This window comes from Sinomonas gamaensis (assembly GCF_005876955.1).
Lineage (GTDB): Bacteria > Actinomycetota > Actinomycetes > Actinomycetales > Micrococcaceae > Sinomonas > Sinomonas gamaensis.
This window is the reverse complement of record NZ_SSCL01000011.1, coordinates 1-55128: the sequence shown is the minus strand read 5'-3', so window position 1 is coordinate 55128 and position 55128 is coordinate 1. Positions and strand designations below refer to the sequence as shown.

The following is a 55128-nucleotide window of genomic DNA, read 5'->3' as shown; positions in this document are numbered from 1 at the left end:
CTCCGCGCAGGCCGCGCGGCGCACGTAGCCGCCCTTCTCGAGACGGTCGACGATCTTCGAGAGGGCGCTCTGCGTCATCGGCGAATCTGCCGTGAGGTCCTTCATGCGGCACTTCTCGCTCGTGTGCTCCGCGAGCAGGTCCAGGGTTTCGAATTCGTTCAGTCCGATGCCGTGCCGGGCCGAGAGCTCGCGGTCCAAGGCGTTCGACGTCTTCAGGTACGCACTCTGGATCGCTCGCCACTGTTCGACCAGCCGCGGCTCCGCCTCCGTTGACATGCCCACGAGTATACCGCGACAAGGAATCTATTTCCGCATCATTCTTTTCCTTGTCATCCAATGATGTGTCATGTACTGTCCTTGTCCATGGCGCAAGACCTGACTTCTCTGACCGACTTGGCCGCCCCGAAGACCTCCTCCATCCCGGTCGCCCCTTCAGCAACCAGCTCCAAGCCGTGGAGCCGCGGCCAGTGGCTCCTCCTCGTGACCCTGTGCGTCGTGCTCGCGCTCGACGGGCTCGACGTATCGATGGTCGGCGTCGCGCTCCCCTCCATCGGGCGCGAACTCGGCCTCGACACGGGCGCCCTGCAGTGGATTGTCTCCGGGTACGTGCTCGGCTACGGGTCCCTCCTGATGCTCGGTGGGCGCATGGCCGACCTCCTCGGGCGCCGTCGGATCTTCCTCGCGGCCCTCACCGTATTCGCCGCCGCCTCGCTCTTGGGCGGCCTGGTGAGCGACCCATCCCTGCTCATTGCCACACGCTTCATCAAAGGCCTGGCAGCAGCCTTCACCGCGCCCACCGGCTTCTCGATCATCACCACGAACTTCGCCGAAGGCCGCGAGCGCAACCGCGCGATCTCGATCTATACGACGTTCGGCGCGAGCGGCTTCTCGCTCGGACTCGTGGTCGGCGGCCTCATGACGGCCCTCAGCTGGCGCTGGACCTTCCTCTTCTCCGTGCCGATCGCCGTGGTCGCCGTGCTTCTGGGCCTCCGCTTCATCCCCCGGGACAAGCCGGCGGGCGACGGCGGCCACGACGTCTGGGGCGCCGTCACCCTTTCGGCCGGCATGCTTGGGCTCGTCTTCACGCTCGTTTCGGCACCCGACGCCGGCTGGGGTTCCGCGCGAACGATCGGCGGCTTCGCGGTGTCTGCGCTCGTCCTCGCCGCGTTCGCCTGGATCGAGACGCGCGTCAGGCACCCGCTCATCCGCTTCGGCATCCTGCGTGAGGGGTGGGTCGCCCGGGCGAACCTCTCCGCCGTCGCCCTCTTCGGCTCCTACCTGAGCTTCCAGTTCATCGTGACGCTGTACCTGCAGTCAGTTCTCGGCTGGGCACCGCTCTCGATGGCCCTCGCCCTGCTTCCCGCGGGCCTGATGGTGGCGGGCAGCGCCCCGTTCGCAAGCCGACTCATCGACCGCTTCGGCGCGACGCGGCTGGTCGTCGCAGGCCTGCTCTCGCTCTCGGTCGGCTACCTGCTGTTCCTCCGCATCGGCACGCAACCGGTGTATGCGGCGGACATCCTCCCGTCCGTGCTGCTGCTTGGCGTCGGCTTCGCGCTCGGCTTCCCGTCCATCAACGTGCAGGCGACCGCCGGCATCCACAACGATGAACAGGGCCTCGCCGCCGGCCTCATCCAGACCAGCACGCAGGTTGGCGCGGCCCTGGTCCTCGCGGTAACGACGGCGCTCGTCGGCTCGGGTGGCCACGGCAGCTCCGGAGGGCCCGCCTCGGCGGCAGCGATGCTGGACGTCTTCCGCCCTGGCCTCGCCTTGAGCACGGCGGTGGCGATCGTCGGTCTGCTCGTCGCAGTCGCGCCCCGCTGGTGGCAGGTCCGAGAGCGCCGGCGCGCCAGGATCTGAGCACGCATTTGGGTGAGAGGTGGCCGCGCGTTGGGGGACGCGCGGCCATCTCTCGCTTCAGTCCTGGTGGAGCTGGATCAGGTTCCCGCACGTGTCGTCGAAGATCGCCGTGACGCCAGCCGGCCCCTCCGAGGGCTCCCCGCGGAAGGCGACGCCCGCCGTCGTCAACCGCTCGTACTCGCCGCGGACGTCAGGGGACCCGAACACGATCGCGGGCAGGCCCTGCTCGTAGACACCGGTCCGGTACGCCTCGGCAACCGGGTTGTCGCTCGGTTCGAGCAGCAGCCCGAGGCCCGGAGTGCCGTCCGAGGAGACGATGAAGAGATTCGCCTCAGGGACGGCCATGAGGGTCTCGAAGCCGAGGGTCTCGGTGTAGAAGCGATGGGCCGCGGCGGGGTCGGTCACATGGATGCTGCACATCTTGACTCGCATGCCGCCCAGCCTAGGACCGTGTGGGCCCGCGCTACAGCTCCCGCGCTGCGTACACCCGCAGTGCATCGCGCACGAATGCCGCACCCTCGGTGCCGCCATAGTTCGCCGCGAAGCGCTCGTCGTCCACGTACAGGTCAGCGAGGCCCAGCACGTACTCCTTCGCCGGCCCTTCGGGGTACCCGGGAGTTCCCGGGATGCTTCGCAGCCAGTCGGCGTGCCGGGCTGCGAGGGTCTGGGCGGTGTCGCTCTCGGGCGACGCCCCGCTGACCGCGGCCGCCCGCCAATCCTCCATGAGCCGGGACAGCCGCTCCTTCCAGTCCCGCTGCCCCTGGGGGCCCAGTCCGCGCCACCAGGCATCGCTGTCGGCATACGCCTTCGCGCCCCATCGGGCCTCGACCTCGTCCTTGAACTGGGTGTGGTCGAATCCGTCGAACATCTCCTCGGCCATGAGCGGCCCATCTCCTTCCAAATGCTGAATCGTGGATTCCACGGCCCGCGCCTGGCGCGCAAGCCGGTCCTGTTCCTGCCGCAGCCACGCGAGGTGCGCGCGCAGCGCTTCGGTCTGGTCCCTGTGGTTCCCGAGGACCTCTGCGACGGCCGGCAGGCTCAGGCCGAGGTCACGGAGGAGGAGGATGCGCTGGAGCCGCACGAGCGACTCCTCGTCGTAGTAGCGGTAGCCGTTGTGGCCGACACGGCTCGGTTCGAGCAGCCCGATGCTGCCGTAATGGCGCAGGGTTCGGCTCGTTGTGCCGGCCAGTCTGGCGACTTCCTGGATGCTCCAGTCCATGCGTTCCCTCCTTGCCCTTTCGAGGGTAGAAGTTGACGCTGCGTCAAGGTCAAGGGGTCGGGAACTGCGGGTTCCGCCCGCTCAAGCGGTCGACGACGGCGAGCAGCTCCGCCATCGACGTGCGGAAGGCTTCCTCCGGCCAGGATCCGGCGAGCGACGAGTAGTGGTACAGGCCCTCGCCCATGAGCATGACGGCGGTGGCGACGGCTGGGTCTGCGATCTCTTGCCGGATGAGCTCGAGCCACGCGGCGTCGATCTCCTCGAGGGCGGCGAGCGCACCCGCATGTCCGGTCTGCGCGAGCCGGACGGCGGCGATGAAGAAGGCGTCCATATCTGTACCCGAGTTGAGGGATGTGCGCACGAAGTACCGTGCGGGCCCCTCGGGGTCCTCGGCCATGCGCGCCCTGTCCTCGGCCGCGCAATCCCGAAGCGCCGCCAAGAGGGCCTCGGCGAGGGCGTCCTTGCTCTTGAAGTGGTACAGGAGGCCGCCCTTGGAGACCCCGGCCCGGGCCGCCACAGCATCCATGGTCGCTGCCCGCTCCCCCTCGGACACGAGGAGATCGCGGTAGGCGGCGAGGATGGCGTCGCGCGCCTTGGGCGGTCTGGGCATAAGGACACTGTACGTGGCGTTGAAACTAAACCGTCCAGACGGTATAGTTATTGGGTCACGACAAGGAGTCCCGATGTTCCAGACCAAGCACACCGCCGAGGCTCGCATCCCGGACCTTGCCCCCGCCGACACCTCGGCCGGCCGCCGCTGGCTCGCTCTCACGGCGCTGATGTTCCCGGTGCTGCTCATCGCCGTCGACAACACCGTCCTCGCGTTCGCCGTCCCCTCGATCTCTCTGGCCCTCCAGCCGAGCGGCACCGAGATCCTCTGGATCGTGGACGTCTACGCCCTCGTCCTGGCCGGACTGCTCGTGCCCATGGGCAGCATCGGCGACCGCATCGGCCGCCGACGGATCCTCCTCATCGGCGCGACGGGCTTCGCGGTCGTCTCGGCCGCGGCGGCGTTCGCGACGTCCGCGGGCCAGCTCATCGCGGCCCGGGCCCTGATCGGCGTCTTCGGCTCGATGATCATGCCGGCCACGCTCTCGCTCATCCGCAACATCTTCGCGGACGCCACCGAGCGCCGCCTCGCGATCGCCATCTGGGCGGCGACCTACTCGGGCGGCGCCGCGCTCGGCCCCCTCGTGGGCGGCGCGCTGCTCGAACACTTCGCCTGGGGCGCGGTGTTCCTGCTCGCCGTGCCCGTGCTCGTACCGCTCCTGGTGCTCGCGCCGCTCCTCGTGCCGGAATCGCGCGATCCCTCGCCGTCGCCCATCGATGCCCCGAGCATCCTCCTGATCATCGCGGCGGCTACCGCTGTGGTGTACGGGATCAAGGAGCTGGCGCACGACGGCGGAGCCCCCGCCATGCTCATTCTCGCCGCCGGGCTGGCCACCGGGTGGGCCTTCGTGCGGCGGCAGCTGCGCCGGCCCCAGCCGATGCTCGATGTCCGCCTATTCCGCGCCCCGGCCTTCAGCGCCGGCCTCGCCGCCAACCTTCTGAGCATCTTCTCGCTCGTGGGATTCACGCTGTTCCTGTCGCAGCACCTGCAGCTCGTCGAGGGCGCATCCCCACTGACCGCCGGGCTGTTCATGCTCCCGGGACTCGCGCTCACGATCGTCACAGGCCTCACGGCGGTCAAACTCGCGGCACGGTTCTCGGCCCCGACCGTCATGGTCACGGGCCTGCTGTTCAACGCTGTGGGCTACGGCCTGGTGCTCGCGTTCGGCAGGGATGGCTCGCTGGTTGCACTGCTGGCAGGCTTCGCGGTGGTCGGCGCGGGAGTAGGCCTCGCGGAAACGCTCTCCAACGACCTCATCCTCGCCAGTGTGCCTGCCCCCAAGGCCGGCGCCGCCTCCGCGATCTCCGAGACGGCGTACGAGCTCGGCGCGGTCCTCGGCACAGCCATCCTGGGCAGCGTCCTCGGAGCCGCGTACCGTCTCAACGTGTCCGTGCCGGCCGAGCTCCCGGCCGACGCCGCGGTGAAGGCCCACGAAACGCTCGGCGGCGCGATGGACGTCGCGCCGCTCCTGCCCGAGCCCGCCGCGTCGGCCCTCCTCGCCTCGGCGCGCCACGCCTTCGATTCGGGTGTCGGCGCCACCGCCGCGATCGCCGCGGCACTCATGGTGACGGCCGCCGTCGTCGTCCGTCGGGCGCTGCGTACGCCCGCCCGCACGTGAATTGTCGGGTTCTCGCGGGTTCCGAGCCCGCTCACCCGCGAAAACCCGACAATTCCGGGAGGTCCTGTCAGCGCACCTTCTCCTTGAGGAACCGCACCGCCCGCTCCCACGCGAGCTTGGCCGCCTGGGGGCGGTAGTTGCCCTGGGGATTGGAGTCGTTGGCGAACGCGTGCCCGGCGTCGTAGAAGAAGAACTCGACCTCGGCCCCGGACTCCCGGCGGATCTGTTCCTCCTGCTTCCGCGCCTCGGCGGCGGGGTACCCGCGGTCATGCTCCCCGTAATGGCCCTGGACGGCGGCGCGGACGCCGGAGAAGTCGTTCGGCACGCCCTGGCCCACGCCATAGAACGGCACGGCCGCGCTGATCCGCTCCCCCTGCTGGGCAGCAAGCTGCAGCACGAAGCCGCCGCCCATGCAGAAGCCGATCGCGCCCACGGTCGAGCTCGTGACCTCAGGGAGGGAGAGGAGATAGTCGACGGCGCCGGCCAGCAGGCGGGCTGCCTCCTCCTCGGGAAGGGTCTTCATGATGCGGGCGGCCTCGGCGCCGTCGTGAGCCACGCGGCCGCCGTAGAGGTCCGGCGCGAGGGCCACGAAGCCTTCGGCGGCAAGTCGGTCGGCGACGTCCCGGATGTGGTCCACGAGCCCCCACCACTCCTGGATGACGATCACGCCTGGCCCCGACCCGGACGGCGGAAGCGCGAGGTAGCCGTGGGCCTCCCGGCCGCCGGACGGGAACGTGACGTTCTGGAAAGGCCTCTGCTCATTCATGGCACCACGCTAGCGGGCCGTCGTAGCGTTGACCCATGGACTGGCTGCTCTGGTTCAGCGCACCGGACTACGAGCTCGCACGGATCGTTCTGCAGCGGGGCGTGGCCGCCCTGTTCTTCGTCGCCTTCCTCTCGAGCCTCAACCAGTTCCCAGCCCTCCTCGGCGAGCATGGGCTCCTCCCCGTCCCCGACTTCCTCAATGCGTTCCACCGGCTCAACCGACCCACGCTCTTCCGCTGGGGCTATTCCGACCGACGGCTCCGCTGGGTGTGCGGTGTCGGTCTCGCTGTTTCCGTGCTGCTGATCCTCGGAATCCCCCAGCTCGGGCCGCCCTGGATTCCGCTCATCGCGTTCCTCGTGCTGTGGGCCCTGTACATGTCGATCGTGAATGTAGGCCAGACGTTCTACGGCTTCGGGTGGGAGATGCTCCTGCTCGAGGCGGGCTTCACGGTCGCGTTCCTCGGCTCCGACCAGAGCCCGCCGCCGACAGCGGTGCTCATCGTCACCGCGTGGCTCATGTTCCGCCTCGAGTTCGGCGCCGGGATGATCAAGATCCGTGGTGGCCGTGAATGGCGAGACCTCACTGCGCTGTACTACCACCACGAGACGCAGCCGATGCCTGGCCCCCTCAGCCGAAGGTTCCATCTTCTGCCGAAGCCGCTCCATCGCGTAGAGGTGGTCGGCAACCATTTCGCGCAGCTCGTGGTGCCGTTCTTCCTCTTCGCCCCGCAGCCGCTCGCGACGACCGCCGCGGCGATCATGATCGTGACGCAGCTCTGGCTTGTGCTGTCCGGGAATTTCGCGTGGCTCAACTGGTCCGCGATTGTGCTCGCGTTCTCCGGGGTGAGCGACAGGGTGGTTCACGCCGTGCTCCCGTTCATGCCGCTGCGCTATTCCCCCGCTTCGTGGGCGGAGGCGGGGGCCGAGCCCGACGGCGTGTGGTCAGGAGGCCTCTTCGGGGGCGGCTGGGGCGAGCCCACTGGCTATCCCGGCGACGTGGGCTCCTGGGCCTGGGCCGTCGTCGCCCTCGCCGCGGCCCTGTTCCTCGCGGTACTCGGCTATTGGCCGGCGAAGAACCTCTTCTCACGCCGCCAGCTCATGAATGCGGCCTTCAACCGCTGGATGCTCGGCAACACCTATGGGGCCTTCGGCAGCGTGACCAAACGGCGGGTCGAGATCGTGGTGGAGGGCACGCTCGACGACGTTCCTTCCGACGAGGCGGATTGGCGCGAGTACCGCTTCAAGGGCAAGCCCGGCGAGCCCGAGCGCATCCCTCGCCAGTGGGCGCCGTACCACCTGCGCCTCGACTGGCTCATGTGGTTCCTCCCGCTGCGCACGGTGCACGAGGAATGGTTCTACGCGTTCCTGTTCAAGCTGCTGGAGGCGGATCGGGCGACTTTGAAGCTCCTGCGCGCCGACCCCTTCGGCGGCGAACCGCCTCGATGGATCCGGGTCCGGAACGCGCTGTACCAGTTCTCCACGGCGGAGCAGTTCCGCGAGACGGGCAACCGCTGGATGATCACGCCGCTTCGCATGCTCATCCGCCCCATCGAGCTGAGGGACGTGGCCTAGAAACAACGACTGCTCCATAACTGTCGTTCTGCACCCTCAGAACGACAGTTATGGAGCAGTCGATAAAAGATGTGCGCGAGGCGGGATTTGAACCCGCACGCCCTTTCGGACACTGGCACCTGAAGCCAGCGCGTCTGCCGTTCCGCCACTCGCGCTCACCCTCCGCGGGACGGGCCGGAACGGCGCGATCCTGCGAAAGCAGCGAGCTCAAGCATAGCCGAGCGCCCGTCGGATGCGAAATCGACACGGAGGTCCCTCGGCAGCGCCGGATCAGTTCCGAAGCGGAGTTTCCAGACCGGGCCAGTAGTATCGGAAGGAGCATCGCACGAATGTGCCGCGCACCCCCGCCGGATGGCTAGCCGAGAGAGGAGGACGGCCATGGGACTGCTCGACCGCCTCGAGCTCGGTATCGAGAAGGCCGTACATGGCGTCTTCTCGAGGGGCAATGCCCAGGTTCAGCCCGTCGAGATCGCCAGCCGCCTGCGCCGAGTCATGGACGATCAGGCCATTGCCATTTCGCAGGGCCGCACTCTGGCGCCCAACGTTTTCGAGGCCCGCCTGGGCGATGACGATTTCGCCCGCGTCCAGCAGTGGGGTCAGGCCCTCGCGGAGGAGCTGTGCGACGTCGCCGTCAAGCACGCCCGCTCCCAGGGCTACACGCTTCAGGGACCAGTCCGCTTTTCCTTCAAGCACGACGGCGGGCTCAAGGCCGGGGTCTTCGAGGTCACCGCGCGCTCGGAGAAGTCGCAGGCTCCGGCTCCTGCCCAGCCGAGCGTCCCCCGCCGCCCCATGCCGCCGGCCCCGCCCCGCGTGCCCTCCGCACCGAACCGGTTCCCCGGCGGCGCACAGCTTCAGCAGCCGGTCCGCACGCATCCGGTCCTCGAGATCGACGGCCAGCGGTACTCGATCAACGCAGACTCAATCGTCCTCGGCCGGTCCTCGGAGGCCGACATCGTGGTGGACGACACGGGCGTTTCACGTCGGCACCTGGAGATCCGGCGGAATCAGGGCCACGTGTACGCCGTGGACCTCGGCTCGACCAATGGCAGCTACGTCAACGGCGAACGCGTGAACGGCTCCGCCGAACTCCTCGACGGCTCCACGATCTCCATGGGACGCACCCGTATTGTGTTCCGCATGCTGCCGGCACCTCTGGGAGGACCTGCGTGAACGAACTGACGCTCACCGTCCTCCGCCTGGGCTTCCTGGTGCTCATGTGGGTGCTCGTCTTCAGCATCGTCGCCGCCATGCGCCGCGACCTCGCCGTGGGGCGCCGCAACAAGACCGGAGCACCCTCGGCGCGCGAGGTCCGCAAGAACCCGGCCCTCGCCGAGCCGCCGCCGCGCCAGCACGCGAACCAGCTCGTGGTCGTCGAGGGTCCCCTTGCGGGAACGACCATGCCTCTCGGCGAGAGCCCCGTGCTTCTGGGCCGTGCGCAGGAGGCCACGCTGGTCCTCGAAGACGACTACGCGTCCGGCCGCCACGCGCGCCTCTTCCCGCAGGGGAGCCGCTGGTTCATCGAGGACCTCGGCTCCACCAACGGCACCTACCTCGCTGACCGCCAGCTCACCCGCGCGCAGCCCGTGGAGCTCAACGTGCCGATCCGGATCGGCAAGACCGTGATCGAGCTGAGGCCCTGATCTTGCCGGACACCCAGCTGATCCTCCGGTACGCAGCCCGGTCCGATGTGGGCCGACTGCGCTCCAAGAACGACGACTCGGCCTACGCCGGCCGTCATCTCGCCGTCGTGGCGGACGGCATGGGCGGGCACGCCGGCGGGGATGTTGCCAGCGCGTCGACGGTCCTGGACCTCGTGCATCTGGACCATGGCGGCTATGGCGACACCGGCGAGGCAGGGACGGTGCTCGCCGACGAGATCCAGACCGCGAACTCTCTGCTCTCGGAGCTCGTGGCCACGAATCCCAAGCTCGCGGGGATGGGCACCACCGTCACGGCGATCCTCCTCAACGGCTCGAAGCTCGCCTTCGCGCACATTGGAGATTCGCGCGCCTATCGCCTCCGAGGCACCAGGTTCGAGCAGATGAGCGTGGACCACACGTTCGTGCAGCGGCTCATCAACGAGGGGCGCCTGCGCCCCGAGGAGGCGGAGACCCACCCGCACAAGAACGTGCTCATGCGCGTCCTCGGCGATGTGGACGCGAGCCCGGAACTCGATCTGACGTCCTTCGACGTGGAAGAGGGCGAGCGGTGGCTGCTCTGCTCGGACGGCCTCAACTACGTTCCCCACGCTATTGTCGAGCAGACGGTCCGGGACGTCGAAGACCCGGGCGAGTGCGCGGACCGGCTCATCAGCCTCACCCTTGCCGCTGGCGCACCGGACAACGTCACCGTCATCGTGGCCGACGTGATCGCCGCTGACGCCGCCGTCGACGAGGAGCCCCCCGCCGCTCCCGCGGCCGCTGCGACTGTCACCGCTTCCGCCGCCGCGCGCACTCCCGTCACGTCGGCAGCCCGTGCGGAGTCGCCCACCGCCAAGGCGGAGCCCGAGGACGAGACGAACGACGACGGCGCCTCCGCCGAGGCGGAGCCCGCGCCTTCCGCTGGGGCCGACGACGGACCCGAAGCCTCTGAGGCCGGGGGGCGCCGCGAAGTTCCCACCGACCCGAACCTCGGCGCCCATCTTTCCGCCGAGGTGCTCCGCCGCGAGCTCGACAGCCGGCCCCATGAGCTTGTCGGCGCTGCCGCGGCCGCCGCCGAGAGCGGTTCCCTGCCGTCCGTCGCGAGCCGAACGGCCGCGCGCCGCGCCGCTGCACTCCTGACGCATCGCGCCTCGGACGAAGTCGAGGTCGAGGAGGCAGAGGTCGAGCAGGACACAGGCCGTCAGCGACTGCGCCGCTGGATCAAGATCGCGGTCGCCCTCGTCATTGCCCTCGTGGTTGTCCTCGGGCTGTGGTTCGGCTACGCCTGGACCCAGACGCGCTACTACGTCGGCGCGTTCGAGAACCGAGTCGCGATCTTCAACGGCGTTTCCCAGACCCTCGGGCCGATTTCCCTCTCCAAGGTGCACGCCACCACGGAGATCACCCTCAGCTCGCTGCCCGACTTCCAGCAGCAGAGACTGCGCGCCGGCATCGCGGCGAACAGCCTGTCGGAGGCAGAGGATATTGTGGCTGCGATCCGAAGCAACCCCGAAAGCTGCCTCAGCTCACCGTCGTCGTCCGCCTCTGCCTCGGCCAGGCCCTCAGGCTCTGCATCGCCGAGCGCCGTTCCCCCGCCATCGGCATCGGCAAGCGCATCGGGGCGGCCCTCGGCAAGCCCATCGCCCACCAATCCGTGCCTGGGAGGACAACAGTGAGCGCAGTCGAGGCCGTGCGCCCACGGCGCAACATCGAACTCGTCCTGCTGATCCTGGCTCTCCTGGTCGGGTGCGGGGCAAACGCCATGACGGCCATCAACGAAGGTGCCGCGCTCAGCAACGACTTCTGGATGGAGTCGGGCATCCTGGCCGCAGCATCCCTCGCGCTGCATATCTCTTTGCGCTTCCGGGCGAAGTATGCCGATCCGGTCATCCTTCCGATCGTCGTGACGCTCAATGGGCTCGGGCTCGCGATGATCCACCGGCTGGACACACCGGACACCGACTACGGGAACGCCCAGGCTCGCTGGACCGTCATCGGGATGGCTCTTGCCGCCGTCGTCATCTGGGTTCTCAAGGACCACAGGACGCTCCGGCGGTTCACCTACATCTCGCTCATTCTGAGCGCCGTCCTTCTGGTGCTCCCGCTCGTCCCGGGAGTCACGGCGGGCGACATCAACGGTGCGCAGGTCTGGATCAAATTCGGCTCGGCCACGTTCCAGCCGGGCGAGGTCGCCAAGATCACGATCGGCATCTTCTTCGCGGGCTACCTCTCGACGAACCGGGACCTCATCCTGCTCGCCGGCCGCAGGATCGGGAAGCTGCAACTGCCGCGCTTCCGGGATCTGGGCCCCATGATCATCGCCTGGCTCGCAAGCATCGGGATCCTGATCTTCCAGCACGACCTCGGCATGTCGATCCTCTTCTTCGGGATCTTCATCTCGATGATCTACGTCGCCACGAGCCGCGCGAGCTGGGCCCTCCTCGGCATCCTGCTCATGTTCGGCGGGGCCATGGCCGCGAGCATCATCTTCCCGCACATCCGCCTCCGCATCGATGGCTGGCTCAACGCGTTCGATCCAGATGTCTTCGGCCGCCAGTTCGGCGGCAGCTATCAGATCGTCCAAGGCCTGTTCGGGATGGCCAACGGCGGGATCATTGGGACCGGCCTGGGCCAGGGACGCCCGGACCTCGTGCCGTTCGCGCATTCGGACATGATCATCGCTGCATTCGGCGAGGAACTCGGCCTCGTGGGGCTGTTCGCCATCGTCATGCTGTACGCGCTCCTCGTGACGCGTGGCATGCGTGCCGCGATCGGCGCCCGGGACGCCTTCGGGAAGCTCCTTGCGTGCGGCCTGTCCGCGGGAATCGGCCTCCAGTGCTTCGTCGTCATCGGCGGCGTCACCCGGCTCATCCCCCTGACGGGCCTCACGACGCCGTTCCTCGCGGCCGGCGGCTCATCGCTCCTCGCAAACTGGATCATCATCGCGCTCATGCTCGTGATCTCGAACGCGGCGCGGCGCCCGCTCGACACCACTCCCCTGCAGCCTGAGGAGGCCCCCAACCCGGCAACGACGTCCTCGCTGCGAAAGCAGACGGCAGCGGAGACGACCCTGACCCAGGCGGTGAAGAAGCAGTGAACCAGGCCATCAGGCATGCGTGGGTGGCCATCGCCGCCATGTTCGCCCTCATCTTGGGCTCGATCAGCTACGTCCAGGTGATCGGTGCCGACGAGCTCGCGTCCAACCAGTGGAACAACCGGGCGATCCTCCAGACCTTCTGCCAGGACCGCGGCACGATCGTGGTGGCGGGCCAGCCGATCGTCCAATCGGTGGCGAGCGGCTCTGAGAGCTGCAAATACCAGCGGCAGTACCTGAAGCCGGACCTCTACGCCGGGCTCACGGGCTACTACTCCAACATCTTCGGCTCAACCGGGCTCGAGAAGAGCATGAACGCAACGCTGACCGGAACCTCGGATCAGCTCCTCCTCGACCGGATCAAGCAGCTGTTCCTCGGCCAGCAGCCGCAGGGCGCCTCGGTGGAGCTCACCATCGATCCGGCGATCCAGCAACTCGCCTACAGCCTCATCCCGGACGGCATGCGCGGCTCGATCGTGGTCACGAACCCGAAGACGGGGGCCATCATCGCGATGGTCTCGAAGCCCAGCTACGACCCCAACCAGATCGCCACGCACGATCAGGCTGCCGCCCAGGCTGCGATGACCAAGCTCCAGGGCGTGCCGGGCATCAACCTGAACCAGAGCGTGAGCGGGCCAACGGGCGCGCTCCTGGCTCCCGGTTCCGTGTTCAAGCTCGTGGACACGACCGCCGCTCTCGCCTCCGGCAAGTACAACAAGGACAGCGTCCTGCCCAACCCCGCCCAGATGCCGCTTCCGGGCAGCAGCGCGACGCTGCCGAACTACGCGGGAGGCAACTGCTACACGCAGAACGAGGCGAGCTTCGCCTTTGCGCTCGAGCAGTCCTGCAACACGCCGTTCGCGTCGATCGCGCTTGACCTCGGGCAGGACGCCATCGGCAAGCAGGCCGCGGCGTACGGCTTCGGGCAGGACGCGGGCAACCTCCTGCACCTCGACTACCAGTCGGGCGTCTGGCCCACCAACCTCGACCAGGCGCAACTCGCCCAGGCATCGATCGGGCAGTTCAACACGAAGGCCTCGCCCCTGCAGATCGCGCTCATGACGGACGCGATCGCGAACGGCGGCGTGCAGATGAAGCCCTCGCTCATCAAGACCGTGCGGGCCCCGGATCTGCGGATCATCGACGAGCCCAAGCCCGAGGTGCTCCGCACGTCCACCACCCCGGCGATCGCCGGCCAGATCACCGACTGGATGACGCAGGTGGTCTCGAATGGAATCGCGAAGGGCGCCGCCGTTCCCGGCGTGCAGGTGGCCGGCAAGACCGGAACGGCCGAGCTCGGGACGAGCGGCCTGAACAATTCGTGGTTCACCGGATTCGCACCCGCGGACAACCCGCAGGTGCAGGTGACCGTGGTGATGGAAGGCGTCGACGTCCTGACAGGCGCCAAACTGACCAGTCCGAGCGCGAGCAAGATCTTTGAGGCGGTGTTGAAGAAGTGAGACCCACGTCGGGCATCACCTTGGGCGGCAGGTACCACCTGGACAGCCGTATCGCCATCGGCGGCATGGGCGAGGTGTGGAACGCGCGCGATGAGGTGCTGGGGCGGAACGTCGCCATCAAGATCCTCAAGGAGGAGTACGCGGGCGATCCCGGCTTCCTCGAACGCTTCCGCAACGAGGCACGCCACACCGCCCTGCTCAACCACAACGGCATCGCGAACGTCTTCGACTACGGCGAGGACAGCGGGTCGGCATACCTCGTCATGGAGCTCGTCCCCGGCGAGCCGCTCAGCTCCATCCTCGAGCGGGAGAAGGTCCTCTCCCCCGACCGGACGCTCAACATCATGGCGCAGACCGCGCGCGCCCTCGCCGTCGCGCACGCTCGGGGCCTCGTCCACCGCGACGTGAAGCCGGGCAACCTGCTCATCACGCCGGACAACCGCGTCAAGGTCACCGACTTCGGCATTGCGCGCCTCGCGGACCAGGTGCCGCTCACCCAGACGGGCCAGGTCATGGGAACGGCTCAATACCTCGCGCCCGAGCAGGCCACGGGCCAGCAGGCCACGGGCTCGAGCGACATCTACTCGCTAGGCGTGATCGGCTACGAGTGCCTCACGGGGCACCGTCCCTTCTCGGGGGAGAGCCAGATCGCGATCGCGCTCGCCCAGGTGAACGACGCCCCGCCGCCCCTTCCCGAGCAGATCCCCGCCCCCGTGCGGGCCCTGCTCATGTCGATGCTCTCGAAGGACCCCCGCAATCGTCCGGCGAACGCCATCAAGTTCGCCGAGGCGGCCGAGGCGATCCGTCGCGGCGACATCCGCGCAGCCCATGCGGCCGTGCCTGCCATGCTCCTCCACGACGACTCCACCGAGGCGATCACCCAGCCGGTGAGACGGCAGGACACGGCGCCGACCGCCGTCGTCGGCGGTGCTGCGGCCGGGGGTGCGCTGGGTGCCGCGGCAGCGGGCGCTCAGGCCGCGCACGCTGCGTCGCCGGCCACCGCCGCGCTTCCCGTGATGTCCGCGGCCGACGACGACGTCAGCGCCGTCGAAGGCGATCACCCGGGCGGGGACTCGCCATGGTACGCGCCAGTCAACGAAGAGGACGAAGTCAGCCCCGTCCCGCCCCGCAACCGCAAGAAGCGCAATGCGCTCACGTGGCCGCTCGTGGCGCTCGTGCTGCTCCTGCTCTTCGTGCTCCTCGGAGTCTGGCTGAGCAACTCCGGCCTGTTCTCGCCGGCTCCGCTGCCCACGGCATCGTCCGCGCCCCCCAGCCCCACGGCGACCCAGTCGAGCGCGACGCCGACGCCCACCCCCACTCCCACGCCCACCACCCGGACGGTCAACGTCGTGGCCGGGGACTACGTGGGGCAGAACTACGCACTGGTTCAGCAGCAGCTCGAGGCCCTGGGCCTTCAGGTTCAGCTCGCCCCCGTCCAGCAGTCGCAGGGTTTCCAGGGCGCCGTCCTGACCGTGAGCCCGACCGGCCGCGTTCCCGTCGGAACGACCATCACCGTCACCTACGCGGTGGTTCCGCAGCCCACTCCCACGCCCACGCCAACCCGCACTCAGCCCGCGACACCCTCAACAGGACCGACCTCCACACCTTCGGCCACCAAGTAGGGCCACACTGGACTAACAGTCCCTTCAGCCGGGAAATACGAGGTCATGACGCAGCCCACCCACACGCCCCTGGAACGAGAGGACGAGCCGATGCCCCAGCCCGTCGTCCTCTCGGGCCGTTATGTGCTCGGACGGCTTCTGGGGCGCGGTGGCATGGCGGATGTCTTCGAGGCGCAGGACACGCGGCTCGGCCGGACCGTGGCCGTCAAGATGCTCCGCCCGGACATGGGTCGCGACCGGCAGCTGCGGGTGCGCTTCGAACGCGAGGCGCAGGCCGTGGCGGCGCTCAACCACCCGAACATCGTGGCGGTGTACGACACGGGCGAGCGGTCGGCCGACCCGCTCAACCCGGCGTCCGTAGAAGTGCCGTTCATGGTCATGGAGCTCGTGACCGGACGGACCCTGCGCGAGCTGGTCCGCGAGGGCCCGATCCCGCAGGACAAGGCCCTCGAATACGTCCAGGGCGTTCTGTCTGCGCTCGAGTACAGCCATCGCGCAGGGATCGTCCACCGGGACATCAAGCCGGCAAACGTCATGGTGTGCGACGACGAGACGAGCGGCGTCAAGGTCATGGACTTCGGCATCGCGCGTGCTGTCGCGGAGTCCGGTGCGACCATGACCCAGACGCAGGCCGTGGTCGGAACCGCCCAATACCTTTCCCCTGAGCAGGCACAGGGGCAGACGGTTGACGCGCGGAGCGACCTGTACTCCACGGGATGCCTCCTCTACGAGCTCCTCACCGGCCGGCCGCCTTTCGTCGGCGAGTCGCCGGTCTCGGTCGCGTATCAGCACGTCCAGGTCGAGGCCCCGAAGGCCCAGGAGTTCAATCCCGCAGTCACGGATGCCGTGCAGAGCGTCCTCGACAGGGCGCTCCAGAAGGACCCCGCACGCCGCTTCCAGGACGCGGGCGCGTTCCGCCGCGCGCTGCGCGCGGCCGGCGCGGGACGAGCGCTTCCCACCGCCGCTATGGACGACGCCGAGCACACCGAGGCACTGGCCCTCGCCGCCGCCGGGGGCGGGCTGGCCGCGGACAGCGCGCAGCCGCCGTCGCCTCATCTGGGCGACACGGGCGAGATCCCACTCGTGCCGGCGCAGGATGCCGACCACTTCCTCGCATTCGACGACGACGAGCCAGAGGAACGCCGGCGGAGGCATCGGGGCGGCATCGCCATCTTCCTGGTGATCGCGCTCCTGGTCCTCGGCGGCGGCGGCTATTGGCTCTACAGCTACCTTACGCAGCCGCCCGCGATCGTCTACGTCAGCGTCCCGAACGTCGCGAACCTCAAGGACACCGACGCGTTCGCGAAGCTCACCCAGCTGGGCCTCCAGCCCGAATTCGCTCAGAAGCCGAGTGCGGACGTGGCCAAAGGCCATGCCATCGACACGATCCCGTCGATGGGTTCGCAGCTGGAGAAGAACGCGAAGATCGTCATCGAGATCTCGAGCGGCCCGTCCTCCGCGGTGATCCCCCAGAGCCTCATCGGCAACACCGAGGCGGGCGCTCGGGACCTCCTCCGCTCACTCGGCCTCGTCCCCGCGGACCAGTCGAAGACCGCCAACAGCGCAACCGTCCCGTTCGGCCACGTCATCACCGTGTCCCCCGGCGTGGGGCAGACGGTGGCGATCGGCTCTCAGGTGGTCCTGACGGTCTCCACCGGCAAGGTCGCGGTTCCCGATCTCCGCGGGCGCAGCGTGGACGAGGCGAAGGCGGCCCTCGCCGACCTCAAGCTGGGCGTGCAGGTCAACCAGGTCGCCACGAGCGCCGTCGCGCCGGGCACCATCGTGGACCAGAGCGTGCCCCCGGACGGAACCGTCGATCAGGGCGGCACCGTCGTCCTCACGATGGCGGTGGCTCCGCCCGCGCCGCCGGCGCCGGCACCGTCGTCGTCCTCCTCAAGCCCCTCGGCGCCCAACCCAGGCCCTTCCGACAAGAAGGGCGGGAACGGCAACGGTGGCGGCGGCTAGCTGAGCCGCTGGGAATCGAAGATCGCCGCGGCCACGTCGGACCTCAGGTGGTACTCGCGGTTCTCCACGGGCCACAACGGGCCGTTCACCACGTAGTAGCCGCGCCCCTCACCGGGGCCGCCCGCAGCCGCGTCGATCGCGGCGACAAGCCCGGCATCGAGGATCTGCCCGCGCCCTCGGGACCTCAAGGTCTCTAGTTCCGCGGGCTGCAGGGCAGCGATCATTCTTGGAATATCGACCATGGGGGGCCTCCTCGGACGCATTGTCTTAACGCCGTAAGGCCCCCAGTGTAAGTCCGCCGAGTGCGCCGCGGAGCTGTGAATTCACTGGGCGTGGATGAGCGGGCTCAAGGTGGAGGCCTTCTCCGCTGCGCCCTCGAGGCCGAGTGACTCGAGCCAGTTTCCGAGCATCTGGTAGCCGCCCTCGGTGAGCACGCTCTCTGGGTGGAACTGCACGCCGCTGAGCGGGGCGCTCTTGTGCTGGAGCCCCATGATGACGCCCGAGTGCGTATGCGCCGTGACCTCGAGGACCTCCGGAATCGAGTCCGCGACAGCCGCGAGGGAGTGGTAGCGCGTGGCGGTGAACGGCGACTTGAGTCCGGCGAAGACGCCCTTGCCCTCGTGCTCCACGAGGGAGGTCTTGCCGTGCATGAGCTCGGGAGCATGCGTGACCTTGCCGCCGTAGGCCTCGGCAAGGGCCTGATGGCCAAGGCATACCCCGAGCATGGGCTTTCCGGCGTCGCCGCACCACTTGATGAGTTCGATGCAGACGCCCGCCTCGCCCGGATTGCCGGGTCCGGGAGAGATGAGGACGCCGTCGCGTGCCTCGGCGAGCTCGATGGCCTCGGCGAGGGAGACGTCGTCGTTCCTCACCACGGTGGTCTCGGCGCCGAGCTGCTGGAGATAGCCCACCAGGGTGTAGACGAACGAGTCGTAGTTGTCGATGACGAGGATGCGGGTGGTCATTGCGGTTCGGCCAATCGTGGGAGTGGGTGGGCCGGCAGGCTGGGACGGCTAGACTTGGCTGTCAGAACCAGTGATCAGCCAGCCCAGCGGCACCCCGGCGCGTCGGCGGTGCTTGCAGGATACCAAGCGGGTCCCGGCAGAGCGGAAGCCGGCCCCGAGGAGGACCAGTGCCCGATTCCCCGGACAAGCCCGAAACCACTGCGCGCGCTTCCAAGAGCGCAGACAAGGCGCTCACCAAGAACAAGGCCGCCAGGGCGCGGAACAAGGCCAAGAAGAAGCAGCGCCCCCAGAAGGCCGCGGGCCCCACGCCCCAGTGGTACAAGTACCTCATGTTCGGGCTCATGGTGGTGGGCCTGCTGTGGATCATCGTCTTCTACGTGACCCAGGGGCTCTACCCCGTGCCGGCGCTGGGCAACTGGAACATCCTCGTGGGGTTCGGCGTAGCCATCGCAGGCTTCCTCATGACGCTTCGCTGGCGTGGCTGACGCACCTTCCTCCCCCGCGCGCCCCGCGCAGGAGCAGGCCTACTACGGCGACACGTACCTCACCGACACTGAGGCCTACGTCGTTGCGTCCGGCGAGACCGCGGACGACGGCGGCGCCTCACCCTGGATCGCCGTCTCACCGAACATCTTCCATCCCAAGGGCGGCGGTCAGCCGTCAGACGAGGGAACGGTCGACGGCGTTCGCGTCGCCCCGGAGCGCAGCGACGATGGCCTCGTGATCCTGACCGGAGACGCCCTCTCGGCGGCCCCGCTCGCGGTAGGTGCTGCCGTCCGCTGTTCTGTGGACGCCGAGAAGCGTCGTCTCCATGCTGCCCTCCACACGGCCGGCCACATCCTCGGTGCCCTTGGCGAGGCGCGCGGGTGGCGGCACTCGGGGCACAGCCACTTCCCGGGGCAGGCTCGGCTCGACTTCGACCCCGAGGGCCACGAGGACGAGCTCGCGAGCCCCGAACTGCGCGAGGCCGTGCGGGCCGAGCTGCAGACGGGGATGGACCAAGCCCTCGCCAGCCGAGGTGCCGTCACTGCCGCCGTGGACGAAACCGGCCACCGGACCGTCACCATCGAGGGCGTCAATGCCGAGCCCTGCGGCGGGACCCACGTGCGGTCTCTGGCGGACCTGACGAACGTGCGGATCCTCGACGTGAAGATCAAGCGCGGCGCCATCAAGGTCCGGTACGAGGCCGAGCACGCCTAGGACGTGTGCCTGGCTGCCTCTCGCTCAGCCAGCCAAAAGCGCGGCATAGCGCGCGAGGTAGAGCGGCCATCCGCCGTCGTTGTCGACGCCCGCGTACAGGTCCTCCCAGCCGGGGCCGTGACGGTCAAGGTGGCGATGCTCGAGCTCGACCCGCGTGCGATGCGGACCCTCCGCCACGAAGCGAACCTCGACTTCGCTCGCGTTTGCGAGGTCTGGCTCGACCTGCCAGGTGGTGCCGATGTCCCAGCTGAACACGAGGCGATGCGGCGGCTCGAAGGCAAGCACGCGCGCCCAGCGGCACTCGCTGCCATCCACGCCACGGTCGTAGACGTGCCCGCCGACCCGTGGCTCGAAGACCGTCTCGGCGATCGGCACCGGGAGCAGGTTGTGCTCGTGCGGCTTGATCTCGTCGAAACGCTCGGTGAAGACCTTGAACGCCCGTTCCACGGGAGCCTCGACCGTGATCACCTTCCGGACCACGGAATCTGCTGCCAAAGTCATTTCTCCTCTTTTTCTTCAGCTTTTTCTTCAACGACCGATTCGTAGTTGGCGAGTGCGCGATTCCAGAACATGTCGAGCTGGTCGCGCAGTGCCTGAACGCCAACGGGATTGAGGCGATAGACGCGCCGGGTGCCGACCGTCTCGTCGCTGACAAGACCGGTCTCCTTGAGCACTTTCAGGTGCTGGGAAACAGCCGGACGGCTGACCGGCAGCTGCTCGGCGAGTTCCCCTACCGGACTGGGATGCTCGGCGAGCCGCTCCATGATGGCGCGGCGGGTGGGATCACCCATCGCGTCCCAGACGTCAGACTGCCATTCGTAAGTTCCCACGAACAGTAAGCTAGCACTTACGGTGCCGGCTCACAAGAGTGCCTATCGCCGAAACCCCCGTAAACCGCCGAAGCCCCCGGTTCGAGCCGGGGGTTTCGAGGGGTTTCAGGGGTTTCAGGGGTTTCGAGGGTTTCCCTTTCAGGTCCCCCCTCGGGGATCAGCTGAAGTAGGTCTTGGGGTCGGCGTCATCGAAACGCGCCAGAATCGAGGTGGCGATGTCGCGGAGCTTGACGTTCCTGTTCATGGACGCGGTTTTGAGGACGTCGATGGCCTTCTCCTGCGAGCAACCGGACTGGGCCATGATGACACCGGCCGCGAGATCGATGGCGGTGCGGGATTCGAGGGCGGCGGCGAGATCCGAGGACTTGTCCGACTCGTTCTCGAACCGCACGGCGAGGAGCACGGACTTTGCGGCGAGCGCAGCTAGATCTTCGGCTCGGCTCTGACCTTCGAAGCCGGGGTCAGAGCTATAGCAGTTGAGGGCGGCGGACGCTCTGGACGTGGATGGCAGGGGAATCGGTGTGGCAAAGATCGAGCGAATGCCTTTTCCTTCCATGGCCTGCCGGTACCGCGGATAGCGTTCGTCTTTGAGGAGGTCCGGCACGTCGACGGAATGACCCGTCCTCACGGCGTCGGTGCACGGCCCTTCGCCGGAGGAGTACTGGATCTCATCCATCGCCGCGGCCATTTCGTCGCTGCTCGCGATCGTGTCCTTCCGGCGTTCACGCGCAACGGTGACGCTGCAGTGAACTTCGTCGGGCCCGGACAGGTCACCGGCTGCAACTTCACAGAGCCTCTGGAGAAAAGTGGCCAGATCGTCGCTCTCGAGCAGCAGATCGAGCAGGTCCTCCGAGCCAGTGGCACTGAGCTCTTCCATTCCCCAACGATACCCAGCAAATCCGCTCCGGAACCGAGGTATTCGCCGAAAAAGCCGCGGCACCCGGACTGGCCCGGACACCGCGGCTCCTGGCGGCTGAGACGTTCAGCGGGTACGCGACACGGTTTGCCTTCCGAGCACAAGGCCAACGGCCAGCATGCCGATGCCGAGCAGCAGATGGAGAACGTTGTCCGCGGCGTTCACCGGGACGAAGTTCCCTGCCATGTCGCCGTTGAAGATGAGGCCATAGACGAAGAGCACCAGATAGATCGCACCGCCCCACACGAGGTAGCCCTTCGCGGACCCCATGCTCCGGGCAAGGGCGAGGCCGGCCACGCCGAACAGCACGTGCACGATGTTGTGCAGCACTGAGACCTGGAACAGCCCCAAGAGCATCGCGTGGGATCCGTGCCCCGCGAAGCCCAGGCTGCCGACGTCGGAGGTGATCCCAGGGATGAAGCCCAGGATTCCGACGACGAGGAAGACCGCGCCCACCACGGCGGCCGCGAGTTGTACGGGAGTGCGATGCGAGATGACGGACGTTGACATGACTGCTCCTGTCGTTGCTGATCGAATGCCTGCACGCACACTTCGGAGCAGTCCGCGTCCCGGATTGGCCTCGGCTTGGTGGGATCAGGCGATCGGCGCGAGGAGGATCGGCTGAGTGGTGGGCTGCGGCGACCCGGCGGCGGGCTCGACCGTCACCCCGAGGAGCGCTGCACCGTCCAGGCCACCTGGCAGCTCATTCCACGTGCTCCCCTCCGCGACCGCGACCAGCCCCGCGGGCTTTGCCGCCCCGCCCGCGTCGATGAGCCACAGCTCGTACGCCTTTCCCGCCGGCGGCGCGGCCATCCCGATGGTCACCACTCCGGCCAACTGAGCGTCCTTCGAGTGGGCGATGAGCATGGTCGCCCCGCCCGGGGCCGGGACCTCCTGGACCTTGGCGTCGGGTTCCGAGAGGATCCTGTCGATCACGCCCGAGCGGGACGTCTGGGCCGCCGCGAGCTCGCGGAGCGCTGCATCGCGCTGCTGCTGGGCCTGAAGGCCCCACACGCCGGTGCCGACCCCGGCGACCAGCAGGACCGCTGCGGCCGCGGCGAGCCATCGCGCAACCGGAGGGAGCGCACGACGACGGCCCCCGCCCCTGCTTGCGCCGTCACCTTTACCGTGTAGAGGTGACGGCGCAACGGGGGCGGAGCCGGCCTCGGGCGTCACGGGACGGGAGCTGGTCGGAGGCGTCACCGGTTGGGGTGTCGCGCCCACCTGCGGCGTCACGGCGATCTGTGCCATCAGGCGCTCCTTGAGCGCGGGGGGCGGGGGGACCGGGGTCGTCCCGGCGGCGAGCAGCGCGGCAGTCTCGCTCAGCTCGCGGGCCTCCTCCGCCGTCGGATCCCCAAAGGGAAGGGCCCGCTCGAAGCGCCGCCGTTCGTCGTCGTCGAGCGCGTTGAGGGCATAGGCGCCGGTCAGCAGGTGCAGCTGGTCATCCATGGCTCACTCCCAACACGTCTCTCAGGCGGATCATCCCGTCACGGATTCTGGTCTTCACAGTGCCCAGGGGCAGGCCCAGGGCGTCGGCGACTTCGCCGTACGTGTAGCCGCCGTAGTAGGCAAGTCGGATGGCCTGCCGCTGGATGTCGGTGAGCGATTCGAGGGCTTTGCGGACCCGCTCGCTCTCGAGCGCCACTTCGACCTGGTGCTCGACGTCGTCGTAGCTCTCCTCGAAGTCCTTGATGCCTTCCCGAAGATCGCGGTCGGTCGCGGCCTGGGCGGCGCGGACACGATCAACCGCGCGGCGGTGGGCCATCACGGTGATCCACGCCCGGGCGCGACCACGGTCGGCGTCGAAGCGCTTGGCCTGCTGCCACACCTCGAGGAACACCTCTTGGGTGACCTCCTCGCTCTGTGCAGCATCGCGCACCACGCGGAGGACGAGTCCATGCACGAGCGGCGCGAGGGCATCGTAGAGGGCCCCGAAGGCCCCTTGGTCGCCCTGCGCCACGCGGCTCATGAGCTCATCGATGTCCGGTGCGGAAACACTCCCGGCGTCGCGATCCGGCATGTAGACAACTGTCTCACGTCTTCGCATCGCGCTCCTTGAACTCGCCTTTCCTAGGGGATTCGGAGCGCGGAAGCGAAAGGATTGGGCAGGGTGGGATCCGTCACAATGTGCGGCGGCCGGGCGAGGCCCTTCGTTACAGTGGAAGCTGGTCGCCTCAAAGCCGAGGCAACCCACCGTCCGACATCAAAGAAGGCAATGGCGCATGACCTTTGAATCGAACTCCGTCACCGTGAAAATCTGGGATCGCGAGACCGCCCACCACACACTCGAAGCGGCCGTAGCCCACATTTCCCGCTCCGCCAACGCCCCGCGAGACCGCGTGAAGGTCATTCGCACAGGGCCGAACATCTTCACTGTCGGTATTGGCGAGGAAATGGCGTAGAACTCGCTCAATTACTGAAATGCCGCCGCACCAAACGGTGCGGCGGCATTTTCTTTGGCTATTGTCGGCAGCCTCAGTGCGCCCCAGCATTCCTCGCATAGCGGGCAGCAGTCTCCGCCCCGCGCTGCCAGGGGTCGCCGTGTCCGGGAAGCACCGTCGTCGCGCCTGTGGCGGCGATCGCGTCGAGGGAGGCGAGCGCTTGGGAGGTGTCCTTCGTCGCCGCCGACGCCACGATCTGGGGGCCGACCTTGCCTGTGTAGGGGTCGAGCGTCACGAGCGCGTCGCCGCTCAGCACGGTGTCGCGCCGAGGCAGGTGAAGGATGCAGTGCCCATCCGTGTGGCCTGGCGTATGCACGACGGCGGGCGACCCCGGCACCGGGAGTTCGGCGCCCGCAGTGAGCGGCTTCGTGTCGGCGACTCCTTTCACCGCGAGCGCGCCGGCAATCGCCATCCGCCCGAGCTTGGGAAGCGAGCGCGGGTGGGTGAACGGGTAGAGGAAGCGGTTGCGCTGCGGCGTGTAGCGGTAGGGGTGCGCCGCGAGGTGCCGGTCGCCCGCATGGACGAGGACCGGCGTCGACCATTCCTCCTGAAGGCGCCGCGCGAAGCCGACGTGGTCGAAGTGGCCGTGCGTGAGCACGAGCGCCTCGACGTCGGACGGCTTCCGACCGATGTCCTTCAGGAGCGTCTGCAGTATGGGCCACATGCTCGGAAGCCCGGCGTCGACCAGAGTGAGGGCCCCGCCGTCCTCGATCACATAGCAGTTGACGTAGGCGTGCGTGATGAGGTGGATGCCCTCGGCGACGTGGGGAACGAGCATGCCAGCCCGCTACCCGTGATCAGACGGCCGGAAACCCGGCTCACCATTCGGCGACGGAACCGTCCCGATGCCGCCACACCGGGTTCCGCCAGCGGTGCCCCTCCGCCGCACGCTCCACGACGTATTCCTCGTTGACATCGATACCCAGGCCGGGGCCGTCGGGGATCTTCACCATCCCGTCCTCGTAGGCGAAGACCGAGGGGTCGGTGACGTAGTCGAGGAGGTCATTCGAGGTGTTGTAGTGGATCCCCAGGCTCTGCTCCTGGATGAACGCGTTGTAGCAGCCGGCGTCGATCTGGAGGCACGACGCGAGGGCGATCGGGCCGAGCGGGCAGTGCAGCGCGAGGGCGACATCGTACGCCTCGGCCATGTGGGCGATCTTGCGGGCCTCGGTGATGCCGCCGCAGTGCGAGGCGTCGGGCTGGATGATGTCCACAGCGCCGGTCGCGAGGATCTCCTTGAAGTCCCAGCGCGAGTAGAGCCGCTCCCCCAGCGCGATGGGCGTCGGCGTGTTGCGCATGACGTCGAGCAGCGAGTTCGCGTGCTCGGACAGCACCGGCTCCTCAATGAACATGAGCTTGAACGGCTCGAGCTCCTTGATGAGCACCTTGGCCATGGGCTTGTGGACCCGCCCGTGGAAGTCCACGCCGATGCCGATGTTGGGGCCCACCGCTTCCCGGATCGCCTGAACGTTCTCGAGGCAGCGTTCGACCTTGTCCCACGTGTCGATGTACTGCAGCTCTTCGGTGCCGTTCATCTTCACGGCGGTGAAGCCGCGGTCGACGGCGGCTCGCGCCGCCGCGGCCGTCTCACCCGGGCGGTCCCCGCCGATCCACGAATACGTGCGGATGCTCTCGCGGACCTTCCCGCCGAGGAGTTCGTGGACGGGGACGCCGAGGGCCTTGCCCTTGATGTCCCACAGCGCCTGGTCGATGCCGGCGATCGCACTCATCATGATGGGCCCGCCGCGGTAGAAGCCAGCCCGGTACATGACGGTCCAGAGGTCCTCGATATTGCGGGGATCCTGGCCGACCACGTAGTCGGAAAGCTCCTCCACAGCTGCAGCAACCGTCGCCGCGCGGCCTTCGACAACGGGCTCGCCCCAGCCGGTGACGCCCTCGTCGGTCTCGATCTTGAGGAACAGCCAGCGCGGGGGGACGGTGTACGTGGTGAGCGACGTGACTTTCATGATGACTCCTGTTCTCGTCTAGCTGGACGCGCTGCGCCACGCGGCCATGAGCTCGGCAGCACGGGTAGCCACGTCGTCCGCGCTGCGGCCGGGCTTGTAGAGGGTTGAGCCGATGCCGGCACCTGCGGCACCCGCCGCGACCCACGCGCCCAGGTTCTCGGCGTCGATGCCGCCCACCGGCAGCAGCTCGGTACCCGGCGGGAGCACGGGCCGCCAGGCCTGCATTCCGCTGATGCCCACGGAGTCCGCGGGGAACAGCTTGAGGGCGGTAGCACCGGCGTCGATCGCTGCGAATGCCTCGGTGGGCGTCGCGACACCCGGGTAGCTCCGCATGCCGGCGGCCACGGTCGCGCGGATGACGTCCGTGTTCATGTTCGGCGAGACGACCATGTCCGATCCCGCTTCCCTGACCAGCTCCACCTGCCCGGTCGTCAGGACCGTTCCCGCGCCCACGGCGCAGTCCTCGGGCAGTGCGGCTCGGATGAGCCTGATCGATTCGAGCGGGTCTGGCGAGTTGAGCGGGACTTCGATGGAGCGGAAGCCCGTCTCGTAGAGCGCCTTCCCGATGGCTTCCGCCTCCGCTGGCGTGATGCCGCGGAGGATCGCGACGAGTCCGGTGGTCATGGAGTCTCCTTCTCGACGATTGCGCTGCGGTCAACAATTCCCAAGGCGACCGCGGTGCGCCACAGACCCGTGGCGACGGCGTCCTCGGGGGCGAGCGTCGATTTCACGCCGGCGCGCTCGAGGGCCCTTGCATAGCGCCAGGCGAGTTGTGCGTTGGCGCAGATGGTCGCCTCTTGGTGTTCCCCCATCCAGCTCCGCGCGAACCGCTCCACCTCGGCGCCGATCATGAGGCCCGAGACGTAGTCCTTGACTGCCGTGGGCTTGAGCTGGCCGGCCATCACGAGGGTTCTGGCGGAGAAGAGTGTTGACGCGATGTCAGCCTCCCGCCCGAATGCGACGTCAAGGCCGCGCTCGAACGCCGTGATGTCAGGTTCCTGTGCGTCTTCGGCGAGCCTTGCGATGATGCTCTGCTTCGTGACCAGACCGAACAGCTCGCCGGTCATCGACGTCACGAAGTCCGTCACCACAGTGCCTTCGAGCCGGACCCACTTCGTATGGGTCCCCGGAAGGACGACGACGGCGGGCTCGGCCGACGTCGCGGGCTCGCCCACGCTGTGGGGCGCCTCGGGAAGTGCGCCGAGCAGCTGCGTTTCCTCGCCGCGGATGACATCGGGGAAGTCCTGGCCGCTGCCCTCCTTGAAGAGGCCCGGGATGATGTAGAGCGGACCATACGGAGTCGCGACTTCTGTGAGGTAGTCGGGTCGGGACATGAGGTCCACGGGCAAGTTCTGGTAGCCAGCCTCGACCCAGCCCTGATTGCTTCCGACCATTCCGGAGGCCACGAGCGGGAGCTTGGGGTTGCGTTCCAGCCACGGCCCGCAGAGGTCCGCGAGTTCGCGTTCGAAGGCCGCTTCCCGGTTTCCCGACTGGGTGAGTGCGAGGACGCCGCGGCCGCCGGGTCGCTGGTCGAAGACCGCGCCGTCATCGCCTAAGAGGTAGGCCCGGCACGAGGTGGTGCCCCAATCCAGCCCGATGAGGCGGGGCGAGAGGTCGGTCATGGCGAGAGTCTTTCGAGAGCGTCCCGGAATGTCGAACAGCGTCCCAAATATAGGGATATACTGCGGTGGTGCTGAATGATATTTCCCTGCCTGCGGGGACTCAGACTCTCGCGCGTGGGCTGGAGGTGATCCGCGCCGTCGCACATGGAGCGACGGACCTGCGGAGCGTGACGGAGGTGACCGGCCTCGGACGGAGCACAGCCCACCGCCTGGTGCAACTGCTCGAGCGCTATGGATATCTGCGGGTGGCGGCGGGCCGCGACTATTCGCTCGGGCCCACGCTCATCGAATTCGGGTTCCGCGCCCTGCATCAGAATCCACTGCCGGTTGTGGCTCGGCCGATTCTCGAAGAACTCGCCGAAAAGGTCCAGGACACCGTGCACCTCGCCATTGTCGACGCGGGAGAGGTGCTGTATCTCGACAAGATTCCCGGAAATCGGGGGGCCGAAATGAGGTCGAGAATCGGTCATCGCATGCCTTTGACGAAGACTGGAATCGGAAAGGCGCTCATCTTGGACCGCGGCGACGAATGGCGGGCACTCTACGAGGCCGAACACCGAGGCAGTGCGGACGGAGCAGAAGAATTCGTCGGACGGATGGAGGACTATCGGCGGCATGGAGCCGCCATGGACCTCGAGGAGAACGAGCCGGGAATTCGGTGCGTTTCTGCTCCCATTCGGGACGCCGGTGGCGTCATCGTCGCCGCGGTAAGCGTGTCCGCGACGAAGCCTTTCATGCCAGCCCAGCGCATGCGCGGACTGGTGCCCGTAGTGCGGGCCGCCGCGCGGTCGATCTCGCGGTCGCTGGGATACGGGGGGTGATGATCTCGCGCCTCCTGCAGTGGTGGAGCCGAGGAAAAGGGAGGGTGGTTACGGCTATGGACGTGCGGGTAGTGCGGGGGAATGAACCCGGTCCACGTCGGCCTCTTGGCCGATCCCGCCTCGCCGACTGACGTCGCGCGCCGGATCACCGACCTCCAGCCAAGGGGGGAGGACCGCGAGGCCTGGGACATCGAGATCGTCAGCGAGTCGTTCACCAAGACTGCGCAAGTGTCAAGACGACAGCCTGCCCGCTTGAAACCAGAGGGCCTCATGCCCGCTCGGCGGAACTCGACTCGCCATAATCCTGGTTATCCCATTTCCCCGCCTTCTGGCGCTGGAAGATACCCGCACGGTGCAACCGCTTGGCCAGAATTGACATGGCATCAAGAAAAAGGAGTGGAGGAGTGAAGGCAATAACTTGCAACGGCCCGAACGACGTAAGTGTCGAGGACGGCGGGAGCCTGAGGGAGAAGCCGGAAAGGAAAGGCTCCTGATGCGCGCGATGGTTTATCGCGGCCCGTACAAGGTCCGGGTCGAAGAGAAAGACATTCCGAAGATCGAGCATCCGAACGACGCGATAGTGCGGGTCACCACGGGCGCCATTTGCGGATCCGACCTCCACCTCTATCACGGCATGATGCCGGACACGCGGGTGGGGATGACGTTCGGGCACGAGTTCGTTGGCGTGGTGGAGCAGGTCGGCCCGTCGGTTGAGCGGCTCAAACCCGGAGACCGGGTCATGGTGCCGTTCAACGTGTACTGCGGCTCCTGCTATTTCTGCTCCCGCGGCCTGTACTCCAACTGCCACAACGTCAATCCGAATGCGACGGCGGTAGGCGGCATCTACGGCTACTCCCACACTTGCGGAGGTTACGACGGCGGTCAGGCCGAATTCGCGCGAGTCCCCTTTGCTGACGTGGGGCCGGGATTGATCCCCGACTGGATGGACGAGGAGGACGCCGTGCTGCTCACCGATGCCCTCCCCACCGGTTACTTCGGCGCCCAGCTCGGGGACATCGTGGAAGGCGACACGGTGGTGGTGTTCGGTGCTGGCCCGGTGGGCTTGTTCGCGGCCAAGTCCGCATGGCTGATGGGCGCCGGACGGGTGATCGTGATCGACCATCTGGAGTACCGGCTGGAGAAGGCAAGGTCCTTCGCGCACGCCGAGACGTTCAACTTCACGGAGTACGACGACATCGTGGTGCACCTGAAGAAGGAAACCGACTATCTGGGCGCCGACGTCGTGATTGATGCCGTGGGGGCTGAGGCGGACGGCAACTTCCTCCAGCACGTCACCAGCAGCAAGCTCAAACTGCAGGGCGGCTCGCCCATTGCTCTCAACTGGGCTATTGATTCAGTCCGCAAGGGTGGCACTGTATCTGTGGTGGGCGCCTACGGCCCGATGTTCAGCGCCGTGAAGTTCGGCGACGCCATGAACAAGGGCCTGACCCTGCGCATGAACCAGTGCCCGGTAAAGCGCCAATGGCCCAGGCTCTTCGAGCACATCCGCAACGGCTACCTGAAGCCCAGCGACATCGTCACCCACCGTATTCCACTGGAACACATCGCGGAGGGCTACCACATCTTCTCCGCCAAGCTGGACAACATCATCAAGCCGCTCGTTGTCGCAGGCCAGCCCTGAAGGAAGCGCACAATGTCTGAGATAGCCACGCCTTACATCGCCAGCAAAACCACCCTCAAGAGGTCCGCCGAAGACCTCCGGTCACAGATCCCCGGATGGGGCGCTGACCTCGACCCTGCCGACCGGCCCTCCTACCCCCGCGAGAACCCTGGCATTGAGACCGGCGCGCACTGGGACTTCCCCGAACGCCAGCCCGAGAAATGGCCTCGGGAACGGTCGGTCGAGCACGCTTTCCTGCCCCCCGTCTTCGGGACCTCCACGCCTCCCGCGGGCGTCTCCGGCGCCGTCCGGAAGCACGCCTACAAGTACAGCGAGGGCCGGGCCGCGCACTGGCTGCTGCTCATCGCGGCAGACAGGATAGACGCCTGGGAACACCACCTGCGCTCGTTTGCTTCCCTCCGCCCAGACAATCCCGTCACCGAGACAGGGGTGCTCAGCGAGTTCTCACGGGGCGGCCTCCGGTCCCGGTTCGGGCAAAAGCGCGCTGACGTCAACCACCAGTGGATCGACCCGATCATCGTCGGCGGCCCGTGGGCGCTGGCGGCGGGCGCCCTCGCCGCGGTCGCGTTCAGGACCCTGCGAAAGCGCCGCAGGGCCTGAGCCGGGGCCCGGTCCCACTACTCCACTGCTGCCGCCGAGCTCGCGTCGTCTCTGAAGGAAGCAGGCGGACGACCCGTCACGCCGGGGTCGAGGACGAAGATCGCCCCCGCGTGCACCTCGTTCGCCTGCTGCCGCTCCGTCAGCCCGACGCAGGCCGACGTGATGAACAGCTGGTCTAGTTGCGGGCCGCGAGGGCCTCGCGGCCGGCAACATCCGGGCATGGATCTGATCTTTCCCCTCAGCGGCGCTGGTCGAACGCCTGAAGGAGGCGCTTGACCGAGCCGCCAAGGTTCCACTCCGTGGCGAGGCCTTCCAGCTCGGCACGCGCATCGCCGACGATGGGGCGCAGCTCCGCTCCGGCCTCCTCAAGGGTCGGCAGGTCGAGGTCGCGGACCACCTTCACGACGGCAGGCGCGACCGCGAGATAGCCCGCAGCTGCGGCCAGCTTGGACCGGATGGGGGCGGAGAGGCCGCTGGCGGCATCCGCGGCTGCGGCAAGCAGCCCGTCGAGCGTTCCGTACTGGAGGAGCAGTGACGCCGCGCTCTTCTCGCCGATCCCCGCCACGCCGGGCAGGCCGTCCGAGGTGTCACCGCGGAGGACCGCATAGTCGGCGTACTGCTCGGGCAGCACGCGGTATTTCTCCACGACCACCCGGTCCGTGACGAGCTCCAGGTTCCTCATGCCCCGCGCCGTGTAGATCACGCGTACCTGGCGCGAGTCGTCGATCAGCTGGAACAGGTCACGGTCCCCCGTGACCACGTCCACTGGCAGCTCCGCCCGGCTGGCGTACGTGCCGACCACGTCGTCGGCCTCGTGCTCCGGGGCGCCGACGACGGCGATGCCGGCGAGGCGGAGCACGTGGCGGATCAGTGGAAGCTGCGCCGTCAGCCCCTCCGGCACGATCTCCACATCAGGAGCGTCCGCCACAGCCTGCGCCACGCGATGCGATTTGTACGCGGGGATCAGGTCCACCCGCCACTTCGGTCGCCAGTCGTCGTCCATGCAGGCCACGAGGTGCGTCGCCTGATAGTCGGAGGTCAGCCGGGCGATCATGTCCAGCAGGCCGCGCACGGCGTTCACCGGGGTCCCGTCGCTGCGGCGGATCGTGTCCGGGACCCCGTGGAAGGCGCGGAAGTACAGCGACGGGGCGTCGAGCAGCATCAGGCGCTGTGGCATACCTGATCCTGACACGGATCAGAACCAATGCTGCTCCCAAATGGTCCCTTCGGAGGGCGCTGCCGCGCTGGCTACGGGATCCGGTAGTCGGAATCGGCGACGTCCGTGATGAGCATGTACCCGGGGGCGTGGGTGATGGCGAGCGGCGGCTTAGAGGCGATCAGAGCCGCCTGAGGGGTCACCCCGCACGCCCAGAAGACCGGAACATCGCCGTCTTGCGGTTCAACGGAATCACCATAGTCAGGCTGGGCGAGATCAGCGATGCCCAGGGCTCGCGGATCTCCGACGTGGACCGGAGCCCCGTGTACGGCGGGCATGCGCGCGCTTACTTGGAAGGCCGTCTCGACAAGGCTCTCTGGGATGTAGCGCATGGACACGACCATCGGCCCATGCATGCGGCCAGCCGGCCGGCATTCGACGTCAGTCCGATACATCGAGACGTTACGTCCCTGCTCGACATGCCTGAGCGGCACCCCGGCCTCGACCAGCGGCGACTCGAACGTGAAGCTGCAGCCGATCAGGAAGGTCACGAGGTCATCGCGCCAATGGTCCACGACGTCGTCGAGCTCCGCCTCCAGCTGGCCATCACGCCAGAGGCGGTAACGCGGGATATCGGTTCTCAGGTCGGCTCCCTCGGCGAGCACGCTCGCCGTGGCACCGGGATCTGTGACGTCGAGGACGGGGCAGGGCTTGGGGTTCCGCTGGCAGAAGAGCAGCACGTCGTACGCCCAATCCGCAGGAACCGAGATCATGTTCACCTGGGTATACCCTGCAGCCCAGCCCGATGTAGGCACCACTAGGCCGCTGCGGAACTCGGCACGGGCCTCGCTGGGCGACGTGGACTGGGGGATCAGGCTTTGGGATGTCACAGGTGTTCTCTCTTCCAGAGATGGGGTGGGACGGGGAACAGAGCTGCCAGGTTCAGGCGAGCTCGCGGTTCTTGGTCTCGGGCAGGCCGAGCAGCGCCAGCACAGCGATGGCGTATCCGGCGGCACCGAAGATCATGGCGCCCCCGACTCCAAGCGTCGCGGCGAGGAAACCCACGAGAGTTGGGAAGAAGGCGCCTACAGCGCGCCCGAAGTTGTAGGTGAAGCCCTGCCCGGTCCCCCGGAGGTGGGCCGGGTAGAGCTCGGAGAGGAACGATCCAAAGCCGCTGAAGATCGCTGAGGTGAAGAAGCCCAGGGGGAAGCCGAGGATGAGGACCAGGGTGTTGGCCCCAGCTGGGATGTTGACGTAGGCGAAGATGACGAGGGTGGAGAGGACGGAGAACAGCAGGAACGTCTTCTTCCGCCCGAGGCGGTCAGTGAGGTAGCCGCCGGATACATATCCGATGAAGGCGCCCGAGATGAGGAAGGTCAGGTAGCCGCCAGTTCCCACAACGCTCAGGCCGCGATCCACCTTCAGGTAGGTCGGAACCCACGAGGCCAACGTGTAATAGCCGCCCTGGACGCCCGTGGCAAGAAGCGAGGCGAAGAACGTGGTGCGGCCCATGGGACCTTTGAAGATCTCTCCGAATCCTCCGCGCTTGGCGCTGGAAAGCCGGCGCTCGGTGGCCGAATCGGCGTCCGTGACGTTCCGGCGGACGAACAGGAGCAGCACGGCGGGGAGGGCACCCGTCCAGAACAGCACTCGCCAGGCCATGTCGGCGGGGGCGAAGCTGAAGACCAGCGTGTAGACGAGGACTGACAGCGCCCAACCCACAGCCCAGGAACTCTGGATGAAGGCCACCGCGCGGCCTCGGTACTCGGGCTTCGCGTATTCGGCGACGAGGATGGCGCCCGTGGCCCATTCGCCTCCGAACCCCAGTCCCTGGAGCGTTCGGAAGACCAGCAGCTGTTCGAAGCTGCCGGCGAAGCCGCAGAGGACCGTGAAGAGTGCGAAGGCTGCCACGGTGATCATCAGAGTCTTGGTGCGGCCGATCCGGTCCACGAGGATTCCCGCCAGCGCCCCACCGATCGCCGACACCACGAGGGTGACCGTGGTCAGCAGCCCGGCCTGGCCGGTCGAGAGATGGAAGTAGGCGCCGATCGCTACGAGCGAGAGCGGCAGGACTTGGAAATCGTAGGAATCGAGGGCGTAGCCGCCGAAAGCCCCAATCCATGCCTTCCGGCCGCGCTCCCCAAGAGTGCGATACCAAGCGAACCGCCCAGTATCCTCGCCAGTCTGGTTCTCGATTCGTGACATGACAGCCTTACGGTTCGGGGGCCGGGGCCCGGAGGGGGGATTTTGCAGACGGGCGGCGCCGCAGCATCATCGCCCGAATCGTGGTTCCATGCTAGGTCTTTGTTCAACAATCTGTCTAGGGGTCCGAGTGGACCAGCCCACAGGGTGGGATGAAGCGCATCACACTCCTCCTTTAAAACTCAGGCCGAATTGTTGAACAATCCTCCTCCTTCGGGCATCATGGATGCAGAACCAACCTGAGACGGGGATCACAATGCCTTACATCGATCTGAACAGCGACGTCGGCGAGTCGTTCGGCAACTGGACCATGGGCGACGACGCCGCGGTCTTCCACCACGTATCGAGCGCCAATGTCGCGTGCGGCTTCCACGCTGGCGACCCGACAACCATCGCCCGCACCTGCCGGGACGCCGTGGCCGCGGGCGTGACCATCGGGGCGCACGTAGGCTATCGCGACCTCGCTGGCTTCGGTCGCCGCTTCGTGGACTGCTCCCCCACCGAACTGGCGGACGACGTCGTCTACCAGCTCGGCGCTTTGGAGGGCCTGGCCCGCGTGGCCGGCTCGCAGATCAAGTACGTGAAGCCCCACGGAGCCCTGTACAACACGATCGTCCACCACGAGGCCCACGCCCAGGCCGTGGTCGACGCGGTGCACTCCTACAATCCGGACCTCCCGCTCCTGCTGCTGCCCGGTGCAGTGGCGCTGCGAAAAGCCGAGGAGCGTGGCCTGCGGACCGTCCGCGAGGCGTTCGCCGACCGCGCGTACAACCCGGATGGGACCCTCGTGTCCCGCCGCGAGCCCGGGTCGGTGCTCCACGACAACGCCGTGATCGTGGAGAACATGGTCCGTCTGGCCACGGAGGGCAAGATTGTGGCTCGCGACGGGTCGGTACTGGACGTGCAGGCGGACAGCATCTGCGTCCATGGGGACACCCCAGGCGCAGTGGCAATGGCGGGCGCGGTCCGAGAAGGCCTTGAAGCGGCCGGCGTGACGGTCCGGAGCTTCGTGTGAGCGTCACCGGCCTCCGTTGGGCGGGCCGACGCGGCCTGCTCGTCGAGCTGTCCGATCTGGAGTCCGTGCTCGCGCTGCACACCCGCCTGAGGACCAAGCCGCTCCCCGGTCAGCTCGAAGCCGTCGCCGCGGCCGCCACAGTCCTCGTGACCTTCTCTTCCCACGCAACCACCGCGGCCGCCCGCCAGACCCTTCCGCAGCTGGAGCTGGAGCTGGACGCCGGGCAGCTCGCCGCTGGTCGCGAGATCACCATCGAGCGCGAAATCACCATCGAGCGCGAAATCACCATTGAAGTGGTGTACGACGGCGAGGACCTCGCCGAGGTCGGTCGGCTGACCGGCTTGGGCGCCGACGGCGTCGTGGCCGCCCACACCGGACAGCTCTGGACCGCCGCCTTCGGCGGCTTCGCCCCGGGCTTCACGTATCTCGTCGGCGAGAACTCCAGCGTGGACGTCCCCCGCCGCAGCTCCCCCCGCACCGCCGTCCCCGCCGGCTCGGTGGCCCTCGCCGGCGGCTTCTCCGCCGTCTACCCACGCCAGTCCCCCGGCGGATGGCAGCTGATCGGCCACACGGACGCGGTGATGTGGGACCTCGAACGGGAATCCCCAGCGCTGGTCCGCCCGGGCGACACCGTCCGCTACGTCGCCGTCCGCGAGTCCCTCCGGCTGGCAGCGAGCAGCACGGCCGACGAGGTCGATTCATCCCCCGCACCCGATGAGGTCCGGGCCCCCGAGAGCGCGCTGCTCGTCGAGTCCACCGGCCTGCAGTCCCTGCTGGAAGACCTCGGCCGCCCCGGCCTCGGAGACCTTGGTGTCTCCGCCGCAGGGGCCGCGGACCAGCAGTCCGCACGGCAGGCCAACCGACTGGTCGGCAATGAGCCGGGCGCGGCCGTCGTCGAGAATCTCCTCGGCGGGCTGACCGTCCGCGCCCGCGGCGACCAGGTGCTCGCGGTGGCCGGGGCGAGCGTTCCCCTCGAGATCCGCAGCCCGACCGGGCAGCTCGTCCACCGTCCGGCCATGTGCGGCCCCTTCGCACTGCTCGACGGCGAGACCCTCAGCCTCGGCGCCCCAGCCCTCGGCCTGCGCAGCTACGTCGCCGCCCGCGGCGGCCTGGACGTGCCCGCCGTTCTGGGGAGTCGCTCCACGGACTCCATGTCCGGGATCGGCCCGGCCGCCCTCGCTCCGGGCACGGTGCTGCCCGTGGGGGCAGTCGAAGGCGTCCGGCCTGTGGGTCTCTCCGAGGCGTCGACCCTCGGACTGGGCCAGACTGTGACGGAGCTGCGAGTAGTCCTCGGGCCCCGGGAGGACTGGTTCAGCGAGGATGCCCTCGAGGCGTTGCGCCAGGACTGGGTGGTCACCGAGCAGTCCAACCGCATCGGCGTCCGCCTCGCCCCCGCTCCTCCGGCCGCAGCGGCGGACGACGGAGCGCCCGCTCGCGCTCTGCAGCGCAGCCGCGAGGGCGAGCTGCCCAGCGAGGGAGCCGTCGCCGGTTCCCTGCAGGTGCCGCCCAGCGGCCACCCCGTCCTATTCCTGGCCGACCACCCGGTCACCGGCGGCTACCCGGTGATCGCCGTCGTCGTACCCGAGGACCTCCCCACAGCGGCCCAGCTGCCGCCCGGCCACCGGGTGCAGTTCACTCCGGTGGACCCCGCCACCCTCGAACCCCTCGCCCCCGAACCAGCTTTTCAAGGAATCCAGCCATGAAGAAGGTCCTGATCGCCAACCGCGGCGAGATCGCCGTGCGGGTTGCCCGCGCCTGCTCCGACGCCGGACTGCAGTCCGTCGCCGTCTACTCCGACCCTGACGCGGACGCCCTCCATGTCCGGATCGCCGACGAGGCCTTTGCCCTGACCGGGTCGGCGAGCTCGGAGACCTATCTGGACATCGCCAAGCTCATCGACGTCGCCCGCCGCTCCGGTGCCGACGCCGTCCACCCTGGCTACGGCTTCCTCTCCGAGAACGCCGAATTCGCCCAGGCCGTGATCGAGGCCGGGCTGACCTGGATCGGACCGAGCCCGGAGTCTATCCGTGCCCTCGGCAACAAGGTCACTGCCCGCGATATTGCCGTGCGCGCCGGCGCGCCGCTCGTTCCCGGCAGCGACGGCCCTGTTGCGAACGCGGAGGAGGCTCTGGCGTTCGCGCAGCAGCATGGCCTGCCGATCGCGATCAAGGCGGCCTTCGGCGGCGGCGGCCGCGGCCTGAAGGTCGCCCGCCGGCTGGAGGACGTGGAGGACGCCTTCGACTCCGCGGTCCGCGAGTCCACGGTGGCGTTCGGCCGTGGCGAGTGCTTCGTCGAGCGGTTCCTGGATCAGCCCAGGCATGTGGAGGCGCAGGTCCTCGCAGACATCCACGGCAACGTCATCGTCGTCGGCACCCGCGACTGCTCCCTGCAGCGCCGCAACCAGAAGCTCGTGGAGGAGGCCCCTGCCCCCTTCCTCACCCCGGAACAGCGCGCGCTGATCCATGAGTCCGCCAAGGCCATCTGCCGTGAGGCGGATTACCACGGTGCCGGGACGGTCGAGTACCTCGTGGGCAAGGACGGGACGATCTCCTTCCTCGAAGTGAACACCCGCCTCCAGGTGGAGCACCCGGTCACCGAGGAGACCTCAGGCGTGGACCTGGTTCGCGAGCAGTTCCGCATTGCCGCCGGCAAGCCCCTCACCCTCACCGCAGACCCCCAGCCCAGGGGCCATGCATTCGAGTTCCGGCTCAACGCCGAGGACCCCGCCCGCGGCTTCCTCCCCGGCCCCGGCACTGTCGAGGCCTTCGAGGCTCCCACCGGGCGCGGCATCCGCGTGGACACGGGCGTCCGCTCCGGTTCCGTGGTGCCCGGGGAGTACGACTCGCTGCTGGCCAAGCTCATCGTCGTCGGCGAGGACCGGCCCCAGGCGCTGCGCCGCGCCCGCGCCGCGCTCGAGGAGATGCGCATCGAGGGTCTGCCCACCGTCCTGCCGTTCCACCGCGCGGTTGTCCGCGACCCAGACTTCACCGCCGAGGACGCCTTCCGCGTCCACACGACGTGGATCGAGAGCGAGTTCGCCCAGACACTCGCAGCCTCGCCGGAGCTTGCCCGCACGGCCCCCGACGCCGCCCGCACCACCTTCACCGTGGAGCTGGACGGCAAGGCCGTTCAGCTCGGAGTCCCCGCGCGCCTGTTCGAGGCTCTCATGAACGGCGGGGGCGGCAACGCTTCCCCCGGCCACCCCACGGTAGCGGTGGCCGACGACGGCGAACTCGCGGCGCCGATGTCGGGCACCCTGGTGAAGTGGCTGGCCGAGTCTGGTGACACCGTCGAAGCAGGCCAGCCCGTGGCGGTGCTGGAGGCGATGAAGATGGAGACGGTGGTCCAAGCGCACCGGAGCGGAACCCTCGAGCGCAGCAAGCAGGAGCCCGGTGCCGCCGTCGCCCGCGGGGAGCTGCTGGGCCGGATCGGCTAGCCAGCCCCCCGGAAGTCCCGCGCGGCAACTGGTACGGCCAATTGGATACATTGGAGCCATGGCCAGAAATGCCGCACTCGCCGGCCTCGCCGAGGGCGACCACGCACCCCACGCCCATACCGGCGCGTGGGTGGCGGCAGTCCTGCGCTCGCGCATCTCCGCCGGCCAGCTGCCGCCCGGGACCAAGCTCTCGGAACAGAAGCTGTCCGAGGCGCTCGGCGTCTCCCGCAACACCTTGCGGGAGGCGTTTACCGTCCTCGCCGGAGAGTCAGTGGTGCGGCGCATCCCGAACCGCGGCGTCTTCGTCGCGGCGCCCGGCGAGGAAGAGATCCGGGAGATCTACCGGGTCCGGCGCCTGATCGAGCCCGCCGCAGTGCTCTGGGGGAACTTCCCGACCGAGGCGCTGGACATCTTCGACCCGATCATCGCCAAGGCCCGTGCAGCGCGGGAGGCACAGTCCGTGCCGGGCATGGCAGACGCGAACCAGGAGCTGCACAAGGCACTCGTCGCCCTGTCCGGCAGCCCGTCGCTGCAGGAGCTGATGGACAAGGTCCTCGCCGAGATGCGTCTCGTCTTCCACGCCATGGCCACCACACCGGACTTCCACAGCCACTACGTCGAGCGCAACGCAGCCCTTGTGGAGCAGATCCGCGCCGGGCACCGTGAGGAGGCGGCCGAGGAACTGCGCTGGTACCTCGACGCTGCCGAGCGCGAGCTTCTCGTGCACATCGGGGCCTTGCGCGAGTAGCCGACGCCGCGGCTGGCGAATGCGGCGGCCACTCCCAGGCCGTCCCCCTAGACGGCGGCTCAGTCGAAGCCGTGGCAGTAGACCTTGCGAATCGTCTCGGTAACCTCCCAGCGACCGGACCAGTCCTTGGGCTGCACGATCACGTCACCGCCCGCGATCTCGTAGCGCGCACCGTCGCTCCCGTCGGTGACCGTTGCGCGGCCGCTGACGATATAGCACACTTCGGTGTCCTCACGAGGTGTCACATCCCAGCCGCCGGGCTGGCACTCCCACACTCCGCTCTTGATTCCTGTATTGAACCTCAAGATCGACGTTACGGGGTCGCCTGAGTCATATCCGGGACGGTGGCCGTTGGGCTCGAGCTCCCCGAGGATCTTTGCGGAAGGCACGTGCACGTAGGGCTGCATATGATTCTCCTAATCGTCTTGCAGATTTTGATAATGCTCATTACGGGGCCGACGGCAGTCCTTGAAAATCGCTGTTCCTTTCGAACACGGACGATTCTTCGAGGACTGCGTTGAATGCAGGGATCGCATCCTCAAGGAATGCTTCCCATTCGAGCATCTTGAGATCCGGGACCGAGGTTCTGGCGGACTGATCGATCCTGTGACCATGAGCGAAAAGTGACCTCGCCTTCATGGCGCCTCTTCCTTCCAAGTGCTTTGGATGGCCCCGTTGAATCCCCAGAGGCCTGTGATGCTTTGAGGAGAGCTGACCTCGGTGTCCTTGGTGCCTGCTACGAGCAGGCATAGGACAGTGTGGGCTTACCCCAACTCGAGAGTCAGAATGGGGTTCAGCGTGATGGAGTAGTGCCACTCCACAGCCTCCCCCTCGAGAGCGGGCATGACTTCGCCCTCCAGGACGACGACCGCCGCGCACGGCCAGGCCTCGCAGGTCCACGCCCCACTGGTCGGGCAAAGACTCCCTGTCCTGGTGACCCGATCCTGATGCCGGAGCAGTCTGGTCGAGGGCAGTCGCCACAGAGCGTCGGCCCTTGGCCTAACCGAGGTGTCCACGCCCCGCCTCGCTGTGTTCATCGTCCTCGCCCGGCCTTCGCTTCCAAACTGCCTTTCCTCCAGTGTGATCCGCATCATGGTAGATTGTCAACAGTAGATTGTAGAAAAACGACGGTTCTCTTTCACCCTTTCGGGACAGGGATAGCCGCGTACTTGTACTCGAGAAACTCGTCGATTCCCACACGACCGCCCTCGCGGCCGAGCCCGGACTGCTTGACGCCGCCGAAGGGCGCGGCAGGGTTGGAGACGATGCCGGTGTTCACCCCGACCATTCCGACCTCGAGCTCGGCGGAGAATCTGGCGGCCTTGTCGAGGTCCTGAGTGAAGACATACCCGACCAAACCCCATTCGGTGTCGTTCGCCATGCGGAGGACCTCGTCCTCGGAGTCGAAGACGCTGATCGGTGCGACTGGGCCGAAGATCTCGGTGCGGCTTATCTCAGCCTCGGCAGGGACATCGACAAGGACCGTCGGCTTGTAGAAGTAGCCGGGGCCCTCTGGCCGGAAGCCTCCTGTGAGGACCTTGGCCCCCTTGGCGACGGCGTCGTCGACGAGGTGCTGGACCTTGTCAAGGCCATCCTGGTCGATGAGAGGGCCCACCTGCGTCCCCGGGAGTGCTCCGTCCCCGACGCGGAGGGCCTCCATGCGCTCGGCGAAGCGGCGGCTGAACTCCTCGGCAATGTCCCGGTGGACGTAGAGGCGGTTCGCGGCGGTGCAGGCTTCTCCCATGTTGCGCATCTTCGCGGCAATGGCCCCTTCGACGGCGCGGTCAAGGTCGGCGTCGGCGAGCACGATGAAGGGGGCGTTGCCGCCGAGCTCCATGGAGGACCGCATGACGTTCTCGGCTGCCTGGCGGAGCAGGATCTTCCCCACCTCGGTGGAGCCGGTGAAGCTGATCTTGCGGGCGATGCCGCTGTTCATCCAGACGCTGACGACCGAGGAGGCGCTCGAGGTCGTGACCACGTTCAGGACCCCCGCCGGGAGCCCCGCCTCCTGCAGGATCCCTGCGAGGGCGAGGGAGGTCAGCGGGGTGAGCTCGGCAGGCTTGAAGACCATGGTGCAGCCGGCCGCGATGGCGGTGCCGATCTTGCGGGTGCCCATGGCGAGGGGGAAGTTCCAGGGCGTCACGAGCACAGCCGGGCCGACAGGCTCCTTGGTGACCACGATGCGATTGCTGCCGTCGACGGAAGTGGTGCTGTCGCCGTCGATCCTCGCCGCTTCTTCTGAGAACCAGCGGAAGAACTCCGCTCCGTACGCAATTTCGCCCTTGGCCTCTGTGAGGGGCTTGCCCATCTCGGCAGTCATGATGGCGGCGAGCTCGTCGGCGCGGGCCAGGATGATCTCGTACGCCTTCCGCAGGATGTCGGCGCGGAAGCGCGGGGAGGTCTTTCCCCAGGCGGTCTGGGCGCGGCCGGCGGCTTCGATGGCGCGCTGGGCATCCTCCACCGTGCCGTCCGCGACATGCGCGATGGTCTCGAATGTTGCCGGGTTCTCGACATGGAAGCGCTTCTGGGACGACGACGGCGTCCACTGGCCGTCGATGAACAGGTCGACTTGAAGCTCTTCGAGGAGCGGGGACGTAATGGTCATGAGGGTCTCCTTTGTTGCTTTTCGCAGGGGGTGGATGAGTTGCGGGTCTATCTGTGCTGCAAGCGGCTAGGAGCCGACGCCCACGGTTTCAGGGGCGCTGGCCACTGCCTCCACGGCCGCTTGGAAGCGGTCAAGCCCTGCCGCGATCTCCGCCTCCGTCACAATGAGGGCTGGGATGAGCCGGACGACGTTGCCCTCCGGGCCGCACGTGAGGGTCAGGAGGTGCTGGTCGACGGTTGCCTGCTGCACGGCTGCGGCCGTGGCGGCATCCGCCGTGCCGTCGGGTGCGGTGAATTCGATGCCGGCCATGAGGCCGATGCCGCGGACGTTGCCGATCGCCGGGAAGCGCGTCTGGATCTCGTTGAGCCCGGCGAGGAGCTGGTTCCCGCGCACCCGCGCGTTCTCGACGAGCCCCTCCTCCTGGATCACTTCGAGGGTAGCGACGCCGGCCGCCGCGGCTACGGCGTTGCCGCCGTAGGTGCCGCCCTGTGAACCCGGCCAGGCCTTCGACATGGTCTCGGCGGAAGCAGCGATGGCGGAGATGGGGAAGCCGGAGGCGATGCCCTTGGCGGTGATGAGGATGTCCGGGGTCGCGTTGGAGTGCTGGTGGCCCCAGAACTTGCCCGTGCGGCCGACACCGGCCTGGACCTCGTCGAAGATCAGCTTGATGCCATGCCGGTCGGCACGCTCGCGCAGGCCGTCCATGAACGCCGGCGGTGTGGGAAGGTAGCCGCCGTCGCCGAGAGCCGGCTCAATGAGGAACGCCGCGGTGTCGTTGGGGGCCGTGCGGGTCTTGAGGAGGTAGTCCAGCTCCTTGAGGGCGAACGCGACGGCACTTGCCTCGTCCATCCCGTAGCGGTAGGCGTACGGGAAGGCCGACATGTGCACGCCGGCCATGAGCGGGGCGAAGCCGGCGGAGAACTTGGTCCCGGCGGTGGTGAGGGAGGCAGCGGCGACGGTGCGGCCGTGGAAGCCGCCTTGGAACACGACGATGTTGGGCCGGCCGGTTGCCATGCGGGCCAGGCGAATCGCGGCCTCCACGGCCTCGGAGCCGGAATTGGCGTAGAAGACGGAGTCGAGCCCATTTGGCAGGACCTCGCCGAGCTTCTCGGTGAGCTCGAGCAGGGGCTTGTGCATGACAGTCGTGTACTGGGCATGGATGATCTTGCCGACCTGCTCGCGGGCGGCGGCGACGACCTTCGGGTGACAGTGCCCGGTGCTCGTCACGCCGATGCCGGTGGTGAAGTCAAGATACTGCTCGCCGTCGGTGCCGAAGATCCAGCTGCCGGAGGCGTGGTCGACGACTACCGGGGTCGCCTGCTTCAGGAGGGGGCTCAACGAAGCCACAGTGTGCCTCTTTCTCATACGGGTGAGGCCAGCGGCATGGACTCCTCCCGCAGGGAGGTCGAAGAGTCGGAGGTGCTGGCCGCGGCTGAGAGATGTGCACCAGCCGTTTGCTGGAGGCTGCAACGCCGCTCACTCAATTGTTGGCGCGGATCCTCTGATTGTCAACAATCATAGGATCCAACGAATTGTTGGGCGCGAGCTTGGCGGGGTACAGCTACGAAGCTGTTGTCTTGTTTCCCTCGTGGGCTGAAAGCAGCCTGACGAGAGCATCGTCCTTGTGCGCGTCGAGCCGGTCCATCAGCAGATCGCGCTCTCCGTCGCGGATTGCCTCCGCAATGCCACGGTGCTCCGCCACCCGGGCCGACTCGTCCTCGAAGCGCCCCTGCAGACGGTTGAGGCACATGCGGGTCTCAGTCAGGAGGGTGGCGTGGATCCTCGAGAGCCTTGGGCTTGCCGCCAACTCAACCAGCTTTTGATGAAACGCCATGTCCGCTTCCGAGATCGCGGACCCGTCCCCGGCCGCGCTGGCCTTGTCCATGCGCTCCACGAACCGCAGGAGCTCGGCCCCTGCACGGGCATGATCCCGCTGGGCCAGGATTCCTCCCGCCGCCTTCTCGACCGCTGTCCTTGCCTCATAGATGTCACGGATATCGCTCTCGTCGATCTCCGAGACGAAGACCCCCCTGTTGCGAATGCTCACCAGAAGGCCTTCTTGAGTGAGCCGCTGGATGGCCTCGCGAACGGGGCCGCGGCTCACGCCGAGCTCCCCTGCGATGTCCGCCTCGACGAGCTGGGTGCCGGGGGCCAAGGCGCCGTCCGCTATATTCCTCCTGAGCTGAGCTGCGATAAGGGAGGGTGTGGACTCCTGCATGATGGGCTCGAGCACCCGGCGATTCTTCATGCTCTTCCTGAGGTGGATGCCAACGCGCTGTCAACAATCATACGGAAAGCTCCTGCATCCCCGCCTTCAACTCCTGGGTGCCGGCGCGCCCTCCAACGCGATGAGGGCCAAGCCCAGAAGGCCTGACCCTCATCCACGACTGTCACCTTTCACCCAACGGCCCGAGCGGATCCATCACGGAAACCTTCAGGCATAGGGGCCGTCAGGGCGTTCCATATGCTCGGCAATGGCGTCGAGGAGTCCTTCTCGGTCACGCGCCTCCAGGAGATCCAGAATGTTCTGATGTTCCTGGACCAGCACATTCGCCCGAGGGTAGGAGACTTCGAGGTTCAAGATGCACATTCTCGATTCCGCCGCAAGCGTCTCGTAGATCCGATTCAGCCGGTTGTTTTCGGCGCCAGCGACGAAGGCCCTGTGGAATTCCAAGTCGACGCGGGCGATTGCCTGCCAGTCTGACGCTGCCACCTGCTTCGCCAAGTCTTTGACGATTCCCTTGAGGACGCGGCAGGTCTTATCGATCCGCTCCTGCCCTGCGCCCAAGAGCGCCTTGGCCGCAGCCGTCTCGATGGCCTCCCTCACGAAGTAGACCTCCTTGACGTCCTCGGCCGAGAGCTCCCGGACGAAGACCCCGCGGTTGCGCCAGCTGATCAGGAGACCCTCCTGGCAGAGCCTCTGCAGGGCCTCACGAAGGGGTCCCCGCGAGGTCCGCAGCTGGGCGGCCAGCATGGATTCGTTGATCTGCTGCCCCGGACGGAAGATTCCTTGGACGATCTGCTCGCGCAGGTGGTCTGCAATGAGCTGCGCGGTAGGCCTTCCCTCAAGGACGAGTACGCCGTCTGCCGTCATGGTGCCCCCTGGTCAAAGTTGTAGCTGAGGTCAATAGTCCCACCGCAGAATGCAGATTGTCAACAGTTGGCGAGGGTCTGGTGGCGCCCGTTCTTACGCAGGGGAGAAGCGATAGGGGCGGACGAAATCAAGGTTCTCGAACAGCTCCTTGCCCAGAGCCTCATGGGCGGCGATCTCGCCATAGCCGGAGGCCATCTTGAAGCCCGTCCCAGAGAACCCTGTCGCGAAATAGACCCTGCTCCCTTCCGCCAGTCGGCCCAAGAGCGGATGCCCATCCGAGGTGTAGAGATCCGGAAAGGCATCGGTGCGGACTACCGTGGGGAAGAGTCCGGGAAAGAAGTCCGCGACGGTCTCCGTGGTCTCCTCGAGCTCTGCTGACGTGAGCTCACGGAGCACAGAGTCGGGTCCCCCGGCCGGGGCGCCTCGGCCGTCCAAGGTCGCCTTGACGGTGACACCGTCCACACTGGGCGCGCCATACATGGAACGGTCTCCTGAAATGCGAATGAAGACGGGGAATCTCTCCGGGGAGAATTCGAGAGGATTCCTGGCGACGAACCAGGACAGGAAAATCCGCCGCGTCTGCGTCTGCGCTCTCAGGACATGAGGCATGAGCCGCCGGGACCAGCCCCCCGAAGACACGATGACATTCTCGAACGTCCAGGAGTCGTAGCCGGAGGTGACGACAACACCGGCGGCAGTTTCATGGATTTCCTCGACCGGAGTATCGGCAAGAACCGTGGCACCGTTCGTCTGGGCCGCCGCAACGGCTGCGGTAACAGCCTGATCCGTGCGCAGCACACCGCCGTGCGGATCGAAGACTGCGCAGTCATCGGGCCGGAGACGGTGCTGCGGATACCGTTCCGCCATGGCTTCCCGGCTCAGCAATTCGTGAGCAGCTCCAGTGAGGCGTGCTGTTTCGAGTACCTTCGGGACATAAGGCCCGTCGACCGTGCCGATCGAGAGTCCCCCGCACCGGGTCAGAATGTGCTGCCCAGTCTCCGCCTCCAACTCGCCCCAGAGATCCTTCGATCGGACGAGTATGGGGTAGTAATCCGGCAGGCCCCGGTAGAGCATCCGGAAGAGGCGCGTGTCCCCGCCCACCGCGCTGCGGGAGTGGGCAGGTGCGTGCGCTTCGAAGCCGACGACCGAGTCGGAGAGGCGGGAGGCCTGCCACAGGGCCATGCTGCCGATGCTGCCCAGGCCGATGACGGCGAGTTTTCCGTCGGTCATTTCAGAGGACCCTTTCCAGGAAGGCTTGGGTGCGGGCTTCCTTGGGGTTGGCGAGGATCTCCCTGGCGTCCCCGCGTTCGACGACGATTCCCTCGTCCATGAACAGCAGGGAGTCGGAGACCTCTCGGGCGAAGCCCATCTCGTGGGTGACCACGACCATGGTCATGCCCTTCTTGGCCAGGTCCTTCATCACGGCCAGGACCTCGCCGACCTTCTCCGGGTCAAGGGCGCTGGTGGGCTCGTCGAAGAGCATGATCTGGGGGTCCATGGCCAGGGAGCGCGCGATGGCCACGCGCTGCTGCTGCCCGCCGGAGAGCTGGGCCGGGTAGCAGTGGCCGAAGCCCCTCAGCCCCACGCTGGCCAGGAGGCGCTCGGCCTCCTCCGCGGCGTGGCGCTTCTCGGCGCCCTTGACCAGCACGGGCCCGGCCATGATGTTCTCCTGGGCGGTCATGTTGGGGAAGAGGTTGAACTGCTGGAACACCATCCCGATCCGGGTGCGCTGCTGGGCGAGCCGCTTCCGGCCCAGTGCGTGGTAGGCGGTGGGCGTCTCGTAGTAGCCGAAGTCCTCGCCGTTGACCTTCAGCACCCCGGCGTCGACCTCCTCGAGGCCGTTGAGGCAGCGCAGGAGGGTGGACTTGCCGGAGCCGCTGGGGCCGATGATGCAGCAGACCTCTCCGCAGGCGACGTCGAGGTCGACCTCGTGCAGGACGGTCTTGGGTCCGAAGGACTTCCGGATCCCGCGGGCATGGATGGTGCCGTCGGCGCTCATCGGGCGATTCCTTCCGGTTCTGTCAGCACGGCCTTCTTCGCCTTCCTGGGCAGGCGCGAGGTGGAGCGGGAGTACCTCTTCTCCAGCAGGGACTGCGGGTAGCTCAGGACGAGGGTCATGACCAGGTACCAGAGGCTGGCCACGATCAGCAGCGGGATGGTCTCGTAGGTGCGGGCGTAGATCAGCTGGGCGCTCTGGAGCAGCTCGGCCACCCCGAGCACGCTCACCAGGGAGGTCTCCTTGAACATGCCGATGAACTGGTTCCCGGTCGCGGGGATGATCGAGGGCATGGCCTGGGGGATGATGACCTTGCGCAGCTTGGTCCAGGAGCCCATGCCGAGGGAGTCCGCGGCCTCGATCTGGCCCTTGCCGACGGCGGAGAAGCCTCCGCGGATGATCTCGGCCATGTAGGCGGCCTCGTTCAGGGTCAGGCCCACCAGGGCGGCCGTGATCGGGGACATGAGCGTGTTGATGTCCACCGGCACGCCGATGTCGGTGAACGGGATTCCGAGGGTCAGGTTCGGGTAGAGGGCGGCGATGTTGAACCAGAAGATCAGCTGCACCAGCACAGGCGTGCCCCGGAACAGGGTCAGGTACACCCCGGCCGTGAGCGCGACGGGCTTGATCCTGGAGGACCGCATGATCGCCAGCACCAGCCCCAGCAGCGTCCCCAGGAGCATGGTGGCGACGGTGAGGAAGATCGTGAGCATCAGGCCGTTGAGGATGGTCTGCTCGGTGAAGTACTTCGCGACCACCCCCCACTGGAAGTTCGGGTTGGTCGAGACCGAGTAGAGGACCCCCGCGCCCAGCAGGACGCACAGGGCCCACGCGAGGTATTCGAAGGCGCCCCGGCGCCGCAGGCGCGGCTTGAGCGCGGGGTCCGTCACGCTCGTCTTGCGTTCACTTCCGTGACCGGTGGTTTGCAGCATGGGAGCCCTTCCCTAGTCGAGCTTGGCGTCCGTGATGGCGCCCGACTCCAGGCCCCAGTGCGCCAGGGACTGCTTGTACTGCGGGCTGTTCAGGACCGACTGGACGGCGGCCTGCAGGGCCGGGGTCAGCGGCGAGCCCTTCTTCAGCCCGATCGAGGTCACGTCGCTGGAGCCGACGTTGATCTGGGGGGTCAGGATCGTGAAGGCGTTGGGCTGCTGCTTCGCCGCCCACGCCAGCGAGGTCGTGTCGTAGAGGATCCCGTCCACGCGCTTGGAGGCCAGCTGGGTCAGGGCCTCCTGGACGTTCGGCAGCGTCACGGCATGGATCTCCGGCTGCCCCTTGGAGGTGCAGGTCTGCTCGGAGAGGGCCGGGAGGCGCTTGAGCTGGCCCGTCGAGCCCGCGGTGACCGCGATATTCTTCCCGCACAGGCTCTCATTGGTCAGCTTCATCGGATTCCCCGCAGCCACCGCCACGGAATTCCCCGCCTTGAAGTAGTCGATCATGTCCAGGACCTTCAGCCGCTCCGCCGTCGGGGACATCGTCGTCACGGTGAAGTCGTAGCGGTTGGCCTGGATGCCGGGGATGATCGTGTCGAAGACGACATTCTCGAACTTCAGCTTCAGGCCCAGCTTCGCCGCGATCAGCCGGGCGATGTCCGGGTTCAGCCCGATCGCAGTGGTGTTGTCCGGGGCGAGGAACGTCGTCGGCGGGTAGTGCAGGTCCATCGCCACGCTCAGCTCGCCCTTGTCCTTGTACGACTGCGGCAGCAGCTTCACCGCGCTCGGGTCGGGCTGGACGCCCGCCGAGATGTCGGCCGTGTCAGAGGAGGCCGAGCTGCCGGCCGCGGGGGCGCTGCTGCTCGCGGCATTGCCGCAGGCACTCAGCGCCAGCACGACGCCCAGCGCCGCAGCAGCGGCGTGGACCTTGCTTCTGGTCTTCATGGTGGTTCCCTTCGGATGCCCTCAATAGGGACGGATCGGATGCCCTCGGCAGGGACTGATGACTCGATTGGAGGCGGCGCTACCGCATACGTGGACCCCGCAAGCCTGGGCCGCGGGACTACCCGGAGATCGGCGGTGATCCCGGCGCTTGAGCTCAGTTGTGATCTGGATCGCTTCCTCGATCTACAGCAATAGAACCACTCATTCGGTAGATTGTCGACAGTCTACGAGGATATTTTTCGCTTGCGCCCTTCGGCGTCATTACCTGCGAATAGTTCTCAACTTAGCAGCTCAAACTGTTGACAATCGACGATTCGACTACCTACAGTCGAACCACCAAGAGTCGCCGAGCGCTCCTGGACTATTGCTTCTGCAGGGCTCGCGCCCCCTTGCCGCCCAGGCATCTCTCCCTCCCCTCACGAAACGGACAGATCATGCCAGAGACCAATTTTCGGCCCAAGTACATCTCCTTCGACTGCTATGGCACCCTGATCAACTTCGACATCGACCCCACCACCCGTCGGCTCCTGGATGGACGTCTGCCGGAGGAGCAGTGGCCGGCCTTCAAGAAGGTGTTCCGCGGGTACCGGTACGACGAGGTGTGCGGGGACTACAAGCCCTACGAGCAGGTCCTCCAGGATTCCTTCGACCGCGTCTGCAAGTTCTGGGGCCTGAGCCCCACGCCGGGCGCCGGGGCCGAGTTTGCCGAGGCAGTGCGGGGCTGGGTTGCCCATGAGGACGTTCCAGCTCCGCTGAAGACCATGGGCGAGAACTACCAGCTGGTGATCCTGTCCAACGCCGACGACAGCTTCCTGGACATCAGCGTCCCCAAGCTCGGCGCTGACTTCCACGCCGTCTACACGGCCGAGCAGGCCAGGGCCTACAAGCCCCGCTACCAGGCCTTCGAGTACATGCTCGACAAGCTGAATGCCTCCCCCGGGGACTTCCTGCACGTCTCCTCCCACACGCGCTACGACATGATGCCCATGCACGACATGGGCTTCAGGAACCTTGTGCTGCTGGACCGGGGATATGACCCCATTACCGAGGGCTACGACTACGTCACCATGAAGTCCCTCGACGAGCTCAACAAGCACCTCGGCCTCTCAGCCGATCTCCTGAGGCGAAAGGCATCTTCGTGAAACTCATCCCCTACTGGCTGGACACTGCAGAGCCTTCCGGTGACTACCGGCAGACGCCGGTGCCGGAGAACGTCGACGTCGCGATCATCGGAGCCGGCTTCACCGGCCTTTCTGCCGCCCTCGAGTTCGCCCAGCAGGGCGCGAACGTCGCCGTCTTCGAACGCCACACCGTCGGCTGGGGGGCGTCCGGCCGCAACGGCGGGATGGCAACGACAGGGCTGGCCATCGGCTTCAGCACAGCGGTCAAGCGCTACGGCGAAGCCCGCGCGGTGCAGTACTTCCGCGAGTACAGCGACGCCATCGACAGCATCGAGAAGCTGGTGCACGACCACGCGATCGACTGCGACTTCAACCGCTTCGGCAAGCTCTCGCTCGCCTTCCACGAGTCGCACAACGACGGCTTCCGGAAGTCCCAGGAGCTGCTCGCCAAGCTGGTGGACCACCACGTCCACGTGATCCCGAAGTCCGAGATTCACAGCGAGATCGGCACCGATTTCTACAAGGGCGCCATGATGGACCCCATGGGTGCAGGGCTCCATGTGGGCAAGTTCGCCCACGGCCTCGCCGGGGCTGCCGTCGCTGCCGGTACTGAGATCTGCGAGAACGCGGGCGTGACCGAGCTCAAGAGGGTCTCGGGGACGGCCCACGACGTCCGCACGGCCCGCGGGACCACCCGAGCCAAGCAGGTCCTGGTCGCCACGAGCGGCTACACCGGCGGCATCACCCCCTGGATGCAGCGCCGGGTCATCCCTGTGGGCAGCTTCATCATCGTCACCGAGCAGCTCCCCGAGGACGTGGTGAACCGGATCCTCCCCAACCGGCGCATGGCCTCGGACAGCAAGATGCTCACGTACTACTTCCGCATCACCCCGGACAACCGACTCCTCTTCGGCGGCCGAGCCCGCTTCGCGCTGTCAAGCCCCGATTCGGACGTCAAGAGCGGCGAGATTCTCCGCAAGGCCATGCTCGAGCTCTTCCCCTACCTCGGGAATGTCCGGGTGGACTACACCTGGGGCGGTCTCGTAGACCTCTCGATGGACCAGATGGTCCACGCCGGCGTCCATGACGGGCTCTTCTACTCCCTCAACTACAGCGGCCACGGCGTGCAGATGGCGGCCCACATGGGCAAACGGATGGCGCACTACATGGGCGGCGACAAGTCGGCGAACGTCTGGGAAGACCTGAAGAACCCGCCCGTTCCAGGCCACTTCGGCCCGCCGTGGTTCCTGCCCTTCATCGGAGCAGCCGCGAAGATCATCGACCGGATCAAGTAGCCAGAACAGGGAATCCCATGCTTCCAACCACAAACCCGGCTGAAGCGCGCCCAAAGACCGCCGACAAACGCTCAGAATTCGCCGTCCTCCCCGGAGGAGCCTTCTGGGAAGGCCAATGGCAGAAAGCCAACATGACGTTGGACGTGAGGGATCCCGAGGACGCTTTCCTGATCGGAAGAGTCTGCACTTCGAGGCCCGAAGACGTCCGCCGTGCGATAGCTCATCTTCACCATCACGTCCAGACGCACGACTGGCCCCTGCGCGCGCGTCGGGAGGCCTTCGAGAGGGCGGCGCGGCTGCTCCAAGGACAGGCTGAGCGCTTCGCGCACATCATCGCCGCCGAAAGCAGCAAGACGATCCGGGAAGCCGAGCGCGAAGTGCGGCGCGCCACCGAGACTCTCCGGCTCTCGGGCGCGGCCTCTACCGAGCTCACCGGGGAGAATCTGGGGTTCGAGGACAGCGTGGCCGGCGGCAATATGATCGGCTGGTACAGCCGCAAGCCGGTCGGGATCATCGCCGCGATCACACCCTTCAACGATCCGCTCAACCTCGTCGCGCACAAGCTGGGACCGGCGCTCATTGGAGGCAACGGCGTCGTCCTCAAACCCTCCGCCCGCACGCCGCTCACTGCGCTGGCCTTAGTCGACCTCCTGCTCCAAGCCGGAGTTCCGTCCGGACGCCTTGCGGCCATCGTCAGCGGGCAGGGAGTCTCCGAAGCGCTCGTCTCCGACGACCGCGTGGACCTCATCTCCTTCACGGGCGGGCCGAAGACGGCCGAGCGCATTGCACGCACCGCGGGTGCGAAGAAGATCCTCTCCGAACTCGGCGGCAACAACCCAACGATCGTCTGCGCAGATGCAGATGCTCCTAGGGCAGCACGGGCCATAGTGGCGGGAGCTTTCGGTGTGGCTGGCCAGAACTGCCTCTCAGTTCAGCGCGTCTACGTCCACACGTCGCTGTTCGAGCAGGTCCTGGAGGACGTCGTCATCGCCACGAAGGCACTCAAGGTCGGCTCGAAGCTCGACCCATCCACGGACGTCGGGCCCCTCATTTCCGAAGCCGAGGCACGGCGCGTCGAGGAGTGGGTCGAAGAGGCCAAAACTGCTGGTGCCTCCGTCCACACCGGAGGAAGGCGTATCAATGCCTTCTACGAACCGACTGTTCTGACCGGTGCCCCGGCGACGAGTCGTGTGATCCGCGAGGAAGTCTTCGGTCCCGTGGTCAGCCTCATCCCCTTCGTCGACGTCTCAGAGGCCATCGACCTTGCCAACAACACCGAATACGGACTCCAAGCGGGCATCTTCACCCAGTCCGTCAATCACGCCTTGGCCATCGCGGAGAAACTTCAGACAGGCGCCGTGGTCATCAATGAGACCAGCGACGTGCGCATTGACTCCATGCCCTTCGGGGGATTCAAGAAATCTGGAGTGGGGCGCGAAGGAGTCAAATATGCGCTCCTGGAGATGACGGAGCCCAAGAGCACGATCATCAACCTCGCCAGCTGGGGAGCCGAGCAGGAGCAGCTGGCCGCCGCCGACCGGGAGGCCTCGTGAGCACCGACCGGATCGCGGTCATCGCCGGGGACGGCATCGGGCAGGAAGTCGTCCCGGCCGCCATCGCCTGCCTCCAGCGCGTCGCCGAAGTCCATTCGCTGAGCCTGGAATTCACCTACTTCGAGTGGGGCTCGGACTACTTCGGCCGGCATGGGCGGATGATGCCGGCTGACGGGCTCGAGCAGCTCGCCAAGCACCACGCAATCTTCCTGGGCGCCGTCGGCTCCCCCCAGGTGCCCGATGCCGAATCCCTGTGGGGACTTCTGATCCCCATCCGCCGCGTGTTCCAGCAGTACATCAACCTCCGCCCGGTCAAAACGCTCGACGGCGTCGCCTCGCCCCTCGCCGCGAAGCATCCGATCGATCTGCTCATCGTGCGCGAGAACAACGAGGGAGAGTATTCCGAGGTCGGCGGACGGATCTACCGCGGCCTGCCGCAGGAGAGCGCGGTGCAGGAGACCATCTTCACCCGCCTGGGCGTATCCCGCGCGGCCCGCTACGCCGCGGCGCTGGCCTCCTCCCGCAGCGGCCGGCTCGCCTCGGCGACCAAGAGCAACGGCATCGTCCACACCATGCCCTTCTGGGACGAGGTCGTGGAGGAGACCGTGCGCGACCACCCCGAGGTGGCGCTCACGAGCGAGCTGGTGGACGCCCTCGCCGCGCACCTCGTCCTGCGGCCCTGGTCCTACGACGTGATCGTGGCCTCGAACCTGCTCGGCGACATCCTCTCCGACCTCGCCAGCGCGGTGACCGGCTCCATCGGCCTGGCCCCCAGCGCGAACCTGAACCCCGAGCGCAAACACCCCTCGCTCTTCGAGCCAGTGCACGGCTCCGCGCCCGACATCGCCGGCAAGGGAATCGCCAACCCCGTGGGCCAGATCTGGTCAGGGGCCATGATGCTCGAGCACCTCGGCCACAAGGAGGCAGCCCGCCACCTGCAGTCCGCGTTCGAGTCGGTGCTGCGCAGCGGCGGCGGAACCCGCGACGTGGGCGGGACCTCCTCGACCGCCCAATTCACCAGCGCAGTCCTGTCTTCCATCGACGCCTCGGCCGAAAGCACGGCGAGGGTTTCATGAGCCGGATGGAGGCGGACTTGCAGTTCAACGCCTTCGAACCCATCATCGCCCGCTCGCTCTTCGCCCGCCTCAGCGATCTCACGGCACAGTGCACCGCACTCGCGGAGCACTGTATCTCCGGGATCACCGCCAACAGGGACAATCTGCGCTCTCAGGTCGAGGCGAGCATAGGCGTCGTCACCGTCCTCGAACGCGGACTGCCCGGCGCCGAAGAACTCGGAGAACTCGCCCTGTCCGGCCGCCTGGCCAACCAGCGCAAAGCCGCATCCTCGCCCTGACCAAGGATCAAACCATGCCCACTCTCGCCAAGGCGTACATCGCCGCCTCTGCCGACTCCCCTCTCCAGCCTGGAGTGATCGAACGCCGGGACCCCGGCGACTTCGAGGTCCTCATCGGCATCCGATTCACCGGCATCTGCCATTCCGATATCCACACGGCGCGTGGAGACTGGGCCAGCGTCAGATACCCCGTGGTCGTCGGACACGAGATTGCCGGCATCGTCGAAGCCGTGGGGGCGAAGGTCACCCGCTTCGCGGTGGGCGATTGCGTTGGCGTCGGCTGCTTCGTCGATTCCTGCCGGGAGTGCGCCAGCTGCAGGGCGGGCGAGGAGCAATACTGCCTCAGGGGAGCCATCAGCACCTACAACTCCATAGGGCGGGACGGCGTCCCGACCGCGGGCGGCTACAGCACGAGCATTGTCGTCGACGAGAATTACGCGGTGCGGATCCCCGAGGGGATACCACTCGAGGCCGCGGCACCCCTCCTCTGCGCAGGGATCACCATGTACTCCCCGCTCCGCAACTGGGGCGTGGGCCCGGGGACGCGCGTCGCCATCGTCGGCATGGGCGGCCTCGGCCACATGGGGGTCAAATTCGCCGCAGCCTTGGGCGCAGAGGTATCAGTGCTGAGCCAAAGCCTGAAGAAGGAGGAGGACGCACGTCGCCTCGGCGCCCACTCCTATCACGCGACCTCCGATCCGGCCACCTTCGACATCCTCGCCGGAAGCTTCGACCTGATCGTCAACACCGTCTCAGCCCCCATCGACCTCGACAAGTACCTTTCCCTCCTTGCCCTGGACGGGACCATGGTCCTCGTCGGATTGCCGACCGAGCCGCTGAGCCAGCGCGCCTATTCGCTGGCCGGATTCCGTCGGAGCCTCGCCGGGTCCAAGATGGGCGGCATACGGCAGACCCAGGAAATGCTCGACTTCTGTGCTGCCCACGGGATCGGCGCCGAAGTTGAGATCATAGCGGCGGAGGGGATCAACGAAGCCTACGAACGGGTCCTCGTCAGCGACGTGAGGTACCGCTTCGTCATCGACGCCAACACCTATTGAGAAGAACTCCAATGGATACACATCGTGAATCTTCCGTCCCGACCACCGGCAGCGACCGCGTCAAGCGTGGGATGGCGGAGATGCTCAAGGGCGGCGTCATCATGGACGTCGTCAACGTCGAGCAGGCGAAGATCGCCGAGGACGCCGGCGCCGTGGCCGTGATGGCCCTCGAGCGCGTCCCCGCGGACATCCGCG

Annotated in this window: 56 protein-coding genes, 1 tRNA gene and 1 pseudogene (1 of these 58 only partly in view); 27 read left to right on the top strand and 31 right to left on the bottom strand. The window is 67.2% G+C overall.

Going from position 1 to position 55128, the window contains the following annotated elements; translation table 11 throughout:
* Nucleotides 1-276 carry the 5' portion of a MarR family winged helix-turn-helix transcriptional regulator gene (locus E5679_RS14555; protein WP_138417122.1) on the bottom strand. Its footprint begins 105 nt before the window's first position, so 276 of the gene's 381 nt are visible here — the first part of the coding sequence; the start codon lies at nucleotides 274-276; its stop codon lies beyond the left edge, outside the window.
* Between the two features lie 87 nt (nucleotides 277-363).
* On the opposite strand from E5679_RS14555, the gene E5679_RS14550 reads away from it, so the two are divergent.
* Nucleotides 364-1857 carry an MFS transporter gene (locus E5679_RS14550; protein ID WP_138417120.1) on the top strand — a complete coding sequence of 498 codons (1494 nt, stop codon included), beginning with the start codon at nucleotides 364-366 and terminating at the stop codon, nucleotides 1855-1857.
* A 57-nt stretch (nucleotides 1858-1914) separates the two neighbouring features.
* Here the strand turns inward: E5679_RS14550 and E5679_RS14545 are convergent, their stop codons facing one another.
* From E5679_RS14545 to E5679_RS14535, 3 genes are read right to left on the bottom strand one after another with little or no spacing between them, the layout of a single operon-like run.
* A complete protein-coding gene (locus E5679_RS14545; RefSeq protein WP_138417118.1) occupies nucleotides 1915-2289 on the bottom strand; it encodes a VOC family protein in 375 nt (124 codons plus the stop codon).
* A 31-nt stretch (nucleotides 2290-2320) separates the two neighbouring features.
* Entirely contained in the window at nucleotides 2321-3076 is a 756-nt protein-coding gene (locus E5679_RS14540; protein WP_138417116.1) for a MerR family transcriptional regulator, read from the bottom strand.
* A 49-nt stretch (nucleotides 3077-3125) separates the two neighbouring features.
* Nucleotides 3126-3686 (bottom strand): TetR/AcrR family transcriptional regulator, encoded by a 561-nt coding sequence (locus tag E5679_RS14535; protein WP_138417114.1) that lies wholly within the window; start codon nucleotides 3684-3686, stop codon nucleotides 3126-3128.
* Nucleotides 3687-3759: 73 nt separating this feature from the next.
* Here E5679_RS14535 and E5679_RS14530 point away from each other — a divergent pair, with 73 nt between their 5' ends.
* The gene (locus tag E5679_RS14530) at nucleotides 3760-5304 is read left to right on the top strand and encodes an MFS transporter (protein WP_138417112.1); all 1545 of its coding nucleotides are present in this window, start codon (nucleotides 3760-3762) and stop codon (nucleotides 5302-5304) included.
* Between the two features lie 67 nt (nucleotides 5305-5371).
* Here E5679_RS14530 and E5679_RS14525 read toward each other — a convergent pair whose 3' ends face one another.
* Nucleotides 5372-6070 (bottom strand): dienelactone hydrolase family protein, encoded by a 699-nt coding sequence (locus tag E5679_RS14525; protein WP_138417110.1) that lies wholly within the window; start codon nucleotides 6068-6070, stop codon nucleotides 5372-5374.
* Nucleotides 6071-6105: 35 nt separating this feature from the next.
* Between E5679_RS14525 and E5679_RS14520 the strand changes: the two genes are divergently transcribed.
* Complete coding sequence (locus E5679_RS14520; protein ID WP_138417108.1) at nucleotides 6106-7641, top strand: lipase maturation factor family protein; 1536 nt, start codon at nucleotides 6106-6108, stop codon at nucleotides 7639-7641.
* Nucleotides 7642-7713: 72 nt separating this feature from the next.
* Here the strand turns inward: E5679_RS14520 and E5679_RS14515 are convergent.
* Nucleotides 7714-7796: transfer RNA gene (locus tag E5679_RS14515), tRNA-Leu, on the bottom strand.
* A 223-nt stretch (nucleotides 7797-8019) separates the two neighbouring features.
* Here E5679_RS14515 and E5679_RS14510 point away from each other — a divergent pair.
* The 7 genes from E5679_RS14510 to pknB are packed head-to-tail and all read left to right on the top strand — an operon-like array spanning nucleotide 8020 to nucleotide 17422.
* Nucleotides 8020-8811 (top strand): FhaA domain-containing protein, encoded by a 792-nt coding sequence (locus tag E5679_RS14510; RefSeq protein WP_138417106.1) that lies wholly within the window; start codon nucleotides 8020-8022, stop codon nucleotides 8809-8811.
* Nucleotides 8808-9281 (top strand): FHA domain-containing protein FhaB/FipA, encoded by a 474-nt coding sequence (locus E5679_RS14505; RefSeq protein ID WP_138417104.1) that lies wholly within the window; start codon nucleotides 8808-8810, stop codon nucleotides 9279-9281. Before E5679_RS14510 ends, E5679_RS14505 begins: the two co-directional genes overlap by 4 nt.
* A 2-nt stretch (nucleotides 9282-9283) precedes the next feature.
* On the top strand, nucleotides 9284-10957 hold the full coding sequence (locus E5679_RS14500; RefSeq protein WP_249336154.1) for a PP2C family protein-serine/threonine phosphatase: 1674 nt from the start codon (nucleotides 9284-9286) through the stop codon (nucleotides 10955-10957).
* Entirely contained in the window at nucleotides 10954-12378 is a 1425-nt protein-coding gene (locus tag E5679_RS14495; RefSeq protein WP_249336153.1) for an FtsW/RodA/SpoVE family cell cycle protein, read from the top strand. The genes E5679_RS14500 and E5679_RS14495 overlap by 4 nt, the downstream gene beginning before the upstream one ends.
* Nucleotides 12375-13835, top strand: coding sequence for a penicillin-binding transpeptidase domain-containing protein (locus E5679_RS14490; protein ID WP_138417100.1), 1461 nt, complete (start codon nucleotides 12375-12377; stop codon nucleotides 13833-13835). The genes E5679_RS14495 and E5679_RS14490 overlap by 4 nt, the downstream gene beginning before the upstream one ends.
* Complete coding sequence (locus E5679_RS14485; RefSeq protein WP_138417098.1) at nucleotides 13832-15457, top strand: serine/threonine-protein kinase; 1626 nt, start codon at nucleotides 13832-13834, stop codon at nucleotides 15455-15457. The genes E5679_RS14490 and E5679_RS14485 overlap by 4 nt, the downstream gene beginning before the upstream one ends.
* 45 nt (nucleotides 15458-15502) lie before the next feature.
* Entirely contained in the window at nucleotides 15503-17422 is a 1920-nt protein-coding gene (gene pknB, locus E5679_RS14480) for a Stk1 family PASTA domain-containing Ser/Thr kinase (RefSeq protein ID WP_138417096.1), read from the top strand.
* On the opposite strand, the gene E5679_RS14475 is transcribed toward pknB, so the two are convergent.
* Complete coding sequence (locus tag E5679_RS14475) at nucleotides 17419-17664, bottom strand: hypothetical protein (RefSeq protein ID WP_138417094.1); 246 nt, start codon at nucleotides 17662-17664, stop codon at nucleotides 17419-17421. The genes pknB and E5679_RS14475 overlap by 4 nt on opposite strands.
* 81 nt (nucleotides 17665-17745) lie before the next feature.
* A complete protein-coding gene (locus E5679_RS14470) occupies nucleotides 17746-18387 on the bottom strand; it encodes an aminodeoxychorismate/anthranilate synthase component II (protein WP_138417092.1) in 642 nt (213 codons plus the stop codon).
* A 167-nt stretch (nucleotides 18388-18554) separates the two neighbouring features.
* Between E5679_RS14470 and E5679_RS14465 the strand changes: the two genes are divergently transcribed.
* Both E5679_RS14465 and E5679_RS14460 read left to right on the top strand, forming a co-directional pair.
* A complete protein-coding gene (locus E5679_RS14465; protein WP_138417090.1) occupies nucleotides 18555-18872 on the top strand; it encodes a cell division protein CrgA in 318 nt (105 codons plus the stop codon).
* Nucleotides 18865-19587, top strand: coding sequence for an alanyl-tRNA editing protein (locus tag E5679_RS14460; protein WP_138417088.1), 723 nt, complete (start codon nucleotides 18865-18867; stop codon nucleotides 19585-19587). The genes E5679_RS14465 and E5679_RS14460 overlap by 8 nt, the downstream gene beginning before the upstream one ends.
* Before the next feature lie 24 nt (nucleotides 19588-19611).
* On the opposite strand, the gene E5679_RS14455 is transcribed toward E5679_RS14460, so the two are convergent.
* From E5679_RS14455 to sigK, 6 genes are all read right to left on the bottom strand, one after another.
* The gene (locus E5679_RS14455) at nucleotides 19612-20088 is read right to left on the bottom strand and encodes an SRPBCC family protein (RefSeq protein ID WP_138417086.1); all 477 of its coding nucleotides are present in this window, start codon (nucleotides 20086-20088) and stop codon (nucleotides 19612-19614) included.
* Complete coding sequence (locus tag E5679_RS14450; RefSeq protein WP_171042399.1) at nucleotides 20085-20417, bottom strand: ArsR/SmtB family transcription factor; 333 nt, start codon at nucleotides 20415-20417, stop codon at nucleotides 20085-20087. Before E5679_RS14450 ends, E5679_RS14455 begins: the two co-directional genes overlap by 4 nt.
* Before the next feature lie 157 nt (nucleotides 20418-20574).
* Nucleotides 20575-21294 carry a GAF and ANTAR domain-containing protein gene (locus E5679_RS14445; protein WP_138417084.1) on the bottom strand — a complete coding sequence of 240 codons (720 nt, stop codon included), beginning with the start codon at nucleotides 21292-21294 and terminating at the stop codon, nucleotides 20575-20577.
* A 105-nt stretch (nucleotides 21295-21399) separates the two neighbouring features.
* Nucleotides 21400-21843 (bottom strand): DUF4383 domain-containing protein, encoded by a 444-nt coding sequence (locus E5679_RS14440; protein WP_138417082.1) that lies wholly within the window; start codon nucleotides 21841-21843, stop codon nucleotides 21400-21402.
* An 84-nt stretch (nucleotides 21844-21927) separates the two neighbouring features.
* Complete coding sequence (locus E5679_RS14435; protein ID WP_138417080.1) at nucleotides 21928-22782, bottom strand: anti-sigma factor; 855 nt, start codon at nucleotides 22780-22782, stop codon at nucleotides 21928-21930.
* Nucleotides 22775-23380: an ECF RNA polymerase sigma factor SigK gene (sigK, locus tag E5679_RS14430; RefSeq protein ID WP_138417078.1), complete on the bottom strand. Its 606-nt coding sequence runs from the start codon at nucleotides 23378-23380 to the stop codon at nucleotides 22775-22777. Before sigK ends, E5679_RS14435 begins: the two co-directional genes overlap by 8 nt.
* A gap of 175 nt (nucleotides 23381-23555) precedes the next feature.
* Between sigK and E5679_RS14425 the strand changes: the two genes are divergently transcribed.
* Nucleotides 23556-23735 (top strand): hypothetical protein, encoded by a 180-nt coding sequence (locus E5679_RS14425; RefSeq protein ID WP_138417076.1) that lies wholly within the window; start codon nucleotides 23556-23558, stop codon nucleotides 23733-23735.
* Between the two features lie 73 nt (nucleotides 23736-23808).
* Here E5679_RS14425 and E5679_RS14420 read toward each other — a convergent pair whose 3' ends face one another.
* From E5679_RS14420 to E5679_RS14405, 4 genes are read right to left on the bottom strand one after another with little or no spacing between them, the layout of a single operon-like run.
* The gene (locus E5679_RS14420) at nucleotides 23809-24552 is read right to left on the bottom strand and encodes an MBL fold metallo-hydrolase (RefSeq protein WP_138417074.1); all 744 of its coding nucleotides are present in this window, start codon (nucleotides 24550-24552) and stop codon (nucleotides 23809-23811) included.
* Between the two features lie 40 nt (nucleotides 24553-24592).
* Complete coding sequence (dgoD, locus tag E5679_RS14415; protein ID WP_138417072.1) at nucleotides 24593-25741, bottom strand: galactonate dehydratase; 1149 nt, start codon at nucleotides 25739-25741, stop codon at nucleotides 24593-24595.
* An 18-nt stretch (nucleotides 25742-25759) separates the two neighbouring features.
* The gene (locus E5679_RS14410) at nucleotides 25760-26365 is read right to left on the bottom strand and encodes a 2-dehydro-3-deoxy-6-phosphogalactonate aldolase (RefSeq protein WP_138417070.1); all 606 of its coding nucleotides are present in this window, start codon (nucleotides 26363-26365) and stop codon (nucleotides 25760-25762) included.
* Nucleotides 26362-27363, bottom strand: a complete 1002-nt coding sequence (locus E5679_RS14405; RefSeq protein WP_138417068.1) for a 2-dehydro-3-deoxygalactonokinase — start codon at nucleotides 27361-27363, stop codon at nucleotides 26362-26364. Before E5679_RS14405 ends, E5679_RS14410 begins: the two co-directional genes overlap by 4 nt.
* 68 nt (nucleotides 27364-27431) lie before the next feature.
* Here E5679_RS14405 and E5679_RS14400 point away from each other — a divergent pair, with 68 nt between their 5' ends.
* The 3 genes from E5679_RS14400 to E5679_RS14390 all read left to right on the top strand — a co-directional run bounded on the left by E5679_RS14400 (nucleotide 27432) and on the right by E5679_RS14390 (nucleotide 30426).
* Complete coding sequence (locus E5679_RS14400; protein ID WP_249336152.1) at nucleotides 27432-28184, top strand: IclR family transcriptional regulator; 753 nt, start codon at nucleotides 27432-27434, stop codon at nucleotides 28182-28184.
* Between the two features lie 493 nt (nucleotides 28185-28677).
* Nucleotides 28678-29826, top strand: a complete 1149-nt coding sequence (locus E5679_RS14395; RefSeq protein ID WP_138417066.1) for a zinc-dependent alcohol dehydrogenase — start codon at nucleotides 28678-28680, stop codon at nucleotides 29824-29826.
* Between the two features lie 12 nt (nucleotides 29827-29838).
* Nucleotides 29839-30426, top strand: coding sequence for a hypothetical protein (locus E5679_RS14390; protein WP_138417064.1), 588 nt, complete (start codon nucleotides 29839-29841; stop codon nucleotides 30424-30426).
* A gap of 17 nt (nucleotides 30427-30443) precedes the next feature.
* Here E5679_RS14390 and E5679_RS14385 read toward each other — a convergent pair whose 3' ends face one another.
* From E5679_RS14385 to E5679_RS14370, 4 genes are all read right to left on the bottom strand, one after another.
* Nucleotides 30444-30647: a hypothetical protein gene (locus E5679_RS14385; protein ID WP_138417062.1), complete on the bottom strand. Its 204-nt coding sequence runs from the start codon at nucleotides 30645-30647 to the stop codon at nucleotides 30444-30446.
* Nucleotides 30648-30664: 17 nt separating this feature from the next.
* Nucleotides 30665-31603 (bottom strand): 5'-3' exonuclease, encoded by a 939-nt coding sequence (locus E5679_RS14380; RefSeq protein ID WP_171042397.1) that lies wholly within the window; start codon nucleotides 31601-31603, stop codon nucleotides 30665-30667.
* Nucleotides 31604-31674: 71 nt separating this feature from the next.
* Nucleotides 31675-32472: a putative hydro-lyase gene (locus E5679_RS14375; protein WP_138417058.1), complete on the bottom strand. Its 798-nt coding sequence runs from the start codon at nucleotides 32470-32472 to the stop codon at nucleotides 31675-31677.
* A gap of 52 nt (nucleotides 32473-32524) precedes the next feature.
* A complete protein-coding gene (locus E5679_RS14370) occupies nucleotides 32525-33787 on the bottom strand; it encodes an MFS transporter (RefSeq protein WP_138417056.1) in 1263 nt (420 codons plus the stop codon).
* A gap of 253 nt (nucleotides 33788-34040) precedes the next feature.
* Here E5679_RS14370 and E5679_RS14365 point away from each other — a divergent pair, with 253 nt between their 5' ends.
* Genes E5679_RS14365 through E5679_RS14350 form a run of 4 tightly spaced genes read left to right on the top strand, consistent with a single transcriptional unit; the run spans nucleotide 34041 to nucleotide 38983 of the window.
* Nucleotides 34041-34799, top strand: a complete 759-nt coding sequence (locus E5679_RS14365) for a LamB/YcsF family protein (protein WP_138417054.1) — start codon at nucleotides 34041-34043, stop codon at nucleotides 34797-34799.
* Nucleotides 34796-36502: a 5-oxoprolinase subunit B/C family protein gene (locus E5679_RS14360; protein ID WP_138417052.1), complete on the top strand. Its 1707-nt coding sequence runs from the start codon at nucleotides 34796-34798 to the stop codon at nucleotides 36500-36502. Before E5679_RS14365 ends, E5679_RS14360 begins: the two co-directional genes overlap by 4 nt.
* Nucleotides 36499-38235, top strand: a complete 1737-nt coding sequence (locus E5679_RS14355; RefSeq protein ID WP_138417050.1) for an acetyl/propionyl/methylcrotonyl-CoA carboxylase subunit alpha — start codon at nucleotides 36499-36501, stop codon at nucleotides 38233-38235. Before E5679_RS14360 ends, E5679_RS14355 begins: the two co-directional genes overlap by 4 nt.
* A 58-nt stretch (nucleotides 38236-38293) precedes the next feature.
* Nucleotides 38294-38983, top strand: coding sequence for a GntR family transcriptional regulator (locus E5679_RS14350; RefSeq protein ID WP_138417048.1), 690 nt, complete (start codon nucleotides 38294-38296; stop codon nucleotides 38981-38983).
* A 59-nt stretch (nucleotides 38984-39042) separates the two neighbouring features.
* Here E5679_RS14350 and E5679_RS14345 read toward each other — a convergent pair whose 3' ends face one another.
* From E5679_RS14345 to E5679_RS14305, 9 genes are all read right to left on the bottom strand, one after another.
* A complete protein-coding gene (locus tag E5679_RS14345; protein ID WP_138417046.1) occupies nucleotides 39043-39390 on the bottom strand; it encodes a cupin domain-containing protein in 348 nt (115 codons plus the stop codon).
* A gap of 731 nt (nucleotides 39391-40121) precedes the next feature.
* Nucleotides 40122-41588, bottom strand: a complete 1467-nt coding sequence (locus E5679_RS14340) for an NAD-dependent succinate-semialdehyde dehydrogenase (protein ID WP_138417044.1) — start codon at nucleotides 41586-41588, stop codon at nucleotides 40122-40124.
* Between the two features lie 66 nt (nucleotides 41589-41654).
* Entirely contained in the window at nucleotides 41655-42935 is a 1281-nt protein-coding gene (locus E5679_RS14335; RefSeq protein WP_212746963.1) for an aspartate aminotransferase family protein, read from the bottom strand.
* 214 nt (nucleotides 42936-43149) lie between these two features.
* Complete coding sequence (locus E5679_RS14330) at nucleotides 43150-43821, bottom strand: GntR family transcriptional regulator (RefSeq protein WP_249336151.1); 672 nt, start codon at nucleotides 43819-43821, stop codon at nucleotides 43150-43152.
* 201 nt (nucleotides 43822-44022) lie between these two features.
* Nucleotides 44023-44682, bottom strand: a complete 660-nt coding sequence (locus tag E5679_RS14325; protein WP_138417037.1) for a GntR family transcriptional regulator — start codon at nucleotides 44680-44682, stop codon at nucleotides 44023-44025.
* Nucleotides 44683-44775: 93 nt separating this feature from the next.
* Complete coding sequence (solA, locus tag E5679_RS14320) at nucleotides 44776-45912, bottom strand: N-methyl-L-tryptophan oxidase (protein WP_138417036.1); 1137 nt, start codon at nucleotides 45910-45912, stop codon at nucleotides 44776-44778.
* A gap of 1 nt (nucleotide 45913) precedes the next feature.
* Nucleotides 45914-46681, bottom strand: coding sequence for an amino acid ABC transporter ATP-binding protein (locus tag E5679_RS14315; RefSeq protein ID WP_138417034.1), 768 nt, complete (start codon nucleotides 46679-46681; stop codon nucleotides 45914-45916).
* A complete protein-coding gene (locus E5679_RS14310; protein WP_138417032.1) occupies nucleotides 46678-47610 on the bottom strand; it encodes an amino acid ABC transporter permease in 933 nt (310 codons plus the stop codon). Before E5679_RS14310 ends, E5679_RS14315 begins: the two co-directional genes overlap by 4 nt.
* Nucleotides 47611-47622: 12 nt before the next feature.
* Nucleotides 47623-48552: an ABC transporter substrate-binding protein gene (locus E5679_RS14305; protein ID WP_138417030.1), complete on the bottom strand. Its 930-nt coding sequence runs from the start codon at nucleotides 48550-48552 to the stop codon at nucleotides 47623-47625.
* A 434-nt stretch (nucleotides 48553-48986) separates the two neighbouring features.
* On the opposite strand from E5679_RS14305, the gene E5679_RS14300 reads away from it, so the two are divergent.
* The 7 genes and pseudogenes from E5679_RS14300 to E5679_RS14270 all read left to right on the top strand — a co-directional run.
* A complete protein-coding gene (locus tag E5679_RS14300; protein WP_138417028.1) occupies nucleotides 48987-49694 on the top strand; it encodes a haloacid dehalogenase type II in 708 nt (235 codons plus the stop codon).
* A complete protein-coding gene (locus E5679_RS14295) occupies nucleotides 49691-50968 on the top strand; it encodes an NAD(P)/FAD-dependent oxidoreductase (protein ID WP_138417026.1) in 1278 nt (425 codons plus the stop codon). Before E5679_RS14300 ends, E5679_RS14295 begins: the two co-directional genes overlap by 4 nt.
* Nucleotides 50969-51099: 131 nt before the next feature.
* Nucleotides 51100-52521, top strand: coding sequence for an aldehyde dehydrogenase family protein (locus E5679_RS14290; RefSeq protein ID WP_249336150.1), 1422 nt, complete (start codon nucleotides 51100-51102; stop codon nucleotides 52519-52521).
* Complete coding sequence (locus tag E5679_RS14285; RefSeq protein ID WP_138417022.1) at nucleotides 52518-53597, top strand: tartrate dehydrogenase; 1080 nt, start codon at nucleotides 52518-52520, stop codon at nucleotides 53595-53597. The genes E5679_RS14290 and E5679_RS14285 overlap by 4 nt, the downstream gene beginning before the upstream one ends.
* Nucleotides 53594-53875, top strand: a complete 282-nt coding sequence (locus tag E5679_RS14280; protein WP_212746962.1) for a hypothetical protein — start codon at nucleotides 53594-53596, stop codon at nucleotides 53873-53875. The genes E5679_RS14285 and E5679_RS14280 overlap by 4 nt, the downstream gene beginning before the upstream one ends.
* Nucleotides 53876-53889: 14 nt before the next feature.
* Nucleotides 53890-54933: an NAD(P)-dependent alcohol dehydrogenase gene (locus E5679_RS14275; RefSeq protein ID WP_138417020.1), complete on the top strand. Its 1044-nt coding sequence runs from the start codon at nucleotides 53890-53892 to the stop codon at nucleotides 54931-54933.
* 11 nt (nucleotides 54934-54944) lie between these two features.
* Nucleotides 54945-55128 (top strand): annotated as a pseudogene (locus E5679_RS14270) (pyridoxal 5'-phosphate synthase lyase subunit PdxS); the annotation flags it as partial.

Excerpts from the sequence above, each read along its gene's own strand:
- E5679_RS14550 (WP_138417120.1), top strand. The coding sequence starts at position 364 with ATGGCGCAAGACCTGACTTCTCTGACCGACTTGGCCGCCCCGAAGACC.
- E5679_RS14545 (WP_138417118.1), bottom strand. The coding sequence starts at position 2,289 with ATGCGAGTCAAGATGTGCAGCATCCATGTGACCGACCCCGCCGCGGCC.
- E5679_RS14540 (WP_138417116.1), bottom strand. The coding sequence starts at position 3,076 with ATGGACTGGAGCATCCAGGAAGTCGCCAGACTGGCCGGCACAACGAGC.
- E5679_RS14535 (WP_138417114.1), bottom strand. The coding sequence starts at position 3,686 with ATGCCCAGACCGCCCAAGGCGCGCGACGCCATCCTCGCCGCCTACCGC.
- E5679_RS14530 (WP_138417112.1), top strand. The coding sequence starts at position 3,760 with ATGTTCCAGACCAAGCACACCGCCGAGGCTCGCATCCCGGACCTTGCC.
- E5679_RS14525 (WP_138417110.1), bottom strand. The coding sequence starts at position 6,070 with ATGAATGAGCAGAGGCCTTTCCAGAACGTCACGTTCCCGTCCGGCGGC.
- E5679_RS14520 (WP_138417108.1), top strand. The coding sequence starts at position 6,106 with ATGGACTGGCTGCTCTGGTTCAGCGCACCGGACTACGAGCTCGCACGG.
- E5679_RS14510 (WP_138417106.1), top strand. The coding sequence starts at position 8,020 with ATGGGACTGCTCGACCGCCTCGAGCTCGGTATCGAGAAGGCCGTACAT.
- pknB (WP_138417096.1), top strand. The coding sequence starts at position 15,503 with ATGACGCAGCCCACCCACACGCCCCTGGAACGAGAGGACGAGCCGATG.
- E5679_RS14475 (WP_138417094.1), bottom strand. The coding sequence starts at position 17,664 with ATGGTCGATATTCCAAGAATGATCGCTGCCCTGCAGCCCGCGGAACTA.
- E5679_RS14470 (WP_138417092.1), bottom strand. The coding sequence starts at position 18,387 with ATGACCACCCGCATCCTCGTCATCGACAACTACGACTCGTTCGTCTAC.
- E5679_RS14455 (WP_138417086.1), bottom strand. The coding sequence starts at position 20,088 with ATGACTTTGGCAGCAGATTCCGTGGTCCGGAAGGTGATCACGGTCGAG.
- E5679_RS14445 (WP_138417084.1), bottom strand. The coding sequence starts at position 21,294 with ATGGAAGAGCTCAGTGCCACTGGCTCGGAGGACCTGCTCGATCTGCTG.
- E5679_RS14440 (WP_138417082.1), bottom strand. The coding sequence starts at position 21,843 with ATGTCAACGTCCGTCATCTCGCATCGCACTCCCGTACAACTCGCGGCC.
- E5679_RS14435 (WP_138417080.1), bottom strand. The coding sequence starts at position 22,782 with ATGGATGACCAGCTGCACCTGCTGACCGGCGCCTATGCCCTCAACGCG.
- sigK (WP_138417078.1), bottom strand. The coding sequence starts at position 23,380 with ATGCGAAGACGTGAGACAGTTGTCTACATGCCGGATCGCGACGCCGGG.
- E5679_RS14425 (WP_138417076.1), top strand. The coding sequence starts at position 23,556 with ATGACCTTTGAATCGAACTCCGTCACCGTGAAAATCTGGGATCGCGAG.
- E5679_RS14420 (WP_138417074.1), bottom strand. The coding sequence starts at position 24,552 with ATGCTCGTTCCCCACGTCGCCGAGGGCATCCACCTCATCACGCACGCC.
- dgoD (WP_138417072.1), bottom strand. The coding sequence starts at position 25,741 with ATGAAAGTCACGTCGCTCACCACGTACACCGTCCCCCCGCGCTGGCTG.
- E5679_RS14410 (WP_138417070.1), bottom strand. The coding sequence starts at position 26,365 with ATGACCACCGGACTCGTCGCGATCCTCCGCGGCATCACGCCAGCGGAG.
- E5679_RS14405 (WP_138417068.1), bottom strand. The coding sequence starts at position 27,363 with ATGACCGACCTCTCGCCCCGCCTCATCGGGCTGGATTGGGGCACCACC.
- E5679_RS14395 (WP_138417066.1), top strand. The coding sequence starts at position 28,678 with ATGCGCGCGATGGTTTATCGCGGCCCGTACAAGGTCCGGGTCGAAGAG.
- E5679_RS14390 (WP_138417064.1), top strand. The coding sequence starts at position 29,839 with ATGTCTGAGATAGCCACGCCTTACATCGCCAGCAAAACCACCCTCAAG.
- E5679_RS14385 (WP_138417062.1), bottom strand. The coding sequence starts at position 30,647 with ATGCCCGGATGTTGCCGGCCGCGAGGCCCTCGCGGCCCGCAACTAGAC.
- E5679_RS14380 (WP_171042397.1), bottom strand. The coding sequence starts at position 31,603 with ATGCCACAGCGCCTGATGCTGCTCGACGCCCCGTCGCTGTACTTCCGC.
- E5679_RS14370 (WP_138417056.1), bottom strand. The coding sequence starts at position 33,787 with ATGTCACGAATCGAGAACCAGACTGGCGAGGATACTGGGCGGTTCGCT.
- E5679_RS14365 (WP_138417054.1), top strand. The coding sequence starts at position 34,041 with ATGCCTTACATCGATCTGAACAGCGACGTCGGCGAGTCGTTCGGCAAC.
- E5679_RS14355 (WP_138417050.1), top strand. The coding sequence starts at position 36,499 with ATGAAGAAGGTCCTGATCGCCAACCGCGGCGAGATCGCCGTGCGGGTT.
- E5679_RS14350 (WP_138417048.1), top strand. The coding sequence starts at position 38,294 with ATGGCCAGAAATGCCGCACTCGCCGGCCTCGCCGAGGGCGACCACGCA.
- E5679_RS14345 (WP_138417046.1), bottom strand. The coding sequence starts at position 39,390 with ATGCAGCCCTACGTGCACGTGCCTTCCGCAAAGATCCTCGGGGAGCTC.
- E5679_RS14340 (WP_138417044.1), bottom strand. The coding sequence starts at position 41,588 with ATGACCATTACGTCCCCGCTCCTCGAAGAGCTTCAAGTCGACCTGTTC.
- E5679_RS14325 (WP_138417037.1), bottom strand. The coding sequence starts at position 44,682 with ATGACGGCAGACGGCGTACTCGTCCTTGAGGGAAGGCCTACCGCGCAG.
- solA (WP_138417036.1), bottom strand. The coding sequence starts at position 45,912 with ATGACCGACGGAAAACTCGCCGTCATCGGCCTGGGCAGCATCGGCAGC.
- E5679_RS14315 (WP_138417034.1), bottom strand. The coding sequence starts at position 46,681 with ATGAGCGCCGACGGCACCATCCATGCCCGCGGGATCCGGAAGTCCTTC.
- E5679_RS14310 (WP_138417032.1), bottom strand. The coding sequence starts at position 47,610 with ATGCTGCAAACCACCGGTCACGGAAGTGAACGCAAGACGAGCGTGACG.
- E5679_RS14305 (WP_138417030.1), bottom strand. The coding sequence starts at position 48,552 with ATGAAGACCAGAAGCAAGGTCCACGCCGCTGCTGCGGCGCTGGGCGTC.
- E5679_RS14300 (WP_138417028.1), top strand. The coding sequence starts at position 48,987 with ATGCCAGAGACCAATTTTCGGCCCAAGTACATCTCCTTCGACTGCTAT.
- E5679_RS14290 (WP_249336150.1), top strand. The coding sequence starts at position 51,100 with ATGACGTTGGACGTGAGGGATCCCGAGGACGCTTTCCTGATCGGAAGA.
- E5679_RS14280 (WP_212746962.1), top strand. The coding sequence starts at position 53,594 with ATGAGCCGGATGGAGGCGGACTTGCAGTTCAACGCCTTCGAACCCATC.
- E5679_RS14275 (WP_138417020.1), top strand. The coding sequence starts at position 53,890 with ATGCCCACTCTCGCCAAGGCGTACATCGCCGCCTCTGCCGACTCCCCT.